The sequence below is a fragment of the Arthrobacter sp. Soil764 genome (genome assembly GCF_001428075.1).
Taxonomy (GTDB): domain Bacteria; phylum Actinomycetota; class Actinomycetes; order Actinomycetales; family Micrococcaceae; genus Arthrobacter.
In genome coordinates, this window is the sequence record NZ_LMSI01000020.1 from 284275 (window position 1) to 341945 (window position 57671).

The following is a 57671-nucleotide window of genomic DNA, read 5'->3' on the forward strand; positions in this document are numbered from 1 at the left end:
GCCGAAACCCGCCTGGCGCCGTCGGAACTCATCCTCCCGGCCTTCATCCGGGAAGGCCTGGCCGAGCCCAACCCCATCACCTCAATGCCGGGCGTGGTCCAGCACACCACCGATACGCTCAAGCGGGCCGCGGGGGAGGCCGTGGAGCTCGGCCTGGGCGGCATCATGCTCTTCGGCATCCCCGAAACCCGGGACGCCGAAGGCTCGGCATCGCTGGACCCCAAGGGCGTGCTGAACAAGGCCATCCGGGACGTCCGTACCGAAGTGGGCGATGACCTGGTGGTCATGAGCGATGTGTGCTTGGACGAATTCACCGACCACGGCCACTGCGGAGTGCTCGACGCCGACGGTTACGTGGACAACGACCGCACCGTGGAGATCTACGCCAGGATGGCCGTGGCGCAGGCAGAGGCCGGCGCGCACATGCTGGGCCCCTCCGGCATGATGGACGGCCAAATCGCCGCCATCCGCTCAGCATTGGATGAGGCCGGCCACACCAGCACCTCCGTCATTGCCTACGCCGCGAAGTACGCGTCGGCGTTCTACGGCCCGTTCCGGGAAGCAGTGGACTCACAGCTCAAGGGCGACCGCCGGACCTACCAGATGGATGCCGGCAACCGCACGGAAGCACTTCGCGAGGTCGAACTGGACCTGGCGGAGGGCGCGGACATCATCATGGTCAAGCCGGCCATGAGCTACCTGGACATCGTGGCCGACGTCGCCGCGATGAGCCCCGTCCCGGTCTCTGCCTACCAGATCTCCGGCGAGTACGCGATGATCGAGGCTGCCGCCGCCAACGGCTGGATTGACCGGCGTGCCGCCATCACCGAATCCGTCCTGGGCATCCGGCGGGCCGGCGCCCACATGGTCCTCACGTACTGGGCCGCCGAACTGGCCGGGTGGCTGAAGGAAGCCCGGTGACCGCCGGGCAGGCAGCGGAACCCACCGCGCCCGTGGGGGAGGACCGCATCCTCCTCGGCCTGAACACCTTCGGCGACGTCGGTGAGAATGCGGACGGCAGCCAGCAGCCGCATGCCCAGGTCCTGCGCCAGCTGCTGGAACAGGCGGAACTTGCCGACGCCGTCGGACTCCATGCCTTTGGCGTGGGGGAGCACCACCGCAAGGACTACGCGGTGTCCGCGCCGGAGGTCTTCCTGGCCGCCGCGGCCGCCCGCACCACCCGTATCAGGCTGGGCTCCGCCGTAACGGTGCTGAGCTCGGATGATCCCATCCGTGTCTTCCAGCGCTTTTCCACCGTGGACGCCATCTCCAACGGCCGCGCCGAGGTGATGCTGGGGCGGGGGTCGTTCGTGGAGTCCTTCCCGCTGTTCGGGCTGGACCTGGCGGACTATGAGGTCCTGTTCGAAGAGAAGCTCGAGCTGTTCGACAAGGTCCGGGCACAAAAGCCCGTGCACTGGGAGGGCCGCACCAGGCCTGCCCTGCATGGCCTGAGCGTCTATCCGCCCCTGGAGCACCACCTGCTGCCCACCTGGATCGGGGTGGGGGGAACACCCGAATCGGTGCTCCGCTGCGCCCAGTACGGCTATCCCATCATCTTCGCCATCATCGGCGGCCAGCCGCGGGGCTTCCGGCCCCTCGCCGACCTCTACCGGGAAGCGATGGGCAAGTACGGCCACCCAATGCAGCAGATGGCCACGCACTCGCCGGGCCACGTGGCCGACACCGACGAGCAGGCCCGCGAAGAGCTTTTCCCGCACTGGCTGAAGCTGCGCAACAAGCTCGGCGCCGAGCGCGGGTGGGGGCCGGCCGGGCGCGGGGAGTTCGATGCCCTGTGTTCTGCGGAAGGTGCCCTGTACGTCGGATCGCCGGAAACAGTGGCCCAAAAGATTGTCCGGCTGAAGCGGAACCTGGGGGTTGACCGTTTCGACCTGAAATACAGCAACGGGCCGCTGCCGCACGCGGCCATGATGCGCTCGATCGAACTGATGGGCAGGCAGGTGGCACCCCGGGTGGCAGAGCTGCTTGCCGGCTGACTGTGCTCCTGGCCAACTGTGCTTCCGGCTAACTGAGAGAATAGAAACCATGACTTCCAGCAATCCTCGCAATGAGGCACTCTTCGACCGCGCCCGCCAGCTCATGCCGGGCGGAGTCAATTCGCCGGTCCGGGCCTTCGGGTCCGTGGGCGGAACGCCGCGCTTCATGGTCTCCGCCAAGGGACCGTACCTGACCGATGCCGACGGCAAGGAATACGTTGACCTGGTCTGCTCCTGGGGCCCGGCCCTGCTGGGGCACGCCCACCCGGCCGTGCTCGATGCCGTCCACGCCGCCGTCGACCGCGGCCTCTCCTTCGGTGCTTCCACTCCCGACGAAGCGAACCTGGCCGAAATCGTGAAGGAGCGCGTCCCCGCCGTCGAACGGCTCCGGATGGTGTCCACCGGCACTGAAGCCACCATGACGGCGGTCCGGCTGGCCCGCGGCTTCACCGGCCGCAACCTCATCATTAAGTTCGCCGGCTGCTACCACGGCCACCTTGATGGACTCCTTGCCGCGGCAGGCTCCGGCGTGGCAACCCTCGCCCTGCCCGGTTCCGCCGGTGTCACCGAAGCGACCGCCGCCGAAACCCTGGTGCTGCCCTACAACGACCTTCAGGCCGTCAAGGAAGCATTTGCCACGCACGGGCCCAACATTGCGGCCGTCATCACCGAGGCCGCGCCAGCCAACATGGGCGTGGTCACCCCCGCCGAAGGGTTCAACGCCGGGCTCTCGCGGATCACCCGTGAGCACGGCGCGCTGCTCATCGTCGATGAGGTCCTCACCGGTTTCCGCACCGGCTACTCCGGCTACTGGGGCCTCACCGGCGGCGCGCCGGACGCCCAGGACCCGTGGACCCCGGACCTGCTCACCTTCGGCAAGGTCATTGGCGGCGGAATGCCGACGGCGGCACTGGGCGGACGTGCCGACGTCATGGACTACCTCGCCCCCACCGGCCCGGTCTACCAGGCCGGAACGCTGTCCGGGAACCCGGTGGCCATGGCTGCAGGCGTTGCCACCCTGACCAACGCCACCCGCGACGTCTACTCCTTCATCGACGTCCGGTCCCTGGAACTCTCCTCGGCGCTGTCCACCGCCCTGGATGCCGCAGGGGTGGACCACTCCATCCAATTCGCCGGCAACCTGTTCTCGGTGGCTTTCGGCACCTCGGTCCACGGCGTCCACAACTACGCCGACGCCCAGGCACAGGAGGCGTTCCGCTACGCGCCGTTCTTCCACTCCATGCTGGAGTCCGGCGTGTACCTGCCGCCGTCGGTCTTTGAGGCCTGGTTCCTCTCTGCCGCGCACGATGACGACGCCATGAACCGGATCTACGACGCCCTTCCCGCGGCAGCCAAGGCCGCTGCCGCCGCCCAGGGCTAGCGCCGCCGCCCCTGCCCGCCGGGACGAGAAATCCCCGCCTTCCGGACCAATCCCCCCTGCATGCAAGGGGGAAAAATCCGGGAAGCGGGGATTTCCTGTCTAAGCCTGCCTATTGGGCCTAGAGGACGTCCGAGAGGAAGCCCTGGAGGCGGTCCGTGCGGGGCGCCGTGAAGATCTGTTCCGGGGGGCCGGATTCGACCACCACGCCGGCGTCCATGAAGGTCACCGTGTCCGACACGTTGCGCGAGAATCCCATCTCGTGGGTCACCACCACCATGGTCATGCCGCCCTTCGCCAGATCCGCCATCAGGGACAGGACGCCCTTTACGAGTTCGGGATCCAGCGCGGACGTGGCCTCATCGAAGAACATGACCTCAGGCTTCATGGCCAGCGCGCGGGCAATGGCCACGCGCTGCTGCTGGCCGCCGGACAGGTTTGCCGGACGGGACTCCGCCTTGTGCTTCAGCCCTACCAGGTCCAGCTGTTCCAGGGCCTGGCTGCGCGCCTCCTCCTTGGAGAGCTTGCGCAGCTTCCGCAGGGCGAGCGAGATGTTCTCCTCCACCGTCTTGTGCGGGAAGAGGTTGAACTGCTGGAACACCATGCCGATCCGGCGGCGGAGTTCGTCCGGGTTATCCTTCAGCACCGAACGCCCGTCCAGGAGGATATCGCCCTGGTCCGGCTCGATGAGCCGGTTCATGACGCGCAGCAGGGTGGACTTGCCCGAACCCGAGGGTCCGATCACGGACGCCGTGGTTCCCTGGGGGACGTGCAGATCGATGCCCCGCAGCACGTGGTTGCTGCCGAAGGAAAGGTGGATGTTCTTTGCGCTCAGTGTTCCCGATGCGAATTCACTCATGCCTGGGCTCCCTTTCCAACGACTGCTGCGGCCTCGTCCGGTTCCTTCTTTTCCGGCCGGCCAGTGCGCAGCCGGGCATCGATCCAGTTCACGAAGTGGGTCAGCGGGATGGTGAGCGCAAGGTAGAAGACGGCTGCCGCCACGTAGGGCGACAGGTTGCCGGTAGTGGCCGCCGCATCCTTGCCGATCTGGAAGATCTCACGCTCACTTGCCAGCAGGCCCAGAAGGAACACCAGGGACGACTCCTTGATCAGCGCAATGAACTGGTTGACCAGGGCCGGAAGCACCCGGCGGATACCCTGGGGCACCACTACGAGGCGCATGGAGGCGCCGTAGCCGAACCCCAGGGCACGGGAAGCCTCGAGTTGTCCCTTGTCCACGCTCTGGATGCCGGAGCGGAAGATCTCCCCGATGTAGGCGCCGGACATCAGCGAGAGCGCCGCCACCGCCATCGGGTAGGGGCTCGTGGACCCGGTGAATTCACGAACGATTGGCCCGAACCCGAATCCGATGACCAGGATGGTCAGGACCGGGGGAAGACCGCGAAGGATGTCGGTGTAAACCCGTGCGATCCAGCGCGCTGCTGCGTTCCGGGAGATCCCCATCAGGGCGAGCAGCATCCCGAGGGCTGTCCCGATGATGCCGGAAATGATGGCCAGCACGAGGGTGTTCGGCAAACCGACGGCGAACATCTTGGGGATGACTTCGCCCATTGCCTTCCAGTCAAGGAAGGTGTCAGCGAGTTGCTTGAGGATATCCATGGAACGCCCTGGTTACTTGGCGGCCGGGATCTGGACTGCCTTGCTGCCCGGCTTCCAGCCCTGGGGGGTCTGTTCAGCGGCGGTGGGGCGGTCCTTGTACCACTCGGACGTCAGCTTGGCCCAGGTACCGTCCGCGATGACCGCGTCCAGGCCGGAGTTCAGCGCGTCGATCAGGGGCTGGTTGTCCTTGTTCACTGCGTAGGCGGTGAAGTTTTGGGTGTTCACAACCTTCTCGGCGATCTTGGTGTTGTCGCCTTCCTTGACCTGGCCGGTAGCCTGCTGGGACGGTGCCACCCAAGCGTCAATCTGGCCGTTCTTCACGTTGCCGTAAACGGTGTTGTAGTCCGGGAAGCGGACGGGCTCCAGCTTGAGGGTGTTGGTGACGTAGTCATCCTGCACGGTGCCCTGGACGACGCCGATCCGGACGCCTTCCTTGAGGTCGGCGAAGCCGTTGACCTTGGAGCCGTTCTTGGTCACCACTGCCATGTAGCCGAAGTCGTAGCCGTTGGTGAAGCCCACGGTCTTGCGGCGTGCGTCGGTAGTGGAGATCGAGGAGGATCCGACGTCGAACTGCTTGTTGGCAACCTGGGAAAGCAGGGCCGAGAAGTCGGTGGAGGCAAACTCAACCTTGAGGCCGAGCTTGTCGCCGATGGCGCGCAGCAGTTCGTTGTCGTAGCCGGTGAACTTGCCCGAAGGGTCGATGAAGATGTTGGGCGGGGCGTCCGAGAGGGTTCCCACGCGCAGGGTGCCCTCGGTGATGAGGCCAAGCTTGGTCTTGTCGATCTTGTCCACGGGGGTGACGTCAGCCGTGGTGTATTTGTCCAGCGTCTGCTGGTCGCTGCCGGCGAGGGCATCGGTGGGGGTGCCGCTGGGCTGGGAAGACCCGCCGCCGCAGGCAGCGAGGGAAACCGCGAGGGCAAGTGCAACGGGAGCGGTAGTGAGCCACTTCATCGCTTTGATTTTCATCAGGTTGTCACTTTCATATGAGTCATAAGTCGACCGGGCCGCAAGGCAGCGCTGTGGCGCCTGGCACCTGCCCGTTGCTGGTCGAGCCGTTGGGGCAGGGGTGACCGCAAAACTTTATTGTCTCATTAGCGTGAACAGCAGGCCTTCCTCGAAGAATTGCCAGCCAGGTCTGGGTTCTGACAAGCAAAATTCTGCCGCGGGGCCATGCCTTGGATCACCTTGCGCATGATTTCCATCTTCTGATGAATGATCAGAGTGCGTTCATGCCCGCAAATGTGAAGCAGGATGACTGTGACATGCCTCCCAATCGGCAGCAGTGCGGCCGTGGAAGGAGTAACGCAGTGTGGCCCTAAAAGCCGCCTGCCGTGGCATCCTGGGGCGGCAGAACCGGCCAGTCTCCCTCGATCACGGCGGCCGGTTTCGTCTTTCTGAGGTACCCCTGGAAGTCGGCCGCCTGGCTGACGGCCCAATCCACCTGCAGTTGGTGCAACTGGCTGGCAGGCATCAGCAGCTTTGGGAACTTGCCCGCCATCGCATCCAGGACGCGCAGGGTGGCCAGCGCATCCGCCGCCGAAGTGTGGGCGTTGTCCAGGACCACGCCGTACTCCTCACACAACGCGGTGAGGGTGCGCTTGCCCTTGCGGTACCGGTCAACCTGCTTGTTCATGATGTAGGGGTCAAGAACGGGGAACCGGGTGAGTTGCGGAATACCGTAACGGGCGGATTCCGCTGCGAGGACCGTAAAATCGTAGCTCGCGTTGAAGGCGATCACGGGGGTGGCGGAATCGAAGAGCTGCTGGAGTACCGCAGCCACTTCACGGGTCACCTCGTGGGCCGGCCGTCCGTCCCGCCTGGCTTGTTCCGTGGTGACGCCGTGGACATCACTTGCCTCGGTGGGGATTTCCACGCCAGGATCAGCCAGCCATTCGTGCTCTTTGATGACTTCGCCATGGTGGTCCACCACGGTGATTGACGCTGTGACGATCCTTGCCGCCCGCGAATTGCGGCCGGTGGTCTCCAGATCGAAGGCTGCGCGGGGGAGGGTGTTCCAGGAACTCATGCTTCAACGCTAAAGGGACCCACCGACAATTCCGTGGAACGCCACTGCGGCTAGATTGGATCAATGCGGAATGAGTATGTCCAAGCAGTCCTGGCCGTCGTCAGGCTGGTGCCGGCAGGGTCCGCAGTTTCCTACGGCGACGTTGCCGAGCTCCTGGGGTCAGGCGGCCCGCGCCAGATCGGTTATGTCATGAGCCACCATGGTGGAAGTGTTCCCTGGTGGCGGATCCTGAAGGCCAGCGGCCATGCGCCCGAGGGCCACGAAGCCGAGGCCCTGCTCTTTTACCTTGAAGAGGGCACGCCGCTCCTCGGCGCTTTCAGCTCGTATCTCCGGACCGGGGAGGGACGGTGGCGGGTGGACCTGAACACCGCCCGCTGGGCGCCGACGGACAATGATTTTGACCGTATCGACATAATTGCCGAGCAGCTGGAGCGCAGCCTCCATAGATTGTCGGTGGCTGATGATGGAATGATTTTGTGACCGTAACAATTCCTTTGACCGGCCCCTGGGACCCGCACTGGCAAGAACCGGGGGCAGGGGAAACGGGCCGGGTGCATAACCCTGCCCAGGGAAACCCGGATAACCGCAGTGATCGGCAGGCTACGCCTGCCCTTCGGTTGCTGCCGCCACGGCGGGCGCACGCTGAAGCGCTTCGGCTCACACCCGACCAACAGGCGGCCGTTGACGTCGGCCAGGGTTCGGGGCCCGTGCTGGTCCCGGGCGCGCCGGGCACGGGAAAGACGACCGTACTGGTTGAGGCAGCCGTCCAGCGGGTCTTCCGTGACGGCGTCGACCCCGAGCGCATGCTGATCCTCGCGCCCACCCGCCTTGCCGCCGATTTCCTGCGTGACCGCTTCACCGCACGGCTGGACAGGAGCCTCAGCACCACCCCCGCCAGGACGTGGGCCTCTTACGCCTTCGACCTGATCCGCCGTGCCAAGGCCGAGGGTGTCATCCCGCTGTCCAGGCCGCCGCGCCTGTTGTCCGGCCCGGAGCAGGACCTCATCATCAGGGAACTCCTCGAAGGCCACCGGCTTCCCGGCTTGGAACTGCCCTGGCCCGCGGATCTTGACGGGGCCCTGGAAACCCGAGGCTTCCGTCAGGAGGTGCGGCAGCTCTTTGACCGCATCATCGAGTCGGGCCGCACGGCCGAAGACCTGGTTCAGCTGGCGCATGACTGCAATCGGCCGGACTGGAAAGCCGCTGCAGCCCTGTATGCCGAATACCGGGACGTCCTTGACCTGCGGATGCCCGAAGCCTTCGATCCCGCCGGGATTATCACGGCCGCCCGGCAGATCTTCCAGGATGCACCCGATTTCCTCGAAGCGGAGCGCGCCCGGCTGCAGGTTGTCCTGGTGGACGATATCCAGGAAGCAAACCCCGCCATCTTCGAGTTGCTGGCAGACGTTGCCGCCGGACAAGACTGCTACGTGACGTCCTCCCCGGACACCGTGGTGCAGGGATTCCGCGGGGCACGCCCGGACCTGGTGGCTGAGCTGCCCCGGCTGCTGTCAACCCAGGCGCCTGTCCTGGAGCGCCCACTGTGGCATGCCCACGGCCTGGCCCCCGCCGTGGCAGAGGCGTGGTTGAACGTCGCGGGCCGCATCTCCCAGCGTGCAGGCGGGCAGCTGGCACGGCGGCTTGAACCGCTGGGGCAGCACGGACAGCCTGAAAGCCCTGGGCACGCCGGACCCGCCGGTCACGGTAACGTCGAGGCCCATCTGGTTCCCACTCCCGTGCATGAGCTGCGGTATGTTGCCCAGCGGATCCTGGACCAGCACATCAACCACGGCCGCGAGCTTGCGGACATTGCAGTCATCGTTCGGAACGGCGGCCAGGTCAGCGAGCTGCAGCGCTACCTGTCCGGGCAGGGCATTCCTGTGCGGGTGCCGGTGGCCGAATCCGCCGTCCGGGACGAGGTTGCCGTCAGGCCCCTGCTGGATGCCTTCGCCATCGCCCTGGATCCGCAGCTGCTGACACCCGAAGCCGCCGTGTCGCTTCTTACGTCGCGCATCGGCGGTGCCACCTCGATTGAACTGCGCCGGCTCCGGCAATCGCTGCGGCGCGAAGAACTCCTGGGCGGTGGAGGCCGCGCCAGCGATGCCCTGTTGGTGGAGGCGCTGCTTGAGCCCGGTGCGCTCGGTGCGCTGGGCATTGAGGGCCGCGCCGCCCGGCGCACGGCCCGCATGATCCAGGCTGGGCGGGACGCCGTCCGTCTGCCCGGCGCCAATGCGGAATCGGTGCTGTGGGCGCTGTGGAACTCCACGGGGCTCTCGTCGGCGTGGACAGCCGCGGCATTGTCGGGCGGCCCCCATGGTGCCCGGGCTGACCGCGACCTTGACGCGATGATGGCGCTTTTCCATACGGCGGAACGCTATGTGGACCAGATGCCCGGCGCCGGCCCGGAACAGTTCCTGGAATACCTTCTGAACCAGGAGCTTCCCATGGACACCCTGGCCGCCCGGGCCCAGGTTGACGACGCGGTGGAGCTGATGACGCCCGCCAGTGCGGCCGGGCGCGAATGGCCGGTGGTCATCGTTGCGGGGCTGCAGGAGGGAGTGTGGCCCAACACCAGGCTCCGCGGTGAGTTGCTCGGCAGCACACTGTACGCGGACGCCGTCGAGCATGGCCCCGGATACGCCCTTCAGCGTGACCCCTTGAGCCGGCTTCGGGACATCCGCTACGACGAACTCCGAAGTTTCTCTACAGCGGTATCCAGGGCACGGGAACTGCTGGTTTGCACCGCGGTCTCGTCGGAGGACCACCAGCCGTCATCTTTCCTGGATTTCGTTGCACCCCTGGGTCCCGGGGAGGAGGGGCGGGCGTTTACGCAGGTGGAACGGCCCATGACCCTGCGCGCGCTGGTTGCAGAGCTCAGGCAACATGCGCAGCTGGAAGGGACAGCGCAGGCAGAGGAAGCTGCCAGGGTCCTGGCGCATCTCGCCGTCCAGGAGCCTGCCGTGTCCGGTGCAAACCCGGACAGCTGGTGGGGACTTGCCCCGCTGTCCTCCGCCGAGACCGTGGTCCCACCGGGCGGAACGGTGTACGTATCCCCCTCAAAGGTGGAGACCGTCCAAAAGTCGCCGTTGGACTGGTTCGTCCAGGCGGCCGGCGGGGAACCAGCCACCGACTTCGCCCGAAGCCTCGGCACGCTGGTGCACGCGATTGCCCAGGACATGCCGGACGCGTCCGGATCGGAGTATGTTGCTGAACTGGTGCAGCGCTGGCCGGCCCTGGGCATGAAGGACAACTGGGAGGGAAGGCTGGACTTCCAGCGTGCTGAGGCCATGGTGCGGAAGCTGGCACAGTACGTGCTCCTGATGAGAAGTGAAGGCCGCAGCCTGCTGGGCGTGGAGCAGGACTTTGAAGTGGCCCTTGGCCAGGTAGCGGTGGACGAAGCTCCGCCGCGGGAAGCAGTCCTCCGGGGCCAGGTGGACCGGTTGGAGATCGACGGCGACGGCCGGCTGGTGGTAGTGGACCTCAAGACCGGCAAGCGGCAGCCAGGGAAGGATGAGCTCTCCCGCCACCCGCAGCTTGGCGCATACCAGGCAGCAGTGCTCGCCGGTGGTTTTGACGCCGGCGCGGATGGGGACGGTGGCCGGTCCGGTGGAGCCGTGCTGGCGCAGCTCGGGACCGGGGCCGTTAATCCAGCCGTTCAGCAGCAGGAGCCGCTCGACCCACAGGAGAACTGGGGACTGGACATGGTGAAGGAGGCAGCCTCCGTGATGGCAGGCAAGGAATTCATTGCACGGCATGACCCTGCCAAAGGCAGCCATGGCGGCCACGGTTGTCGGCTCCCTGAGGTGTGCCCCTTGTGTGCGCGCGGAAGGCAGGTAACAGAATGAGCGGGGCACTGGTTGCCGCGGAAGCCGCCCCGGCGGTGCGCTTCAGCCCCGAAGAACTGTCCCGGCTGCTCGGTGAAAAAAATACCCCCACTCCTGAGCAGGCAGCCATCATCTCCTCCCCGCTGGCACCGCGGCTGGTCATCGCTGGAGCCGGATCGGGAAAGACCGCCACCATGGCGGACCGGGTGGTCTGGCTCGTGGCCAATGGGTGGGTCACCCCGGAGGAGATCCTGGGCGTGACCTTCACCCGGAAGGCTGCCGGCGAACTTGCCAGCCGGATCCGGTCAAAGCTCCTGGCACTGCAGCGTCTTGCCGCCCAGGACACCGGCAAGGGGATCTTCCCGGAGGGCCTGCGCAACAGCGAAACCCTGGAGCCGAAAGTTTCCACCTATCATTCGTTCGCCAGCGGCATCGTCTCCGATTACGGACTGCGGCTCGGTGTGGAGCGGGATGTGGTGCTGCTCGGCGGCGCGCAGGCGTGGCAGCTGGCCAGCGAGGTGGTTGAGGCCTACGACGGCGAATACGCGCACTTCCGGGCCGCCAAGTCCACGCTGGTGAAGGCAGTCATCCAACTGGCCGGGGAATGCGCGGAGCACCTGCAGGAACCCGAGGACGTCGAAGCCTGGTTGATGGCGCGCCTTTCGGAGTATGAGTCGCTGCCCTACGTGGCCGGCAAGAAGAGGAACCCGTCCAAGGCTGCCCTGGACCTCGGTGGAATGCTGCGGACCAGGGCAAGCGTCGCTGACATGGTGGGCCGCTATGCCGCAGCCAAACGCGCCCGCGGCGCACTCGATTTCGGCGACCTCGTGGCGCTCGCCGCCAAGGTGGCCCAAGAGGTTCCCCTGGCAGCGCAAATGGAACGCCAGCGGTACAAAGTGGTTTTGCTTGACGAGTTCCAGGACACCTCGCACGCGCAGCTGGTGCTTTTCTCCCGTCTCTTCGGTGGCGGCCATGCCGTGACAGCGGTGGGAGATCCCAACCAGTCAATATACGGTTTCCGCGGCGCTTCGGCAGGCCAGTTGTTCCACTTCGTCCGCGAATTTCCCGTCCGCAAGGGTGAGTCGGACGAAGGAGCGGAGTGGGCGCCCGCCCCAACCTCCTACCTAACAACAGCATGGCGGAATGGCCGCTCAATCCTGGCCGCAGCCAACGTCATGTCCCAATCCCTCGGCCGGGCAGCCGCCCACAACGGCCCTGCCGGCGACAGGGCCGCCGCTCCTGAAGTTCCTCCCTTGCAGCCAAGCCCCCATGCCGTGGACGGGACGGTGGTGCTGGGCCGTTTCGCCAGCGATGCCGAGGAAGCTGCAGCCCTGGCTGAGGACGTCCTGAGATACCGGGTGACCGACTTTGAGCTGAAAGCCGACGGGACTGCCGAGCCACCGGCTCTCGCCGTGCTGTGCCGCAGGCGCGCCCAAATGGAAGCTGTCCGGCGGCAGTTCGAGGCCCGGGGGATCCCGTACGAAATCGTGGGTCTCGGGGGCCTCCTTGACACCCCGGAGATCGTTGACCTGGTGGCCACCCTTCGCGTCCTTGCCGACCCCGGCCGCTCCGATGCCCTCATGCGGCTGCTCGCAGGTGCCCGGTGGCGCATAGGCCCCGCCGACCTCATGGCCCTGCGCGACTGGTCGAGCCAGCTGGCACGGAGCCGGGGGAGGGCGCCGCTGGGGTTCGACAGCGACAGCCAGGACAGCGACAGTGATGAAGCAGATGCCCCCGTCCTGGAAGGTGACCTGACTGACGGCGCCAGCCTGGTGGAGGCCTTGGACTTCCTGCCGCGTGATGAATGGACCTCGGCGAACGGGCGCACCCTCAGCCCGGGGGCGCGCAGCAGGCTGGCCAGGTTGTCCACCGAGCTGCGGCAACTGCGCGGCTATCTCGGCGATGACCTCACCACCCTCCTGGGCGAGGTGGAGAGGGCCATGCTGCTGGACATCGAAGTGGCAGCGCGCCCGGGAATCAGCATCCACCAGGCCCGCCGCAACCTCGATGCCTTCCAGGATGCCGCCGCCGGATTCCTCCGCACCTCCCAGAGAGTGGACATCCTCGCATTCCTGGCCTGGCTGGAGGCAGCATCGGCGGAAGAAAACGGGTTGGAGGCGCCCGCCAGCGATGTGAACCGGGAAGCCGTGCAGTTGTTGACCGTCCATGCTTCCAAAGGCCTGGAATGGGATGTTGTGTTTGTTCCTGGAATGAACGCAGGAGCTTTCCCCAGCGACAGGGACTCCCGCTGGAGCAGTGGTTCTGCCGCACTGCCCTGGCCCCTTCGTGGTGACCGGGCCGATCTTCCGCAGTGGGATCTTGACCAGCCGGACCAGAAAGGCTGGCTGGATGCCGAGAAGGACTATAAAGGCGCCGTACAGGCCCACGGGGAGTCGGAGGAGAGACGGTTGGCCTATGTGGCCTACACCAGGGCCAAGCACGTCTTGTGGGTGTCCAGCACGGCCTGGGTGGGTTCACGGGCCGGCAGGGCGGAAATGTCGCCGTTCCTTGCGGAGCTGGAAGTGTTGACCCGGCCGGCCGGCTCCATCCGGCATTCGGATGCCGTGATCCACCCGCTGTCCCTGGAGGAAGCCGCACTGCCGCAGCAGAGCCCATTGACCTTGGAAGCAGAAGAAGCCACGTGGCCCTACGACCCCCTTGAAGGACCAGTGGATCCACGGACCGGTGAGCGGCTCCGCCTGGCCCGCGGGCGCAGGACAGCCATGGAAGCGGCGGCGCAGCGTGTGCGCGAAATCCTGGCCGCTGGCGGGGGACAGTCAGTGCCGCCGGAAGGGCCTGCGCATGCGCCGAGCCTAACGGGAGCAGCGGCAGGCTGGGCGCGCGAAGCCGCCCTGCTGCTGGAGCGCAGGGCAAGAAGGTCCAGTGGACAGGATGTGCATCTGCCCACCCATATCTCTGCCTCCACCCTGGTTGACCTCGGGGACGATCCCGAGGCCGTGCTGGCCCGCCTGCGCCGGCCGGTGCCACGGGAACCGGGCATGTCAGCCCGGAAGGGCACCGCCTTCCACGCCTGGGTGGAGGAATACTTTGGAAAGGCCGGGATGCTGGACCTCGGCGAAGCGCCGGGGTCGGACGACCACATTGACGCCGCCTACGACCTGGACGAGATGGTGGCCACCTTCAAGGCTTCCCCCTGGGCAGACAGGTCCCCGGCATTCGTCGAGGTTGCGGTGGAAACCAGGGTGGGAGAGGTTGTGGTGCGCGGCCGGGTTGACGCGATATTCCGCGATGCCGATGGCCGCTGGGACCTGGTGGACTGGAAGACCGGCCGCCGGCCGTCCGCGGAGCAACTGAAGACCCGTTCGATCCAGCTGGCCGTGTACCGGCTGGCATGGGCCCGCCTTAAGGATGTTCCCCTGGAGGACGTGCGGGCTGCGTTCTTCTATGTTGCTGACAACGCTGTGGTCCGGCCGCACGACCTGGGGACTGCCGACGAGCTGGAAGGAATCGTGGCCGCTGCGCTGAGCAGGTCCTGAGCAGGGACGTCCTTGAGCTGGTCGTCCTCGGATGGCGCAGCCAGGGAGCAATGCCAGGCCCGGCTCAGCCCTGCTTGGCGTTGACGATTGAAATGGCGGCGGTGGATGTGTCGTCAGGACCCTTGGTTTCGGCGTTACCAGGGACCGCTGGGTCAGCCGTAGGCTCCGTTTGCTCCACCGGGATGGGGGTGACGTGCACGGCCGGCTGGATTGAAACTGCCGGATGCACAGGCACCGCCGCTTGGACCGGCGACGCTGACGGTTGTGCCGGAGCAGCGGGTTGGGCAGGGACCGGGACGACCGTAACAGCGGGAGTAACAGCGGAACTGCCGCCCCCGGAGACGGGAGCTGCCCCCGAACCCGTGGTGGAAGCAGGAACGGACGTTCCGGCCTCATCCGGGCTGCCCGTGGCCGGAAGGGGCTCGACGCTGATCGGCCGGCCACCATACTCGGCAATGTCGCCGGCCAAGCTCTCCAGCATGTCCTCCGCCTCCCTGACCATGTCCTGGTCCCCGGCCGCAAGGCCCTTCACCAGGTACTGGGCCAGGGCGAACTCAGCGGACAAGGCAGACCGCCGCAGCAGGTGCTGGTCCGGGACGTCCCGGCGGCTGGACGTGTAGGCCTTTAGCACGGCGTCGATAAAGTCCTGTTCATTCGAAGCCACCAGCCAGGCAAAGTCATCGGCCGGGTCCCCGATGCGCAGGTCCGTCCAACCCGTAACTGCTGTTACTCTTCCCGCTTCCACCAGCAGGTTGTCCTCGTGCAGGTCGCCGTGGACCACGCACGGGTTGAACCGCCACAGTGACACGTCCTCCATTGCGTGTTCCCAGCGGCGCAGCAGGGCCGCCGGAATCTTGCCCGTAGTGGCAGCCTGGTCCAGTTCGTTCAGCCGCCGCTGGCGGAACTCATTGGGGGTGTAGCTGGGAAGATCGGCGTTGCTGACCAGGGACCTGGGCAGGTCGTGGACCGCGGCCAGGGCGGAGCCGATCTCCCGCGCCAGTCCGGCCGGCCCCGACGTGAGTTCCTCGACGCTGCGGGTGGTGCCGGAGAGGTGTGAGTAAACGAACGTGGTCAACGTCCCCAGCCGGACGCTGCCGGCCACCGTGGGCATCAGGAACGGCAGTTCCGCCCGAACGGCAGGAGCGAAAGCCCGGAGCACAAGGAACTCCGTTTCAAGGCGCGCGCTGGCTTCGGCATGCCGCGGTGACCGGACCCGCCAGCGCTTGCCTTCGGAATCGAGGAGCAGGGCCGAGTCGAAGTCCGCGGGGTCGTCCGGGGCGGAGCTAACGGCCGTCGGGGTCAGTCCGGGGACTGCCGCGGTTGCAATTGCCGCCAGTTCAATCGGTTTTCTTCTCACCGTTCCACGGTAGATTGCCTGCCCTCCCACACCGCGGTCCGGCCGCGGCGAGTCTTGAGATAGGTGCAAAACGAGGGGGGCGGCGCAGGCGGTGGAAGCTGCGGAAATGCGAAATGTCGGTAGCAGTCAGTACGGTGGAACCATGAGCCATGCGGAGTCTGTAATACCTGTCCACCAGGGTGCGCCGGCACGGCTGCCGGCCAACCATCTGGCGGACACCCTCCTCCCGGTACGGCCGGCGCTGGTGGACCGCGGTTCGGCCGCGCGTATCAGGCCCGGCATGGTCGATGACCTTCTGTCCGGCCCGGATGCCCTGGCTGCAGTCCTGTCTGGACGGCAGGGGCTGGTGCACGGCGGCAACATGGTGCTGACGGGGGCCAAGGAGCTTCTGGCGGCGCTGGCAGATGCAGGATCAACACCGGACCTCGTGGTGTACCTGGGATCGGCCTTGCCGGCCGCCGACCTGCCCGCCGGGACCGAACTGCTGCTCTTCGTCCTTCCTGAGCCTCCCGAGCCCGGGGCCGCCGGTATCCCGGCGAACGCGCACTGGGCCGGATTCCGGGAGGTCGCCGCAGGTTTGACCGCCACCTCCACAGCCTTGTTCGTTGAAGCCAGCGCCATTGCCAACTGGCACGCTGCCCACACGCACTGCCCCCGGTGCGGCACGCCAACAAACGTGGAAGCGGGCGGTTGGGTGCGGCGGTGCCCGGCGGACAATTCGGAGCACTACCCCCGAACGGATCCCGCCATCATTGTCACGGTGGTCGGTCCGGACGGCCGGCTGCTGCTGGGCGGGGGAGGGCCCGTGGACGCCCGGAACTACTCTACCCTCGCCGGCTTTGTGGAGCCCGGCGAATCACTTGAAGAGGCAGTGGTGCGCGAGATCCAGGAGGAGGTTGGGGTGCGGGTCACCGCCTGCCAGTACCTCGGCTCCCAGTCGTGGCCGTTCCCCGCCTCGCTTATGCTTGGATTTACCGCCGTCACGGAGGATGCCCAGGCAACGCCCGACGGCGTGGAGGTCACCAGGGCCCGTTGGTTCAGCCGCGAGGAACTGCAGGAAGCGGTGCTCAGCGGTGAGATCACCATCTCCAGCAGGCTCTCCATTGCCCGCTCGCTCATTGAGCACTGGTACGGCGGCCGGATCCAGGACCTGACTGGCGCCTAAGTTATTCCATCCACCAGACTCCAGCACGCGGTAGTCGAGAAACAAAGCAGCAGAAGTGACTACAGAGAATTTTGACGGAGCAGCCTCACTGGAGGACCGGATCCTTGGGGGACTCGACGCCGAACAGCGTGAGGTGGCCAGCACCCTGAATGGGCCGCTGTGCGTGCTGGCCGGCGCGGGCACCGGGAAGACCCGCGCCATCACCCACCGCATCGCTTACGGCGTTCACTCCGGGGTCTACACTCCACAGCGCCTGCTCGCCGTAACATTCACTGCCAGGGCCGCGGCAGAGATGCGCAGCCGCCTGCGGGACCTCGGCGCCGGCAACGTCCAGGCCCGGACCTTCCATGCTGCTGCCCTGCGCCAGCTGCAGTTCTTCTGGCCCCAGGCGGTGGGCGGAGCACTGCCCAACCTGCTGGACCACAAGGCGCAAATGTTGTCAGAAGCCGCCCGGCGGCTCCGGCTCAGCACTGACCGGGCCACCATCCGTGACCTTGCCTCGGAGATCGAATGGGCCAAGGTGTCCATGCTGACACCGGCAAACTACCTGGAGAACGCCCAGGGGAGGGGTGCGCCCGGCGGGTTCGACCTCACCACGGTGGCCCGCGTCTTCCAGTCCTATGAGGACGTCAAGACCGACCGCAACGTGATCGACTTCGAGGACGTCCTGTTGATCACGGTGGGCATCCTCCAGGAGGATGAGAAGGTGGCTGCCACGGTCCGGGAACAGTACCGGCACTTCGTGGTGGATGAATACCAGGACGTCTCCCCGCTTCAGCAGCGGCTCCTGGAGCTTTGGCTCGGCGGCCGTGACGAACTCTGCGTGGTGGGTGACGCCAGCCAGACCATCTATTCCTTTACCGGCGCCTCGCCCAGGCACCTCCTGGACTTCAAGACCCGCTACCCGCAGGCCAACGTGGTCAAGCTCATCAGGGACTACCGCTCCACCCCGCAGGTGGTGAAACTCGCCAATGACCTGCTGGCGGCCCGCCGCAGCGGCGGCCCCACCGCCGACGCCGCATGGGCTTCGCCGCTGCAGCTCGTGGCGCAGCGGCCGGCGGGACCGGCACCGCAGTTCACCGAGTGCACGGACGATGAGGCCGAAGCCGCCACGGTGGCGCAGAAGATCAAGGCCCTGCTCGACGCCGGGACTCCGGCCAGCGAGGTGGCCATCCTTTTCCGTACCAACGGCCAGTCCGAGGCCTACGAGCAGGCGCTGGCAGCGGCAGGGATCGGCTACCAACTGCGCGGCGGGGAGCGGTTCTTCGCGCGCAAGGAGGTCCGGGACGCAATCCTGCAGCTGCGTGCAGCCACCCGGGCGGTTTCCGAATCAGATGCGCCGGAACCGCTGGGGCAACTGGTGCGGGACATCGTCTCCTCCCTCGGTTACACCGATGCTGCACCGCACAGCGGAGGTGCACTGCGGGAACGCTGGGAGTCCCTCGCGGCATTGGTGGCACTGGCCGATGAACTCGTTCAGGCCCGCGGCCCCCAGTTCGGCCTGGCGGATTTCGTGAACGAACTCCAGGAGCGTTCCCTCGCCCAGCATGCGCCCACCGTGCAGGGCGTGACGCTCGCCTCGCTGCACGCGGCCAAGGGCCTGGAGTGGGATGCTGTCTTCCTGGTGGGACTCAGCGAGGGCCTGATGCCGATTTCTTTCGCCGATTCACCCGAATCCGTGGATGAGGAGCGCCGCCTCCTGTATGTGGGCATTACCCGCGCCCGCGAACACCTTTCCCTTTCGTGGAGCACCGCGAGGACTCCCGGGGGCCGGGCCAACCGGAAGCCGTCCCGGTTCCTGGAGGGCCTGCGGCCGGACTCGGTGGCAAGCTCGAGTACCCGGGGCAAGGGGCCGGCGCCACGCCGCAAAGCTGCCGCGCCGGCTGTGTGCCGCGTCTGCGGCAGCATGCTGGCCAGCGGGGCCGAACGGAAGGTGGGCCGCTGCAACGCGTGTCCCCCCAGCTACGAGGAACAGACCTTTGACGCCCTTCGCAACTGGCGCCGCGAGGTGGCACAGTCCGCGGACGTCCCGGCATTCGTTGTCTTCACCGACGCCACCCTTACCGCCATCGCGGAGGCCAGGCCGGCGTCGATGGAGGAGCTTGCCGCCCTCGCCGGAGTTGGCCCGTCCAAGCTGGAAAAGTACGGGGAGGACGTCCTCCGGGTCCTTGTCGAAAGCTCCGTCCTGTGAGGCCCGGACTCAGCGGTTCCCGGGGGGCTTCCACGCTGACCACCCCCAACGGTTCTCCGGTGGAGGTACGGCGTTCTGCCCGGCGGACCCGCACTGTGGCAGCATTCTGGGAAGACGGAACAGCGGTTGTTGCCATTCCGGCCCGCTTCACGGCCGCGCAGGAGCGGGAGTGGGTTCACAAGATGCTGGCCAAACTGCACAGGCAGGGGGAGCGGCAAGCTGCTGCCGGTCGGCGGCGTCCTGCCACCGACGAAGCCCTGGCAGCCCATGCGGCCCAGTTGTCCGCCCAATATCTGGGTGGCCGGTCAGTGCCCATCTCCGTCCGTTGGGTCAGCAACCAGAATTCCCGCTGGGGGTCCGCCACACCGGCCGAGGGCACCATTCGCCTGTCTGACAAGCTGCGGCCCATGCCGCAATGGGTCATCGACTACGTCCTGCTCCACGAGCTGGCCCACCTCCTGGTGTCCTCGCACAACACGGCGTTCTGGAAGCTGCTGGAGGCCTACCCCGAAACCCAGCGGGCCAAGGCGTTCCTTGAGGGCGTTTCGTTTGCCACGTCGCGGGGAATGGACAAAGACGCCGATTAGGTCCAGCGCAGGACACTACGCCGACGAAGATAGCTCCGGTGAAAAGCATGCCGGCAGAAAGCACTCTGGCGGGCCAGGAACCTCTGGCCCGCCAGGAAAGTGTCAGCCCCGGGGCTGGTCCGTTCCGCCGTCGTCGTCCTTGCTGTCGGTGCCCCCGGCGGCATCCTCATCGCCGGAGGTGTCGTCGAAACCGCCGTTCAGCAGTTTCTGCAGTGCGTCGTCCACCTCGCTGTCGCTGGCTTCGGCGAGCTTGCGGCGGGAGCTGAAGCCTTTCGGATCATCCAGGTCTTCGGCCGTGGGCAAGAGGTCGGGGTGGTGCCAGATGGCGTCACGGCCCTCAATCCCGCGTTCTTCCTTCAGGGTGGCCCACAGGGTGGCCGCGTCACGCAGCCTGCGCGGACGCAGCTCGAGTCCCACCAGGGAAGCGAAAGCGTGCTCGGCGGGACCGCCCGTTGCCCGGCGGCGCCGCACTGTTTCGCGCAGTGCGCCGGCGGACGGCAGGACCTTCTCCGTGGCGGCTGCGGTCAGCTCATCCACCCAGCCCTCCACGAGAGCCAGCGCGGTCTCCAGCTTTTCCAGTGCCTGTTCCTGGGCCGGCGTCCGCTGCGGCATGAAGACGCCCTGGGACAATGCTTCCTGGATGCCTTCGGGATTGCTCGGATCGAGGTCGCGGGCAAGCTCTTCGATCCGGGAGGTGTCGATGTGGATGCCGCGGGCGTAGGCCTCGATGGCTCCCAGCAGGTGTCCACGCAGCCAGGGAACCTGAACGAAGAGGCGCGCGTGCGCGGCCTCCCGCACGGCAAGGAACAGCCGGATGTCGTTCGCGGGCAGGGACAGGCCCTCACCGAAGGCGGCAACATTTGTTGGCAGGAGCGCCATCTCAAGGTCGACGAGGGGAACGCCGATGTCGGTGGAGCTCACCACGTCCTGGGACAGTGCGCCGATGGCCTGCCCCAGCTGCATGCCGAAGATGGCTCCGCCCATGTTCTGAAGCATCGAGGAGGCGCCGCCCATCATGGACTTCATTTCCTCGGGCATCTGCTCCGTCATGGCGGAGGAGAGAGCATTGGCGATGCTGTTGGCCACGGGTTCGGTCAGCCGCTTCCAGGTGCCCAGGGTGGCTTCCACCCATTCCGCGCGCGACCACGCCTTGCCGATCAGGCCGGTGCCGGGCAGGTCGGTGACCGGGTCCAGCCACAGTTCAGCGAGGCGGAGGGCTTCATCCACCTCCCGGGACTGCTGGGCGGTGACCGACGGATCAGAAGTGCCGGCAGCAACCCGACGGGCGTTGTCGTGGGCCAGCGTCCAGTTGACGGGACCCTCGGACGGGGCGCTCATCATCGCCTGCACCTGGGAGAACATCTGGGCCAGCAGGTTGGGGTCATCCGGCAGGCCGGCAGCCTTGGCGAGCTCGGCGGGATCGAAGTTCTCCATCCCCTTGCCGCCCATCAGGTTCTGCAGCATTTCGGTCAACGGATCCTTGGGGGTGTCGTCGTCGCCGTTGGACGGATTGAGTGGGTTGGAGGTCATGGTCCCGCCGATCGATGGTGTGACTGTTGATCAACCTTCACGGTACCCCGGCGGGGGTCGGCTGTCTGCCGCCCGCCGCCGTCGTTCGCTCTAGGCAAAGCACCCCCGCCCACTGCCACCGCGTACTGTTGGTGGGGTGACTACAACCCGTGGCGGCCATCCCTCCGAGGACCACGTTCCCGATCTTCCCCCCTTCTCCAATCCGGGTCCGTTGGGTGCCGGCGGCCCGCCGGAAGGCCCGGGGGACAGTGGCGGCACAGCGGCTGCGGGCAGCAGCGCCAACGCGTCCGACGGCGGAGGCCGGGGGAAGCGGCTTTCCACCATGATGGTTGCCGGGCTGGCGGCGCTGGGGCTGGGAATTGCCGTGGGCACGCTTCCGGTGCCGTATGTCATCGAATCGCCCGGTCCCACCTACAACACGCTGGGGGAGACCCAGGGGCATCCCGTCATCAATGTCAGCGGCCGTGAAACGTATCCGGCAGCCGGAAGCCTGGATCTGACCACCGTCTATGTCGACGGCGGCCCCACCGGCTCCGTCAGTATCCTTAACGCGTTCTCCGCATGGCTGGACCCTTCCAAGGCCGTCTACCCGGTTGAACTGATCTATCCCACCGGCACCACCAGGGAAGCCGCGCAGGAACAAAGTGCGGTGGCCATGGCCACGTCCCAGGAGAACGCCGTGGCCTCCGCACTGAACGAACTCAGGATTCCCTTCGGCCAGCAGCTTCAGGCCGCAGACCTGTCAAAGGATTCCGCTTCCGCCGGCAAGATCCAGCAAGGGGACATCCTCAAGTCCATCAACGGCAAGGACATCACCGCACTCAGCGTGATCCAGGATGAGCTGGCCGCCGGCAAGGGCGCCCCGGTATCGGTGACGGTGGAACGCGACGGCCGGCCCGTCACCGTTGAGGTCACTCCCAAGGACAACGGCCAGGGCCGGTTCATCCTTGGCGTCATGCTGAAGTACCTGTTCAGTTTCCCGTTCCAGGTGCAGATCTCCCTGGACAAGGTGGGCGGCCCCAGCGCGGGGCTGATGTTCTCGCTGGGCATTATCGATACTGTCACCCCTGGCGACCTCACCGGCGGCAAGCACGTCGCGGGTACCGGCACCATCTCACCGGACGGCGCGGTGGGACCCATCGGCGGCATCGGGCAGAAAATGCGGGGTGCACGCTCCTCGGGCGCCACCCTTTTCCTCGCGCCCGCCGGGAACTGCGACGAAGTTGCGGGGCATGTCCCGGACGGCCTCCAAGTGGTCCGCGTGGAAAACCTTTCGGAAGCCCGGCATGCTGTGGAAGTGGCCGGAAGCGGACAGGACACATCCGCGCTCCCGGCGTGCACCAGCAAATAGACTGGGCGCAACTAGACTCACAGGAACTAAGCTTTACCGCCACTCGTGGCACAGTTGACGGACGAAACCAGCCGTTTGACCGGTACCGTACGTCGCCCGCTCGCTTCGAATATCTGACGACCAGCTATGAGGTACCCAGTTTGTCCCGTCCCGCCAGCACCATGTCCACCGGCAGGCCCCCTTCACGGCGAGGCGTGCTGACGCCCACCCTGATCATTGTTGCCCTGGTGGTAGTGGGCTTCATCTTCTTCGCCAACGTCTGGACCGACGTCCTCTGGTACCGGCAGCTGGGCTTCATCGAGGTCTTCGTCACCGAGAACCTCGCCAAGATCGCCACCTTCGTGGCCGGCTTCGCCATCATGTTCGCGGCAGTCTTCTTCTCGATCCGTATTGCCTACAACGCCAGGCCGGTCTACGCGCCGGACTCCGAGATCCGGGACAACCTCAACCGGTACCAGGCCCAGCTGGAGCCGGTCCGGCGGATCGTCATGGTGGGCCTGCCTGTCCTCTTCGGCCTGTTTGCGGGCAGCGCTGCGGCAAGCCAGTGGCAGAAGGTCCTGCTGTTCTTCAACCAGGTTGGCTTCGGCGAGGCCGATCCCCAGTTCAACATGGACATCAGTTTCTACCTGATGACCCTGCCGTTCCTCGGGTTTGTGACCGGGTTCCTGATCAGCGTGGTGGTGATCGCGGGCATCGCCGGCATCCTCACGCACTACCTGTACGGCAGCATCCGGCTGATGGAACGCGGCGTCTTCACCAGCCGCGCAGCGCAAATCCATATCGCCGTGACCGGCGCCGCATTCCTGGTGCTCCTGGGCGTCAACTTCTGGCTGGACCGTTACTCTTCCGTCCAGAGCAACGGGGGCCGCTGGGCCGGCGCGCTCTACACGGACGTCAACGCCGTCATCCCCACCAAGGCAATCCTCGCGGTGGCCGCCGTCCTGGTGGCCATCCTGTTCATCGTGGCCGCCGTGATCGGCCGGTGGCGCCTCCCGGTGATCGGCACGGCGATGCTGATCATCACCTCCATCCTGGCCGGCGGCGTCTACCCCTGGGTAATCCAGCAGTTCCAGGTCCGCCCGTCCGAGCAGACGCTGGAAAGCAAGTACATCCAGCGCAACATCGAGAATACGCGCAAGGCCTACGGCCTGAACGGCATCCAGGAGACCCGGTACGACGCCACCAACACTGCCAACACCGGCGCACTCGCGCCGGACGCCCAGACCACTGCCAACATCCGGCTCCTGGACCCGAACTTGATCTCGGACGCCTTTGCGCAGCTGGAACAGTACCGCCCGTACTACCAGTTCCCCAAGGCCCTGAACGTCGACCGCTACGAGGTGGACGGCAAGATCCAGGACACCGTGATCGCCGTGCGGGAACTGAACCCCACGAACGTTGCAACCAACCAGCAGGGCTGGCTGAACCAGCACGTGGTGTACACCCACGGTTACGGGGTTGTGGCTGCCAAGGGCAACAAGTTCACCGTTGACGGCAAGCCCGAATTCCTGCAGTCCGGCATTCCGTCCACCGGCGTGCTGGGGAACGACACCACCTACGAACCGCGCATCTACTTCGGTGAGACTTCCCCCGAATACTCCATTGTGGGTGCCCCCGACGGCGCCGCGCCGCGCGAGCAGGACCGTCCCTCCGGAAAGGAAGGCGAGGGCGAAACCCAGTACACGTTCAAGGGCAACGCCGGTCCCAATGTGGGCTCCTTCTTCAACAAGGTCCTTTACGCCATCAAGTTCCAGTCTTCGGACCTGCTGCTTTCGGACGGCGTGAACCCGGAGTCGCAGATCCTGTACGACCGCAACCCCCGCGAGCGGGTCCAGAAGGTGGCGCCCTACCTGACGGTTGACGGCGGCGCCTACCCGGCAGTGGTGGACGGCCGGGTCAAGTGGATCGTGGACGGTTACACCACCAGCCAGTACTACCCGTACTCACAGCAGAAGCAGCTCTCGGATGCCACTACTGATTCGCAGACCAGCTCCGGCCGCGCTGTGGCCCTGCCCAACAGCACCGTGAACTACATCCGCAACTCGGTCAAGGCCACGGTGGACGCGTACGACGGCTCGGTCACCCTCTATGCCTGGGACGACACGGACCCGGTCCTCAAGGCCTGGCAGAAGGTCTTCCCGTCATCCCTGAAGCCGTACTCGGAGATGTCCGGGGCAGTCATGAGCCACGTCCGCTACCCGGAGGACCTGTTCAAGGTCCAGCGTGAGCTCCTGGGGCAGTACCACGTGACGGATCCCACCAGCTTCTACAAGAACAACGACGCGTGGAGCGTCCCCGCCGATCCGACGGTGGATACCGACGTCAAGCAGCCGCCGTTCTACATGTCGCTGCAGATGCCGGACCAGGAAAAGCCGGCATTCCAGCTGACGTCCTCCTTCATTCCGCAGATCGTGAACGGAAACGCCCGCAACGTCCTGTACGGCTTCCTCGCTGCTGATTCGGACGCCGGAAACCAGGCCGGCGTGAAGGCGGAAGGCTACGGCAAGCTGCGGCTGCTGCAGATCCCGCCGGAAACACAGGTTCCCGGTCCCGGACAGGCGCAGAACAAGTTCAACTCCGACCCCACGGTCTCGCAGGCGCTGAACCTGCTGCGCCAGGGTGCGTCGGACGTGTTGAACGGCAACCTGCTCACCCTGCCCGTGGGCGGCGGCATCCTCTATGTCCAGCCGGTCTACCTCAAGTCCACGGGTGAGACGTCTTACCCCACCCTGCAGCGCGTGCTGGTGGCGTTTGGTGACAAGGTGGGCTTCGCCCCGACACTGGACGCAGCCCTCAAGCAGCTCTTCGGCGGTGATTCCGGCGCGGCCGCGGGTGACTCGGCCAACAATGGGCAGACGCCGGCCGGTCCGGCGGCGCCTGCCACACCGGCAGAGGCGGACGCAAAGGCCCAGCTGAAGGCGGCCCTGGATGAGGCGAACGCGGCCATCCAGTCCGGACAGACGGCACTCGCGGCCGGTGACTTCGCTGCCTACGGCGAAGCGCAGAAGAAGATCGCCGCAGCGTTGAAGAAGGCGATGGACGCCGAGGCCAAGATTCCGGTGACCGCTCCGGAGGCCAGCCCGGCCCCCGCAGCATCCAGCTCACCTTCGGCCACGCCGTCCGCATCAGCGGGCCAGTAGTACGACGGCGGTCCGGCACCGGAAGCCCCAACGGGGCCAGGGTGCCGGGCCGGCGTAACGGACGTCACGCCGCTTCGATTTGGCCTCCGGTTCACCTCCCGGTAAAGTAGTTCTTGCGACGCGGGGTGGAGCAGTTCGGTAGCTCGCTGGGCTCATAACCCAGAGGTCACAGGTTCAAATCCTGTCCCCGCAACTGAAGAAAGGCCCGGACACTGGAAACAGTGTCCGGGCCTTTTGCTTTCCCTGACGTCACTGCCGCGGCCTCCGTCGAATCCCAAACGGACCTGGTGGAGCGTGGTCAGGGCGGCCGCGAAAGTAGGGTAGTGTTGATCAAGCGACGCGGGGTGGAGCAGTTCGGTAGCTCGCTGGGCTCATAACCCAGAGGTCACAGGTTCAAATCCTGTCCCCGCAACTTATGAAGGCCCTGACCGGCAGTTACGCCGGTCGGGGCCTTTCTTTTCCTTGGATGCGCACAGTTCCTAGTATTCTCTTTCGGAGAGCCCCGCGATCTGCGGGCCGCCCCAGTCATTCCTGAGAGGTATGTAGTTCCATGGCCACACCCACGAAGAAACCCGGCGCCGCGACGGGCAAGCGGTCCCGGCTTTACTGGGTGGTTCCCGCAGTCCTCGCGGCGCTGGTCCTGGTGGTCCTGGTGGCCCGCCTGCTCGTGGGACTGCCCGCCGTCGAATCCTTTCTCGCGGACTACCCCGGCCAGTCCGCATTGCCGGAGAAAGCCCCGGTGGGCTTTCCCGCCTGGCTGGCCTGGCAGCACTTCCTCAACGCCTTCTTCCTGCTCCTGATCATCCGCACAGGATGGCAGGTACGCACCACCACACGGCCCAGCGGGCACTGGACCAGGAACAATAAGGGCCTGATCCGCACCCGGAACGCGCCCACCAAGATCACCCTCGAGCTGTGGTTCCACCTGACACTGGATGCCCTCTGGATCCTGAACGGGCTCGTCTTCGCCGTGCTGCTGTTCGCCACCGGGCAATGGATGCGCATCGTCCCCACCAGCTGGGACATCTTCCCCAATGCCCTGTCGGCCGCGCTGCAATACGCCTCGCTGGACTGGCCCACGGAAGACGGTTGGATCAACTACAACGCACTGCAGCAGCTGGCCTACTTCGTGACCGTCTTCATCGCTGCGCCGCTGGCGTTCATCACGGGCCTGAGGATGTCCTCCGCCTGGCCAAAGAAGGCTGCGGGCCTGAACAAGGCCTACCCGATCGAGTGGGCGCGCGCCGTCCACTTCCCGGTGATGATCTACTTCGTGGCCTTCATCGTGGTCCACGTCTTCCTGGTGCTCACCACCGGTGCACTGCGGAACCTGAACCACATGTACGGGGTCAGGGACGACGACGGCTGGTTCGGTTTCTGGGTGTTCCTGGCATCCGTGGCCGTCATGGTCGCCGCCTGGTTCGCGGCCCGCCCCATCTTCCTGCGGCCCATCGCCTCCCTCATGGGCAAGGTCAGCCGCTAAGCCCGGCTCAGCTGTCCTTGAGCTGCTGGTAGGCAGCCAGCGCGCGTTCCCTGGACTCCGGCAGCTCAACAAGGGGTTCGGGATAGTCCTGAACCCCCGTCTTCCAGGGCTCGTGGATGGATGTGTTGTCCAGGTCAGCGAGCTCAGGGACGAACTCGCGCAGGTAGCGGCCGGCGGCGTCGAATTTTTTGCTTTGGGTGACCGGATTGAAGATCCGGTAGTACGGCGAAGCGTCCGCGCCGGAGCCAGCCACCCACTGCCAGTTGGCCGGGTTGCTGGCGGCGTCGGCGTCCACCAGCGTGTCCCAGAACCATTCCTCTCCGACCCGCCAGTCCGTCAGCAGATTCTTGACAAGGAATGAGGCCGCGGCCATCCGCACGCGGTTGTGCATCCAGCCGGTCTGCCAGAGCTGCCGCATCCCGGCATCCACCAAGGGGTAGCCAGTACGGCCCTGCTGCCACGCTTCGAGCTCGCTCCTGCCCGGCTGCTCCCAGGCGAACCGGTCAAATTCGGGCCGGTAGTTGCGGGTGGCCAGTTCCGGGTTGTTGTACAGCAGCTGCCAGCAGAATTCGCGCCAGCCAAGCTCAGACCGGAAGATCCCGACGTCGGCAGGCACGTTTTGCGGATAGCGGCGGCGGATCGCGTGCCACACCCGGAACGGGCTGACTTCGCCGAAGCGCAGGTGCGGTGACAGGCGGCTGGTCCCCTCGACCCCGGGCAGGTTCCGCCCAGTTCCGTATTCCCCGGCGGGTCCGTCCAGGAAGTCGTCCAGCCGGTGCTGTGCGCCTTCCACCCCGGGGGTCCAGGTGGCGGCGAGGCCGCCGCTCCAGTCGGGGGAGGAGGGGAGCAGCCCCCAGCTGTCGAGATCGTCACCTGCCTGGAGGCGGCCTGGTTGCGGAGGTCCCGGGATCACAGCGGGACGCTCCAGCGGGTCGCGGACCTCCTGGCCGGCAAGGCACGCCCGCCAGAAGGGCGTGAACACCTTGTAGGGCCCGCCGGAGCCGGTCTTGACCGTCCAGGGCTCGAACAGGAGGTTTGCCTGGAAGCTTGAAGCCTCCAGGCCGCTTTCCGCGGCCCACGCCTTGAGGGCGGCGTCGATGGTTCGCTCCGGCTGGCCATAGCGCCGGTTCCAGAAGAGGTGCGCAGCTCCGGCCTGTGCCGCCACTTCCTTGATCACCTGCCCGGCCGGCCCACGGCGAAGGAGCAGACGTGAGCCGCGGGCCTCAAGGGCGGAGGACAAGGTCTGCAGCGAGTGGTGCAGCCACCATCTGGTTGCGCCTCCCAGCGGCCTGATGCCGGCAGATTCTTCATCCAGGACGTAGACCACCGTCAGCGGCAGGCCCAGCGCGGCGGCGGCGTTCAGGGCCGGGTTGTCGTCCAGGCGAAGGTCGTCGCGGAGCCAGACCAGGGCGGTCTCTTCAAGGGAGGTCATGGCACCACGCTACACACTGTGGACATGGCGATGGCCGGAACCGCGGTCCCGGCCATCGCCATGTTTGCCTGTGGAAGCCAGCTGACTTTAGAGCTTGTCGAAGTCGGCTTCCTCAACGGTCGATTCGGACTGTGCGGCACCGGCGGCACCGAGGGCAGGCTTGGCTCCGCCGGACTTCAACGCGGCGAGCCGGGCCTCGATCTCGGTCTGCTCGCCCAGGTCCTCCAGCTGGTTGAACTGCGCGTCCAGGCTGGATGCTGCAAGTTCCTCCTGGCCGCGGACCTTGGCCTCTTCGCGGCGGATCTTTTCTTCGAAGCGGCCCACTTCGCTGGTGGGATCCATGATGTCGATGCTCTTGATCGCGTCGTGCACCTGGGACTGCGCCGCTGCCGTCTTTGACCGGGCCACCAGTTCGTTGCGCTTGCTGGTCAGCTGGTTGAGCTTGTTCTTCATCTGGTCCAGGCCGGTCTTCAGCTTGTCCACCACCTCGCGCTGCGAGGCGATGCTCGGCTCCGCGCCCTTGGCTTCGTTCTCGGCTGACATCTGCCGCTGCAAGGCCACCTTTGCCAGGTTGTCGAACTTCTCGGCGTCGGCAACGTCACCGGCCGCGCGGAACTCGTCAGCCTTGCGGGAGGCGGCCAGTGCCTTGTTTCCCCAGTCGCGCGCGTTCTTGACGTCCTCGTTGTAATCGTCTTCCAGCATGCGGAGGTTGCCAATGGTCTGCGCAACGGCGGACTCTGCTTCGGCGATGTTGTTGGTATAGTCGCGGACCATCTGGTCCAGCATCTTCTGCGGATCCTCGGCGTTGTCCAGCAAAGTGTTGATGTTCGCCTTTGCCAGCTGCGCGATCCGGCCGAAAATGGACTGCTTAACCATGGTGTTTGCCTTTCGTCCTGCTCTGGGTGAACCACTGGGACCGGTGCACAGTGGTGTACTGCTTCTGTCCGCCCGCCGGGGTTTTCCGGCGTGTTCCGGCGGAAGTTCCTAGAAACTGCCGGAGTCTCCGCCGCCGAAATCGCCGCCGCCGAAGCCGCCGTCGCCGCCGCCGAAGCCGCCGCCTCCGCCGCCGTCACCCCAGCCACCGCCGCCACCCCAGCCGCCGTGGCCACCGTTGAGGATGGAGTTGATCAGGATGCCGCCCAGGATGGCACCGCCCAGTCCACCGCCGCCTCCGCCGCCGAACATGCCGCCGCGGCCATAGCCCTGGTTGGCGTAGCCGTCGAAGTGTTCCACGTCGGCCTGGGCCAGTTGGGCCGCCTGCGCTGCCAGGGCGTGCGCCTGCTGTGCGTAGGTGAGCGCGGTGACAGGGTCCGTGCGGGCAATGGACAGCGCATAGTCGAGGTTGCGCTGAGACTCAGCAAGCCTGGTGCGTGCCTCGGTGCCCACCCCGCCGCGGCGGGCCGTGATGTAGTCGGACGTGGCACTAATCTGCGCCTGCGCAGACATGATGGTCTGCTGCAGCGACGCCTGCGCGCGCCGGGCCTGCTCCTGCTGGTCACGGATCCCGGTCAGGGCCTGGTCCAGGGACTGGTGGGCGGTTTCGACCCGCTGCAGGGTGGCGATGGGGTCGATCTTTCCGCCCTGGATCTCGCTCTTGACCTGGGCCAATGCAGCCTCCACCGCGGCCACCGGCCCGGCCAGCTCGGCGTGGGCGCCGGACTGGATCATGGCCTTTGCCTGGGCCAGGTCCTGGGAGGTGTCCACCACCGAGGCTTCGAGGCCATTACGGGCCTCGTCGAGGTTGGTGGCCACCTTGGCGATGGCATCGAGGAGAACGTTGGTCTGGTGCAGGCTTTCTTCGGCTGCGCGCACGGCCACTGCTGCAAGGCTGCTCTCGCCCTCACCGAGCTTCTGCTGCGCGGTTTCGGACGCGTTCTGCACGAAGGCCAGGCGCTCCTTGGCCTGGACGATGTTGTCCGATACCTGCGTCAGTGCACTGTCCGCGTACTTGGACCGCATGGTGGCCAGCGACTGCTCCGCGCTGGCGATCTTGGCGTCCGCTTCGCGGGCTCCGGCGTTGACTGCGGCAAGGGCCTGCGGCGCGTTCTTCTCCAGCTCACGCAGCGAGTCGAAGTCAGCCTTCTGCTCCTGGAGGGATGCCAGGGCAGCCTCGGAGCGGCGGATGATCTCGCCCAGCCAGGTCCGTTGCTGCTCCTCCGTGTCCGGAATGTGGTCGTCGAGCTGCTGCTGCAGCTTGAACGACTCCGTCATGTGGGCTTTCGCCTCAGCCAGGGCCTTGGTGAAGTTTCCGACGGCGGAATCGCCGTACTGCGCCTGGGCAAAGCCAAGTTCCTGCTCGCTGGTCTTAATGGCGTCGTCCGCCTCGATCAGCAGGGAACCGCTCTTCCGGCGGAGTTCCTCCACGCTGAGTGACGCCAGCGGGTCCAGCTCGGCGCCCTGGGGCCCGTAGCTTCCGCTGGATGCGTCCTGGCCGGCAGCCTTCTTCCGGCGGTTCCGGTAGTAGAGGTACGCGCCGCCTCCGGCCACCACCACGCCCGCACCTACCAGGACGCCTGCACCGGCGCCGTCACCGGATGACACGTTGCCGCTGCCGCCGCCGGCGGCGTCACCAATGGCGGAGGCAGTATCGATAGCTGCCTGGGCGAAATCGCGCTTGCCGCCAGCGAGGTTGGCGGTGACTGCGTTCTGGCTGATGTTGGCCTGCTTGGACCGGATAGGGCTGTTTGAATTAGTGGCGAAGTTGAACTTGCCGTCATCAACAGCAATTGCCAGGACGGCATCGGCCCTGCCCATGCTCTTCAGCTCAGCTACTTTCTGCGTCCATTGAGCTGGGTCGGTCGGGTTGGTGAAGGTTTTCACCGTGACCACGTACAGGTTGTACTTGTGGTCCTTCAACAGCTTCTGGATGGCGTCCTGGACCTCGCCCTTCCGGCTGCCCAGGACATTGGCGTCATCCACAATGTTGGTGCCCGAGGGGATAGTAACCGGGTTCTCGGCCCATGCGGCGCCGGCGGGTACCGCCAGCAGCCCGGCAAGGCCGATCACGGCGAGGATACGTTTGAACTTTGACCGCATGTGCAACCCTTCAGCACGCCTGACACCGATTCGGGACGAATCAGTCGTCGAATCCAGCAGCGCCCCCACGCTTGGTGTGAAGCCGCAGGTCGCTGTGGCAATTCATCTTGATTCTATGGTGCACCCCACAGCCAGTCCATGCGCCCGAATATGCCGCCAGCGAAACGCTATGCCGGGAGGGCGGCGACCATCGAGGCGTTCAGCAAGCTCTCAGCAAACATCCGAGCTTGTCCCAGCGGGACGGTACATAGTTAATGGCAGACGAGGATGAAAGGAAGTCCCATGACTGAGAATCAAACCCCAGGCCCGGTCCCGGAGGACAGCTCCGCGGGCAGCAGGAACCCGTGGCAGCAGCAGGACCAGCAGCAGCCCGGAGACCGCCAGGCGGCCACTCAGTATGGGAACAGCGGCGCGGAACAGCAGAGCGGCGCGGCATACCAGAACCACACGGAGCGGCTGGACCAGCCGCAGTCGCGTGATAACCACACCCAGGAGTTGCCGGGGGCCCCACGTCCCGTGTACCCGCAGCGCCAGCCGTTCTACGGCCAGTCCGGATACTACGGCCAGCAGCACAACGGCCAGCCCCTGCACGGTGACGGCCACGGCACACCCAACGGGAGCGTCGGCCTGGCGCCCAACCCCAAGGACGCCCCCCGCCGGAAGGCGAGCTTCGGCGTCGGGACCCTCGTGGCCAGCATCCTCGCAGCAGGCCTCGTCGGGGGCGGCGTGGCCACGGTGGGCTCCGGCGAACTGTTTGGCAACACCGGGTCCAGCACCTCAACCGTCGCCGGCAACAGCCAGCCCGGGACCGTCATCGTCAACAACAAGGACGACGTCAACGCCATCACCGCCGCCGCCGTGAAGGCCTCGCCCAGCGTCGTCACCATCAGTGCCACGAGCGGCAGTTCAGGGGGCACCGGTTCGGGTATCGTCCTTGACGACCAGGGGCACATCCTGACCAACACGCACGTGGTGACCCTCGACGGCCAGACCGCCAACGCCACCCTTGAAATCCGGACCAGCGACGGAAAGGTCCTGCCGGCAAAGCTGGTGGGCACCGACCCCCTGTCCGACCTCGCCGTTATTAAGGTGGACGACACCTCAAGCCTCACCCCTGCCACTCTTGGCGATTCCGGCAAGCTCAACGTAGGGGATACCGCCATCGCCATCGGATCCCCGCTCGGCCTGACCGGAACGGTCACGGACGGGATTGTCTCAACCCTGAACCGGACCATCAGCGTCGCATCGTCTGCGGCTCCGGAGGGCGGTGACAACAGCCAGGGCGGCGACCAGGGGTTCCAGTTCGCGCCTCCGGGCGGCGGCCAGAGCCAGCAAAGCGCGGGGGAGGGCTCCATTGCCATCAACGTCATCCAGACTGATGCGGCCATCAACCCCGGCAACTCCGGCGGCGCCCTGGTGAACAGCAAGGGCGAGATCATCGGAGTCAATGTCGCCATCGCCTCCGCGGGATCCGGGACGTCCTCCTCGCAGAGCGGCAACATCGGCGTCGGCTTCAGCATCCCCATCAACCACGCCAAACGCGTGGCCCAGGAAATCATCGACACCGGCAAGGCCTCGCATGGCCAGTTGGGTGTCAGCGTCAAGCCCAAGTCCACGTCGGGCGCATCCTCGGAATTCTCCGTGGGGGCCGACGTCGCCACCGTTGACCCCAACTCGGCAGCCGGAAAGGCCGGCATCAAGGTCGGTGACGTCATCACCAAGTTCAACGACCTCACCATCGGCGAACCCAACCAGCTGACCGCAGCCGTCCGCGAACAGCCCGCAGGGTCCACCGTGAAGATCACCGTCCAGCGCAGCGGCAAGGAGCAGACGTTCGACGTTACGCTCGGTGCGGCGGCCAGCTGACGTCCGTCAGCAACACCCTGCAGCAATGACGACGGCGGCGTTCCCACCCAAAGGGGGCGCCGCCGTCGTCATGCTGCGCCCCGGCCACGCCCTGACACAGGCGTTAACGGAAGAGGGCGCGGGGGCGCGCCGATATGGTTAGCTAGGAGCTACCCGCCTGCCGGGCATTCCACGGCCATGACCCACCCGGCTGGCTGTCCACAAGCATGGAAGGCTGCTGTAAACACAGTGGAAGAGACATTGAAGATCGTAGTCCTGGTCAAACATGTACCGGACGCCCAGTTCGACCGCCACCTCAACGGTGCGGGCAACACCGTGGACCGCGACGAAAGCATTCTGTCCGAGCTTGACGAGTACGCCCTCGAGGCAGCGCTGCAGCTGGCCGAGGCCAGGGGCGGAAGCAAGGCGGGCAACCAGGTCATCGCCCTCAGCATGGGCCCCTCCGGAGCCGTCAACGCCGTCAAAAAGGCGCTGCAGATGGGCGCCACCGAGGGCGTCCACCTGACCGACGACGCCCTGGAAGGCTCCGACGCCGCAGCCACCTCGCTGGCACTGGCGGCAGCGGTCCGGCACCTTGGCGGCGTGGACCTGGTCCTCACCGGCATGGCCTCCACCGACGGCGAAACGTCGCTGGTCCCCGCACAGCTGGCCGAACGGCTCGGGCTGCCCCAGGTGACCTTTGCCTCCACCCTGGAGGTCGACGGCGGCCGGCTGACCGCACGGCGCGACGCCGACACCTCCTCGGAGACCGTCGAGGCGCCGCTGCCCGCCGTCGTATCCGTGACGGACCAGATCAACGAGCCCCGGTACCCCAACTTCAAGGGAATCATCGCGGCCAAGCGCAAGAGCATCACCACTCTGTCCCTGGCCGACATCGGCGTCGACCCCGCCCAGGTGGGCTTCGCCGGGTCCTGGACCAGCGTGGGCAGCGCCGAACAGCGGCCGCCCCGGACCGCAGGCACCATCATCACCGACGAGGGCGATGCCGGCATCAAGCTGGTTGACTTCCTGGCCGCCCAGAAGCTGCTCTAAGAGGGACATCGACATGGCAAAAGTACTGGTATTCATCGACAACCCGGGCGCATCGCTCAAGAAGAGCAGCCTTGAGCTGCTGACCCTGGCGCGCTCCCTGGGCGGAAGCACCGTGGCGCTCAATGGGGATCTTTCCGACGGCGTCGCCGCCACCTTCGCCGAGTATGGCGTGGAAAGCATCCTGCGCCCGTCGGCCCAGGACCTGGATGACTTCCTGGTTGCACCCAAGGCTGCCTACGTGGCCGCCGCGGCCGAGGCCAGCGGTGCCGGCATCGTGCTGCTGGACAACTCGCCGGAAGGCAAGGAGATCGCCGCACGCGTAGGTATCCGGTTGAACGCAGGTGTGATCACCGACGTCGTCGCCGTAGACCCCGACGGCACTGCTCACAAGTCCGTCCTGGCCGGCTCCTACAACACCGCCTGCAAGGCCAGCACTGCAGTTTCCGTGCTGACCCTGAAGGCCAACAACGTCATCCCGGAACCTGCTTCTGCCCCCACCACCCCGGAATCGGCCACCGTGGAGGTCCCCGCCGTGGCTGCAGCCGCCCGGATCACGGCCCGCGAGCAGAAGGTGGCCAGCGGCCGGCCCGACCTGACGGACGCACGGATCGTGGTTGCCGGCGGACGCGGCATGGATGGCGACTTCGGCCCAGTGGAGGAGTTGGCCGATGCCCTCGGGGCCGCCGTGGGTGCCTCCCGTGCCGCCACGGACGCGGGCTGGATCAGCCACGATGCCCAGGTGGGACAGACGGGCAAGACCGTTTCGCCGCAGCTGTACATCTCCGCGGGGATCTCCGGCGCCATCCAGCAGAAAGCCGGGATGCAGACATCCCAGGTCATCGTCGCCGTCAACAAGGACGCCGAGTCCCCGGTCTTCGAAATTGCGGACTTCGGGATCATCGGTGACGTCTTCGATGTCCTTCCCCAGGCTGCGGCCGAGATCAAGAAGCGAAAAGGCTGAACCGTTGACTGCCTCCCTCGGGCAGGCAGGGAGCCCGTTCAACCCGGAAATACACCGGGTTGGGCGGGTGCTCTGTTTTGCGGCCCACCCTGACGACATCGACTTCGGCGCCGCCGGCACCATTGCCGCCTGGACGGCGGCCGGCGTGGAGGTCAGCTACTGCATCATGACCGACGGCGACGCGGGCGGCTTCGACCCCGCCCACCGCGCGGACATCATCGCCATGCGCGACGCCGAGCAGCGCCGCGCCGCAGAACTCGTGGGCGTCACCGATATCCACTACCTCCACCAGAGGGACGGGTACCTCGAACCCTCGCACGAGGTGGTGAAAGCGGTGGTGCGGCTGATCCGCGAACTCCGTCCCGACGTCGTGCTGGCCATGCATCCGGAACGGAACTGGCAGCGGCTCCAAAAGAGCCACCCCGACCACCTGGCCGTGGGGGAAGCCGTAACCCGCGCCGTGTATCCGGCGCTCGAGAACCCGTTCGCCTACCCGGAGCTGGCCGAAGCCGGCCTGGCAGCCTACAAGCTGCCATGGCTCTGGCTGTACGCCGGACCGGAGGAACGGGAAAACCACTTCGTGGACGTCACCGCCCATGTGGACGCGAAGCTGTCCGCCATCCACGTCCACGTCAGCCAGCACCCTGACGTGGACGCCATGGAAGCCACCGTCCGGCAAGGTATGCGGCTCAACGCCGCCCGGGCCGGGCTGCCGGACGGGCGCAGCGCGGAAGCCTTCCATGTGGTGGCGGTCAACGGGCCCGGGACGATCGCGGGTTTCTAGGGCAGCAAAGCGCCCCCGGTTCCTTCCATGGGAAGGGGCCGGGGGCGCTTTTTTTCACTTGATCGCCGCGTCAGGCTCCCAGCGGGGCTGCCGCCACAGTGGGCAGCGTGGGCGCCTTGGACCCGCCGGCCGGCTCAACGGTGATCCCCAGTGAGGCGGCCGAATGGATTCCCTGAACCACCGCGGGCTTGGACAGGGCCTGTTCGTCCATAAGCCCCTGCGACACCGGTGCGGAGCCGTCCTTGGGGATCAGCCACATCTGGTAGACCTTGCCGGCCGGGGGAGCGGGCACGTCGCTCATCTTCACCACGGCTGCGTCCTCCGACGCTGAAATCAGGAGGGTGGCCTTGCCGCCGCCCACAACATTCACGGAGGCCTCACGCAGGTCCCCGGCCCTGGCCACCTGGTTGACGGGATCGTTCTGGTCCGCCATGTAGGCGCCCACACCAACACCGCCCAGGGCGATGGCTGCGGCCGCCGCCACGCCGATGAGCCAGCGCCGGGCGCCGGACGGGCCGCGCCGTTCCTCCCGGCGCTTGCGGGCCTGCGCCAGTTCGTCACGGGCGTCCGGCCCGCCAGGGGTAATGTGAAGCGGTGTTGGAGCGCTGCTTCCGGCTGGTGCCGGCGCGCCTCCACCGGGCAGTCTGTCCTGCCCGGGGAACTGGGCAGGAAGCTGTGCGATGATCCGGTCAAACAGGTCCGACGGCGGTGCCTCCTCCACCCGGAAGGTGCGGGCCAGCGCCTCCCGGGACTGCCGGACGCGCTCGAAGAAGGCCTGGCGTTCCGCTTCCGGGGCCGCGGAGATATAGAGGTCAATGGCATCGCGTTCCTGGTCCGTGACCGCATCCAGGGCGTACAACTCGGCCAGGTCCACGGCGCGGCCTGAAGCCAGGTCCATTGCGACGGTGTCGCCGAAGGAACTCGAACCGCCGTTGCGGGCTTCATCCATTCCGCTCATCTCAACTCACCCCCAAACAGGTCTTCAATCGGATCAGTCCATCGCGGATGCGGGACTTGATGGTGGGCACCGCTGCATTCAGCCGTTCCGCGACCTCCCGGTAGGTGAGGCCGCCGTAGTAGGCCAGGCGCACGGATTCCTGCTGTGTTTCGGTCAGCGTCCCCAGGCAGCGGACCACAGCCTCAGCTTCCAGCCGGCTGCCCACTTCGTCGGACACGCTGTCGTGGTCGATGTCCTGCGTACTGGCCCCGTACCTGGCTTCCCTGTCGGTGGAAGACTGTGAGGACCGGACCTTGTCCACAGCCCGCCGGTGCGAGATGGTCATCAGCCAGGACAGCGGGCTCCCTGCCTGCGGATCGAACTTCGCCGCGTTCTGCCAGACCTGCAGGAAGACTTCCTGCGTGGTGTCTTCGCTGAGTTCGGGATCGATCAGGACGCGCCGTGCCATGCCGAAGACCCTGCGGGAGGTCAGCTGGTAAAACTCGGCAAAGGCCGCCTGGTCCCCGCGGGCAATGCCCGCCAGCAGGACCGAGAGGCGTTGGCTGAGGTCTGCAGGTGGGTCAGTCACCGCGGCGGAGCCCTCGGAATTTGGCGCGTTGGGAGTTTCCATTAATTCCAAGCATAAGTCTCCGGGCGGTGAATCCTCAGCAGTGCCGTTCCGGCTGCGGCCTGCCTGCCTGGATCCTGCCTCCAGTAGTGTCACCTGCCGCTCCTTGCTCCGCTCGAATGTCCTCAAGAGTCATTCGATGCCGGAGCGGGGGCGGATGGGCCAGCGGGTGAAGAATTTGCGCGGCCGGGTGGAACCGGTCCCGGTGAGGGGTTTCCTAAAGCCTGGCCCCGGCAAAGCCCTGCTGGCGCCAGGCCTCGTAGACGGCAATCGAGGCGGCGTTGGCGAGGTTCAGCGAACGAAGGGCCGGCAGCATGGGCAGGCGCACGGTAGCGGTCACGTGGGGATCGGTTTTCAGCTCTTCCGGGAGTCCCACCGATTCACGGCCGAACATCAGGACGTCGCCGGGGCGGTAGGTGATGTCGGTGTAGCTGGTGGTGCCGTCCGAGGTGAAGGCGTAGACGCGTTCGGGCTGAAGGTGCTGCCAGGCGTCGTCGATCGACTTGTGCACGGTGACGACGGCGAGGTCATGGTAATCGAGGCCTGCCCGGCGGAGTTTTGCGTCGGAGAAGTCGAAGCCCAGGGGTTCCACGAGGTGCAGTTCTGCGCCGGTGATGGCCGCAAGGCGGATGGCATTGCCGGTATTGCCGGGGATTTCTGGGGCATGGAATAGGATGCGGAACACCTCCCCATCCTAGCCATCCATGCTCAGTGCATGCCGCGCAGCAGCCTGGCGAGGACCGGGACGTTCACCGTGTTGGGGGCCGGGCCTGATGCCAGGAATTCCTTCAAGCCGCGAACCATGCCCGCCGCGTTGACGATTTGCACAGTTTCCAGCGCGCCCGCTGGACGCCGGTGGTGGTCGATCACGGGCTCATGGAGGTTGCCGTCCGGGCTGTGCACCACAGTCCAGCCGGTGACATTCAGTTCAGGGAAGATGTCCTGCATGGCCCATACCACCCGGGCGAGCTGCGGCGGCGCCACCGCGCGGCCGCCGTGGTTGAGCGTCCGGCCGTCCCAGGCATAGGCGCCCTTGGGCAGGAGCATGGAGTTCACCAGGGCCAGCCGGTAGCCGGACAGGACCGCGTGGTCGATGTGATTGTTGTCGGCGGGCGACTGCAGGCCGTTGATGAGCCGGGCGGCCGGAATGGTCGGCAGCACCTGCCGGGTCAGCAGCTGCACGGTGCGCATTTCGCGCTGGATGCGGGCTTCGGCGCCAAAGATCCCCCGTTTCCGCGGCATGCCATGCACCTGTTGGCGCGCTTGGGCAAGGGGAATAAGCGGGACGTCGGAGTTCTCTGTCCCGTACGGCGGAACGTAGACCGGCGGGTCTCCCGCAGTGTTCCTGCCGTTGTCCGGCCTGCGGACGGTGGCAGAAGCCCGGCTTCCGGCGGCGGGCGCATCAAAGTGGGCGCCGTTGTCGGCCGGCATGCTGCGGGCCGGAGCGGCGCCGTAGGTGCGGTCGTAGGCTTTCCGGCGCTGTGGATCGATGAGGGTCTCGTAAGCAGCGGTCACGCGGCGGAAGGTTGCAGCATCGCCTCCGTGGTCCGGGTGGGCCGTCCTGGCAGCGCGCCGGTAAGCCACCTTGATTTCCTTGTCGGTGGCGGTGACGGCCACGCGAAGGACCTGGTAGTGGGAGCTGCTGCTCTCGGTCAAGATGTTCCTTTTCTTAATGCGCGGCTTCTTCAAATTCTCCGCAGGGGAAGGAAAGTGCCCGCCCAGTTTAGCCAGCACAGTCCAGCTGGCACGGATGGCGGCCTGCCGTAACAACGAATGCCCTGGGCTTCCGGGTTCCCGGGGGATGCCGTCTAGACTCGTGCTGCGCGGCCGGACAGCGGCGGCGGGGGTGCAACGGAGTGGAGATGGATATGCCGACGACGGCGGGGCGGGCCGGAAGGGCAGGGAACCGGGCGGTGCTGCTCGCCGCTGCCGGCCTGGGTTCGGTGCTGCTGGTCGCCTGCAGCGTGGACGTGCGGGATCCTTCCGTGACTGCGGCTCCTGCCGACACGCCCGTTGTATCCACGCCCACCATCACACCGGGATACGACGCCGCGGCAGTGGCGGGACGGGACCTGCCCTTTGCCGCCGGCGGCACCCTGGCGCCCGGGGTGCCGGTAGGCATTTCGGATGGGCTGAAAGACGCACCTGGCTGGAAGCTGGTCATGGAGAACGTGTCGGGCGCCAGCCAGTTCGCCAAAGCGGATGGGTGCCTTGTCGCCGCGAGGGTCAGTACAGGGCAGGGTCCGCTGGTACGCGGTGGGGACCGGGAATCGTCCGTCGCACTGTTCCAGTACCTTGATGCCACCATCCAGCCCTCGTATCTGAAGACCGAAACATTGCAGTGGGGCGGTACCCCTGATGCTCCCGGGAAGAACGTGGAAGTGCTGGCCCTTGAGCAGTCAGCTCCCGGCGGACGGTCCACTGCGGTGTTGGCAAGGGTTTTCGGGGCCGCGCAATCCTCGGCCTATATATCGGTGTCCTGCCCGGATCCGGCAACGCTTGCTTCCGCCCGCGGTGACGTGGTCCGCTACCTGCCATTGCTGCCGCCGTCTGCTTGAGGCTGCGCATGTTGCGGGCGGCTTCCTCGGCGCCGGGATCCCTTTGCAGAATCCCCGGTTTTCTAGGTCCGCGCGCGCAAAACCGCCGGCGGCTGGAGGGCTCAGCTGCCGGCGGGTCTTTGTGCAGTTAACGCCAGGCGCCGCATCGAGGGCAGCGCCGGGCGAATTCCCGCGAGATCACGCAGCGGCTCGGCTGTTTTCCATCGACAGGCGGTTAAGGGCCAGCGCGCCCACCAGCAGACCGAAGTCCCGCAGGGCCACGTCGTAGAAACTCCCGAGCAGCAGCAGGTTGATGATGATCCCTGCTAGCCAGGCCGCCACCAGCAGCGAGCCGTATTTCGGCCGGACCGCCACGACGATGCCGGCGATGATCTCCACAACGCCCACGATGTACATGAAGGTCTGGGGCGCCAGTGGTACGACGGCGGTGGCCTGGGGCGCCAGGTACACGGTCCAGTCAGTGAGGATGTTGGTGAACTTGTCCAAACCGAAAAGGATCGGTGCGACGGTAAAGACAGTGCGCAGCAGCAGGAACGCCTGCCTGGCCGCCGGCATGGCTGTTGCTGCGTTCCGGGCCTGCACTGCCGACGTTGATTTCATGGTGTTCTCCTTCTAAAAGTAGGTATGCCAATTTTAGAAAGGCAAGGTTCTATAATCAATAGATCCTGACTTTGGATTTGGATTGGTGGACATCATGTACCGACTTCCATGGGCTGACAGGATTGCTGCCGTAGCCTCGCTGACGGATGGCAAGAGGCTGCAGCTTTTCGAACTGGTGGCCGCAGCGCCAGGACCGCTGGGGCGGGACGAAGTGGCCGAGGCTACAGGCATGCCCCGCAGTACCGTCTCCTTTCATCTGGACAGACTGGTGCAGGACGGCTTGCTGGCCGTGGAGTTCCACAAGCCGGCCGGGAGAGCAGGGCCGGGGTCCGGCCGCCCCGCCAAGATGTATCGGCCGGTGGGAAGCGAGGTCAACGCGTCAGTACCGGACCGGAACTATGACCTCGCCGGGGAACTCATGGCGGCGGCGATCGAAACCTCCCAGGCCGGCGGCGCCCCCGTCGGTGAATCGCTCCGTGCGGCCGCCTTCCGGAAAGGCCGGGAGCTGGCAGAAGCAGCCGGCGGCCTGGAGGAATTCCTGGCCGAAGCCGGCTACCAGCCGGAGCAGGACGGTGAAGGCGGTTACCTGCTTCCCAACTGCCCGTTCCACCGGCTCTCACGGTCGCATGCGGCAGTGGTATGCGACATGAACGGCGCCTTCCTGCGTGGGGCCGCGGTGGGCTGTGGCAGTGCGGAAGAGCGCGTTGCCCCGGCTGCCGGGCCCGGTCATTGCTGCGCGAGGATCACCGCCGGGGACTGAGGGCTCCCGCCGAGGACGCAGCGGCAGGCCGCGATAGAATTGGGGGATGCCCGCGTACCTTGACCATGCCGCCACTACTCCGCTTTCGGCTGCGGCGCTCGCCGCCCTGACGCGTGAACTGGCGCGCACTGGCAACCCGTCCTCGCTGCATGGCTCCGGACGCCGGGCCCGCCGCGCCGTCGAGGATGCGCGCGAGGTCATCGCCGCGGCCGCAGGAGCCCATCCCTCGGAGGTCATTTTCACCTCCGGAGGCACAGAATCGGACAACCTTGCGGTAAAGGGCATGTACTGGTCCCGTGTGGCGGAAGACCCAAAGCGGCGCCGCATCCTCTGCTCCGCCGTCGAACATCACGCGGTGCTGGACACCGTGGGATGGCTTGAACGCCACGAAGGCGCTGAAGTGACCTGGCTGCCCGTGGACAGCGATGGCATCCTGGACCTCGACGCCCTCGAGGCCGAGCTTTCCCGGGACCCCGGCGCCGTAGCCCTGGTGACCGTGATGTGGGCCAACAACGAGGTGGGCACCATCCAGCCCATCCGCCGCGTGGTTGAACTGGCCCATGCCGCCGGCGTCCCGGTGCACTCGGACGCAGTCCAGGCTTTCGGATCGGTGCCCGTGCACTTCAGGGATTCGGGCCTGGATGCCATGTCCATCTCCGGACACAAGATCGGCGGCCCGGTGGGAGTGGGCGCACTCCTGCTGGGGCGTGCGGTCAAGCTGACACCGGTGCAGCACGGCGGCGGGCAGGAACGTGACGTCCGCTCCGGCACCCTGGACACGGCCTCCATCGCTGCCTTCGCTGCCGCCGCAGAGGCTGTCACCGCCGGATTGCAGACTGAAGCCCCGCGGATCGCCGCACTTCGTGACCGCCTGATCGCGGGCGTCAGTGAACGCGTCCCTGAAGCGGTCCTTCGCGGTGCACCGGCCGGCGGCCGGTTGCCGGGCAATGCGCATTTCACCTTCCCGGGCTGTGAGGGGGACTCGCTGCTGTTCCTCCTTGACCTGGCCGGCGTCGAATCTTCCACCGGTTCGGCCTGCACGGCCGGCGTGCCGCGGCCATCCCATGTGCTGCTGGCCATGGGCCTGGACGAGGAGACAGCGCGCGGAGCCCAGCGGTTCAGCCTGGGGCACGCGTCCACCGAGGCCGACGTCGATGCCCTGCTCGGAGCGCTGCCGGAGGCTTATGCGCGGGCACGCCAGGCCGGCATGGCCGGACACGAGTCCTCGATCCAGACAGCGGGAACCGTGGCGCGGCAGGCGCTGCGCGGGGTGTGAAGGCGCCGGCCCGTTTCCTTTACGCCTGGAGCATTTGTATCCGGTTCGCCGATTTGCCTGCCACCGTAGAATAGATAGGCGAAGATCGTTTCCGCCGCCGGCATATCCAGCCCGGCCCCGGAAGACACTGTCCCTCAACAGAAAGCCAGCATGCGAGTACTAGCAGCCATGAGCGGCGGAGTGGACTCCGCTGTTGCCGCCGCCCGCGCGGTGGAGGCCGGGCACGACGTCGTCGGCGTCCACCTTGCCCTTTCGCGCATGCCCGGCACCCTGCGCACGGGCAGCCGCGGCTGCTGCACCATCGAGGATTCCCGGGACGCCTGGCGTGCCTGCGACGTGCTGGGCATCCCTTACTACGTGTGGGATTTTTCCGAGCGCTTCAAGGAAGACGTCGTTCAGGACTTCATCGATGAGTACGCAGCCGGCAGGACGCCCAACCCCTGCATGCGCTGCAACGAACGCATCAAGTTCGCCGCCCTGCTGGAGAAGGCCATTGCCCTGGGCTTTGACGCCGTATGCACCGGCCACTACGCCAAGGTGATCGAAGACTCCGACGGCAACCGGGAGCTGCACCGCGCCGCGGACTGGGCCAAGGACCAGAGCTATGTACTTGGCGTCCTAACGCACGAACAGCTCAAGCACTCCATGTTCCCGCTGGCCGATACCCCGTCCAAGGCCGAGGTGCGTGCAGAAGCGGAGCGGCGGGGCCTGTCCGTGGCCAACAAGCCTGACAGCCATGACATCTGCTTCATTCCCGACGGCGATACAGCAGGTTGGCTTGCCGAAAAAATCGATATGACCAGCGGCGACATCGTGGATGAGACCGGCGCGAAGGTGGGGGAGCACCCCGGCGCCAACGCATTCACCGTCGGGCAGCGGCGCGGCCTCAAGCTTGGGACTCCTGCTGCCGACGGCAAGCCCCGGTTCGTCCTGGAAATCCGGCCCAAGGAAAACAAGGTGGTGGTGGGTCCCGAGGCGCTGCTGGCGATTGACGAGATCCGCGGCATCAAGGTTTCCTGGGCGGGACTTCCCATCGCCGAAGTGGAAACCGGAACTGAATTCGACTGCCACGCGCAGGTGCGCGCCCATGGGGATCCGGTCCCGGCCACTGCCTGGGTGGAGTCCGCCACCGAGGGCGCAGCAGGAAACCAGTTGGTGGTCCGGCTGGAGACGCCCCTGCGGGGCGTGGCCCCCGGCCAGACAGTGGTGCTGTACCAGGGCAGCCGGGTACTGGGCCAGGCCACCATCGACGCCGCCCGCTCGCTCCAGCGCGCCGCGCTTTAACCCGTAGCACCAAAGCACCGTCCCGGTTAACGCCGTGGCGCTGCTTTGGCGTGCAGCGGGTTCTTTTGAGGCGGGCTGCCTGCACCCGGCGTCCGCTCAGTGGGCGGGGGTACCAAAGAAATAAATTTTGTGTTTCAACTCACAGAATTGAGCGTCCTGAGGGCTGACTCTCTGATTGAATCTAGGGATCAGCACTGCGCGCCGGAGCAGGGGCCACATATGCCCATGCGTCCGGCACGCATGTACTCATCGGACAGAAAGTTCACAGATGATCAAGAGCACAACGGCCCTGCACCGCGCCATCGCGCTGGCAGGCATCTCCGCCCTGGCCCTGACAGCCTGCACCGGGCCATCGGGCGGCGGAGGCGGCGGAACGTCCACCGGCGGCAGCGCCGGCGGCGGTGCCATCACATTCGGAACAACGGACAAGGTCGTAACCCTCGACCCCGCCGGCTCCTATGACGCAGGTTCCTTCCTGGTGATGAACCAGGTGTACCCCTTCCTGATGAACTCCAAGCCCGGTGCGGCCGAGGTCAGCCCGGACATCGCGGAATCGGCCTCCTTCACGACGCCCACAGAGTTCACCGTCAAGCTGAAACCCAACCTGAAGTTTGCCAACGGCCACGCACTGACTGCCTCGGACGTGAAGTATTCCTACGACCGTGTGGTGAAGATCAACGACCCCAACGGACCCTCGTCCCTGCTGTCCAACCTCAAATCCGTCGAGGCCAAGGATGACACCACGGTGGTGTTCACCCTGAAGGCCGGCAACGACCAGGTGTTCCCCAGCGTCCTGGGCACCAACACGGGCCCGATCATCGATGAGGAGGTCTTCCCGGCCGACAAGGTGATGAGCGATGAGGACATCGTTTCCGGCAAGCCCTTCGCCGGCCCCTACACCATCGATTCCTACAAAAAGAACGAACTCGTCAGCCTCAAGAGCAACCCGGACTACAGCGGGCTGCTGGGCAAACCCTCCAATGACAGCGCCGTCATCAAGTACTACGCCGACTCCAACAACCTGAAGCTGGACGTCCAGGGCGGCAATATCGATGTTGCCGGCCGCAGCCTGACAGCAACCGACGCCGCCGACCTCGAGAAGGACTCCAAGGTCAAGGTCTACAAGGGCCCGGGTGGCGAGCTCCGGTACATCGTCTTCAACTTCGACACGATGCCCTTCGGCGCCAAGACGCCCGAAGCCAACCCCGCCAAGGCCCTTGCAGTGCGGCAGGCCATGGCTGACATCGTCGACCGCCAGGCCATCTCCGACCAGGTGTACAAGGGGACCTACGTGCCCGCATACTCGGTGGTCCCGGACGGCCTTCCCGGCGCAACCCAGCCGATGAAGGAAATGTACGGGGACGGCAGCGGCAAACCGAGCCTGGACAAGGCTAAGAAGGTCCTGGCAGACGCCGGAGTCACCGGTCCGGTCAACCTGAAGCTGCAGTACAACCCGGACCACTACGGCAAGTCCTCCGGTGACGAATACGCCATGGTCAAGGAACAGCTGGAGAAGTCAGGCCTGTTCACCGTGGACCTGCAGTCCACCGAATGGGTGACGTACTCCAAGGCCCGGACCGCAGACGCCTACCCGGTCTACCAGCTGGGCTGGTTCCCGGACTACTCCGACGCGGACAACTACCTCACGCCGTTCTTCATCCCCGGCAACTTCCTGAAGAACCACTACGAGAACCCGACCGTCACGGACCTGGTACAGAAGCAGCTCACCACGCCTGACAAGACCGAACGCCAGAAACTGCTTGGCGACGTCCAGACTGCGGTGGCGAAGGACCTTTCCACCCTGCCGCTCCTCCAGGGCTCCCAGCTGCTGGTGGCCGGGAAGGACATCAAGGGCGTCGAGAAGACCCTTGATCCCTCCTTCAAGACACGCCTTGGCGTCTTGTCCAGGTAAGCACTCCACCCCCATCGGGCTCTGACGGGCCGGAGGCGGGACGCCGCAACGGCGTCCCGCCTTTTGCCGGTCATCAGCCAGCACCGAGGGGACTGCTGGCTCCCGGTCACCACGAATCCAGGTACCGATGACAACTTTGATTGACGCGCCGCCCAGTGACGCGGACGCACTCCTTCCACCCAGGAAAAAGCAGGGAGGCGGAGGACTGGGCCAGTACATCCTGGTCCGCTTCCTGCTGATCTTCCCAACCATCCTCATCCTGGTCACCATGGTGTTCTTCCTCATGCGGATCACCGGCGACCCCATTACGGCTGCCATGGGCGGCCGGCTGCCCCCTGACCAGCTGCAGCAACGCATCCACGCGGCCGGCTACGACCGGCCGCTGATCGTGCAGTACTTCGAATACCTGGGCCAGCTGGCCACGGGCAACTTCGGCACCACCCTCTCGGACAACCGCAAGGTCACCGAGATGCTCACCACCTACGGTTCCGCCACGCTGGAGCTGTCCATCAACGCCCTCATCATCGCGCTGCTGGTAGGCATCCCGCTGGGCATGATCGCGGCCCAGCGCCGTGACCACCTGCCGGACGCAGTGCTCCGGGTCCTGGCCATCCTGTTCTATGCCACCCCGGTCTTCTTCGCGGGCATGCTGCTCAAGCTGGTGTTCTCTGTGTGGCTGGGCTGGCTTCCGGTGGCCGGCCGCGCGGGGACAAGGACGGAACTGTCCCTCACCGCGCTGGAGGCGCCCACCGGCATCTATTGGCTGGATGCCCTGCGCAGCGGGAACATGGCTGCCTTCAGCGATGTGATGTCCCACGCGGTCCTCCCGGCGGTGGCCCTGGGCTTCCTGACGGCAGGCGTCTTCCTGCGCCTGGTCCGGACCAACGTCATCGGCACCCTCGGCAAGGATTACGTCGAGGCAGGCCGTTCGCGCGGCGTCAGCGAGTTCCGGCTGGTGACCAAGCACGCCTACAAGCCGGCGCTGATCCCCATCATCACCGTGATGGGCCTGCAGATCGCTGTGATGCTTGGCGGCGCGGTGCTCACAGAGAAGACATTTGAGTGGAAGGGTCTTGGGTTCCAGCTGGCCAATTACCTCACGGCGCGCGACTTCGTGGCGGTCCAGGGCATTGTGGTGCTGCTGGCCGTCATCGTCGCCGTCACCAACTTCATCGTTGATATCATTGCCGCGCTGATCGACCCCCGCGTGAGGTACTGACATGACTGCAGAGACACCCCTGGAACCGGTCGCCAACCCGCGGGCCCCCTTCTTCCGGCGGCTGCCAGTGGTTTCCCACTTCAACAAGAGCGTCGGCCTGCAGCGCTTCATGCTGGTGGTGGGGCTCGTCCTCACCGGCATCTTCCTGCTCACCGCACTGACGGCACCGCTGCTGGCACCCTATGGCTTCGCGCAACTGTCGGATGCCGACGGGAGCTTCCCCACCCAGCAGGCACCCGGCGGCAAGCACCTCCTCGGCACCACCGTGGGCGGGTATGACGTACTGTCGCGCGTGATCTGGGGCACGCAGACAGCGCTGCTGGTCATCATCGTGGCCGTGGTCCTCTCCATCTTCGCCGGCGTCATCCTCGGCCTGGTGAGCGGCTACATCGGCGGATGGCTGGACCGGATCCTGGTCGTGGTGGCGGACGCGATCTACGCCTTCCCCTCGCTGCTCGTCGCAATCGTCATGGCAATCGTCATCAGCGGCGGTCAGTCCAGCCTGCTGGGCGGGATCCTGGCCGCCGCCATCTCCATCACGGTGGTGTTCATCCCGCAGTACTTCCGGGTGATCCGTGCCGAGACCATCCGCCTCAAAGCCGAACCCTTCGTCGAATCGGCCAAGGTGGTTGGTGCGTCCAACATCCGCATCATGACCCGGCACATCTACCGCAACGCCACCCGGACACTGCCGCTGATCTTCACGCTGAACGCGTCCGAATCCATCCTGACGCTGGCAGGCCTCGGTTTCCTCGGTTTCGGCATCGAGCCAAGTTCGGCTGCCGAATGGGGCTTTGACCTGAACAAGGCGCTCGCGGACACCACGTCAGGTATCTGGTGGACCGGCCTGTTCCCGGGCATCGCCATCGTCTGGACAGTCCTCGGGCTGACGCTGGTGGGGGAAAGCATCAACGACTTGAACGATCCGCGCCTCCGCGGCCGCAGGCGGACCGGTGGCGGCAGTTCACCAGCACCAGTGACCACCGAGGCCCTCGGCGCAGAAGTGAGGACGTCATGACCATCAACATTGATCCTTCGCCCAACCAAGGCACTGACAGCGGCCGGCGGGTTCTTGACATCAACCACCTCAAGGTCACGTTCGCCACCGACGTCGGTGATGTCCCGGCAGTGAAGGACGTCAGCCTCGACGTCAGGAAAGGCGAGGTCCTGGCCATCGTGGGCGAGTCAGGCTCGGGTAAGACGGTGACCGCCAAAACCATCCTGGGTTTGCTGCCCGAAACCGCCAGCAGCTCCGGCACGGTCCTGATCAACGGCGCCGACGTCATCAGCGTGAGCGCCGCCAGGCTGCGCCAGATCCGCGGCCGGGACGTCGCCATGGTGTTCCAGGAACCGTCCACCGCGCTGAACCCGGTGTTCACGGTGGGCTGGCAAATCGCGGAGGGCATCCGCGCCCATGCGGCCAGCGAGGGCGCTAAGCGCGTTTCGAAGAAGGAAGCCAAAGCGCGGGCCATCGACGCGCTCCGAAAAGTGGGGATCCCTGATCCCGAACACCGCGTCAACTACTACCCGCACCAGTTTTCAGGCGGGCAAAAGCAGCGTGTGGTGATCGCCGCGGCGCTGGCCCTGAACCCTGGACTCATTGTGGCCGACGAGCCCACCACCGCCCTGGACGTCACAGTCCAGGCCGAGATCCTGGAGCTGCTGCGGGACCTGCGCGACAAGTACGGAACATCGATCGTCCTGATCACTCACAACATGGGCGTGGTGGCTGACCTGGCGGACCGCGTGGTGGTGATGTACCAGGGCGACATTGTGGAGGAGGCCGCGGCGAAGACCTTGTTCGCTGAACCTCGGCAGGAGTACACCCGCAACCTCCTTGCTGCCGTGCCGCACCTGGGCCGCAACTCGGCGTCGGAGGGCCTTACCGAACGGCCCCACCAGGACGAGGAAATCCTGGTAGCTGCCGACAACCTGGTGATCGAGTATCCGGGACGGCTCGGCACGCCCGCGTTCAAAGCCGTGGATGGGGTCAGCTTCACCTTGTCCAGGGGTGAAGTGTTCGGTCTGGTCGGTGAATCGGGATCCGGCAAGACCACCATCGGGAGGGCCATCGCCGGGCTTAACCGGACTACCGGGGGGAGCCTCAAAGTGCTGGGCTATGAGATGCTCAACCTTCGGGAACGCACCTTCAAGCCGCTCCGGAAGGACATCGGCTTCGTGTTCCAGGACCCGGCCGCGTCGTTCAACCCGCAGCTGACCATTGGCGAGTGCATCGCCGAGCCGATGCTCATCCATACCAGGCCAAGCGATGCCCAGGCGCGCAAACGCGTCGGTGAGCTGCTGGAATCCGTCCAGTTGCCGGCCTCGTACGCGGGCCGGTATCCGCACGAACTGTCCGGCGGCCAACGGCAGCGGGCGTCACTGGCGCGGGCGTTGAGCCTGAACCCCCGGCTGCTGATAGCGGACGAGCCGACGTCGGCCCTGGACGTTTCGGTCCAGGCAAAGGTCCTCGAGCTGTTCCGGGACATCCAGGAGGAGTTTGGATTCGGCTGCCTGTTCATCAGCCACGATCTGGCCGTGGTGGACATCCTGTCCTCCTGGGTGGGCGTCCTGTACAAAGGCAAGATGGTGGAGCAGGGGATCGGCAGCCAGATCATGGGAAACCCGCAGCATGACTACACGCGCCGGCTGATCGCCTCCCTGCCCGTGCCTGACCCGGCCGAACAGGCCAAACGGCGGGAGGAGCACCGGGCGCTCCTGGGAATCTGACCCCGGAGGACAACTTCCCGCTGTGAAGCGCCGGAGCCGGCGAACGGCCGGCACCGGCGCTTCACACCCGCGTCGATTCCATCGGCTCCCATAGACTGGAACCATGACGCAGCACAACCCCACCTCTCCCGGCTCCGACGATTTTGATCCATCCGCCAGCTCACTGGCAGGCCACGTGGACGATTCGGTGATGGCTGAACTGCTGTCCATCCGTTCCAGCATCGACAACATCGATGCCACCCTGGTGTACCTCCTCGCCGAGCGCTTCAAGGCAACGCAAAAAGTGGGCTTCCTGAAGGCAACGCACCGCCTCCCGGCCGGTGATCCGGGACGTGAAGCGGCCCAGATTGCACGGCTGCGCCGCCTCGCCGAGGACGCCCACCTTGACCCGGCATTCGCGGAGAAGTTCCTCAACTTCATCATCGGCGAGGTCATCCGCCATCACGAGGCCATCGCCGAAGACCACCAGGCCTCGTCCGGCCAGCAGCCGCAGACCTCCGCACTGGCGTGAGCCGGGAACAGCACCAACCGGATCCTGGCCGGCGTCCGGCCGTTGCCCCTGTCAAGGAAGCCGCAGCCAAGGAAGTGACGGCCACCGGCCTGGGTCCATGGCCCGGCGATGACCCGCTCGAAGCCGCCCGGATCATCCGTGGCGAACTGGGCAGTCCGCATCTGCCATTCCTTGCCGAACTGCCTGACCGTGGCGTGGGTTCGGACGCCGTGGGCCGCACCGCCGCGCTGCTGGAAGAGCTGGCGGTGGATGTCCAGCCATACGGATGGCGGCTGGTTGACCGCCCCGGCAAGGACATGCAACGGGCAGCGTCTGCACTGTCCACCGACCTGAACGTCCTCGCCGATGTGGCCGGAGCCGAGGACGTATCCGCCGGTGAACTGAAGGTGCAGCTGGTGGGGCCGCTCAGCCTGGCCGCCGGCCTGCATCTGCATAATGGGGAGCGCGCGTTGCTGGATCACGGTGCCCGCCGGGATGTTGCGGCGTCCCTCGCCGCCGGAGTGGGCAGTTATCTTCGCCGGGTGGCTGCCGCGGTCCCGGGTGCCCGCCTGGTGGTCCAGGTGGACGAGCCCGATGTCGCCGCCGTGCTGGCCGGAACCATACCCACGTCCAGCGGATACCGTACCCTCCGCGCCGTGCCGGGATCGGAAGCACGCGAGTCCTGGCGCCTGGTCCTGGATGCCCTGCGCTCTGCCGGTGCAGCCGAGGTAGTCGTGTCATGCCCTGAAATCGAAGCGCCGATCGAGTTGGTGCTGGCAGCCGGTGCGGACGGCATCGCGCTGCCTCTTAAGGCATTGACAAACCGGCAGTGGGAGCATGTTGCCGCCGCGGTGGAGGGAGGCAAACAGTTTTGGGCGGGTGCGCTGGACGTGCCTGCCGCCGGTTCGCTGCCCCGGGTTGCCGACTGCGTTCAATCGGTATGGCGTCCATGGCGCCAGCTGGGTCTTCCGCCGTCGCTGCTTGGCGCCATCCGGGTGACCCCGGCAGCCGGACTGGCAGAGCACTCACCGGCACAGGCCACTGCCGTCCTGGGCAGGCTTAACCAGGTGGCCGACGGCCTGAACCAACAGGCGCTGGGATAGGGCTACACCCTGTTCTCCCAGCGGTCCGGCTGGGCGTAGCGGGGCAGGTAGCTTTGGGCGGAGCTTCTGCCGGTATAGGGGCGGAGCCGGTAATCAAAGGCTCCGGCGTACACCAGGACCAGTCCGATTTGGGGCTGGATGACCTTCACCTGGATGCGGTGCCGGCCGTTGCTGCCCTCAGCAGGATCCCACCACTGTTCGGCGTAGGCTTTGGCGTCCAGGGCTGCCGGAAGCGGGACCCGGAGCGGGCCAAGGAAAAGCCGCGATGCCTCTGACACGCCGCGCAGCTTACCTTCCGCAGTCACGCTCAAGTTAAGGTCGGTCACCAGCCGCCGGTAGCGTCCAACGTAGTCCACCAGCTGGGTGCTGCCACCCCGGTTGGTGGCGCTGGTGGTGTCCTGGAAAAGTCGCGTGCGTTCCGGGAAACGGATCTCCCGGCGGGCCGTGAGGCTGGATCGGCCGAACGGATCCTGGTGCGCGTGGTTCTCGATCCGGAACGGGACGTTTTCCCCATACTCGGGGAAAAAGGCCTCTTCACCCCCGGTGAGCCGCAGCAAAGGGCGCAGCCAGCGCTGGCGGCAGCCCACGACGTCGAACGTTCCTTCCCCTACGCCGTACTGCCCGGATCCCGGGACCAGCGAGAAGTACTCCTGCAGTTCCGGCTGCAGCCGGGAGAATTCCCCGCCCAGGGCCTGCTGGTAGATCGGGACGTTCATGGGTGGACCTCCTGTTGGCTGTGGAATGACTGCCTTTGGGTTTCACAATCTACCGGCAGCCTTGAGCCTGATGTACATGTCAGCAAGCCTTGGCGGCAAGTCGTGTGGCTCGGCATCCACCACTTCCACCCCGTAGCGGCGCAGCTCGGCCGTCACCGCTGCCCGCTGGAGGAGGGCCCGCTCCGCCGCAGCCGCGCGGTACACCGCAGTGGCATCGTTGCGGTCGCGCAGCATGGCGCCGAGCTGGGGATCACGGACGGCCGCCACCACCACCACGTGCTGGCTTGCCAGCCGTTCCGCCGCGGGCAGCAGGCCTTCTTCCGGCGCCCCGCTGTCCAGCGACGTCAGCAGCACCACGAGGGACCGGTGTGCCGAAACCGCGCGCACCTCCCCGGGGCCCGCAGCCCAATCCATCTCAATCAGCTCGGCCTCAAGGGGCGCCATGGCCTGGACCAGCCGGCCTAGGATAGTGCCCTGCCCGGCAGAGGCGGCCCGCGCCCTGGTCCTGCGGTCGAATGCCACAAAGTCCACGCGGTCGCCACCCCGTTCGGCCAGGACTCCCAGAAGGAGCGCAGCCTCGATCCCGGTGTCTAGGCGGGTTTCGTCCAGGATCCTCGCTGCGGCGGTACGGGATGTATCCAGGACCATCACCAGGCGGCGGTCCCGTTCCGGGCGCCAGGTCCGGACCACGACGGTGGAGCGCCGGGCGGTGGCGCGCCAGTCGATGGAGCGCACGTCGTCGCCGCGGACGTAATCCCGCAGCGAATCGAACTCGGTGCCGGCGCCGCGGATCTGGACGGCCGCCTTCCCGTCGAGTTCGCGCAGCTTCCGCAGCTTTGACGGGAGGTGGCGCCGGGAGTGGAAAGGCGGCAGCACCCGCACCGAGCCCGGACACTCGATGGTCCGCTGGCGGGCTGCCAGTCGCAACGGGCCAAAGGACCGTAACGTCACATGCGGTGCGGCGAGGTCGCCCCGCCGGACCGGCCGGAGCCGGACGGCAAACCGCCTGCCTTCGCCCGCCGGGACGTCCATGTCCTGGACGGGGTTCAGGGCACCGGCGGAGGGTTGCCACCCGTCCCTGAACGTTCCCCGAAGCCGCCTGGTGCCGCCGTTATGGAACGTAAGTACCGCCTCCACCGCATTGTTGAGCGTGACGTTCTCCGGTTCGGCACGCGTCACAGTGACGTGCCGGAGGGACCCCGCGAAAAGCAGTTCGGCACTCAACAACGCCACGAGCAGGGCGATCGTAGCTACTAATGTCAGCCATCCGGGGAACAGCAGTACCGGGACAAGGCCCAGCAGCACTACCGCCACGAAGCGACCGGAAATGGCCATTAGCGCGGAACGGGGACGGAAGCGAGGATGCTGCCCAGGACGTCGTCCACACTGACCCCGTCCATCTGGGCTTCGGGCTGCAGCGCCACCCGGTGCCGCAGGCAGGGAAGGGCCAGCGCCTTGACATCGTCCGGGGTGACGAAAGGCCGGCCGGAGAGCCAGGCCCACGCCCTTGAAGTGTTGAGCAGGGCAGTGGCCCCACGGGGTGAGACGCCAAGCTGGAATGACGGAGCTGAACGGGTGGCGCGCACCAGATCAACGATGTAGCCGATGATTTCCGGTTCCACCGCTACCCGGGCCACTGCCTCCCGTGCCCGTTCCAGGTCCTCCGCGCCGGCCACCGCCCGGACGCCGGCTGCTGCCAGATCCCGTGGGTCGAACCCCGCTGCGTGGCGGCGGATGACCTCGATCTCCTCCCCGCGCCCGGGCAGCGGCATGGTGAGCTTGAGCAGGAACCGGTCCAGCTGGGCCTCCGGCAGGGGATAGGTCCCCTCGTACTCCACCGGATTCTGCGTGGCCGCCACCAGGAACGGCGCCGGCAGCCGCCGGGACACGCCGTCCACGGACACCTGCCGCTCCTCCATGGCTTCCAGGAGCGAGGCCTGGGTCTTCGGAGGGGTCCGGTTGATCTCGTCCGCCAGCAGGAGGTTGGTGAAGACCGGTCCCTCCCGGAAGCTGAACTGTGAGGTGTGCGAGTCGTAGACCAGCGAGCCGGTGACGTCGCCCGGCATGAGGTCGGGGGTGAACTGCACGCGCTTGGTGTCCAGGGTCAGCGCTGAGGACAGTGCCCGGACCAGCAGGGTCTTCGCAACCCCGGGGACGCCTTCCAGCAGCACATGCCCCTGGGAAAGGAGGGCAATGAGGAGGCCGGTGACGGTGGCGTCCTGTCCCACCACCGCCTTGGCCACCTCCCGCCGGACAGCAAGCAGCGCCTGCCGTGCGCCGTCGTCGTCCATCGGGTTAAGGACCTGCTGGCCACTGCTCTGTTCGCTCATCGGGTCTTGACCTCTTTCTCGAGTTTGTCCAGTGCCTGTGACCAGGCAACCAGCCGGGCCTCGCTTGCGGGGCGTTCGTTGATCAGGGCCCGGATTTCGGCGGCATCCCGGTCCAGTAGCCGGGCCGCCGCGGAGATCGTTTCCTCAGCTGTGGCGGCCGGGCCCATCCGCAGCTTCCCGGAAAGCCGCACCAGCAGCCCGGCCCGAAGGTTGTCGCGGGCCCGATCAATTGCGCGGGAGTCCTGGTACAGCCGGGCGCGTCCCTCCGCCGTCTCAACGGCCTTGACCACTACCGGCAACGGCTCGAATACCAGGGGGCCATGGCGGCGGCCCCGCCATGCGACGGCTGTTGCGGCGACCAGGAGCAGCCAGGGGCCCAGGAAGCGGGCCCAGTCCGGGGCAAGGTCATCGAGGGTTTCACCGGTTCCGCTGACTGCTGCATCCGCAATCGAGGGCAGGTACCAGACCAGGTCCGGCGAGGAGCCGAGCATCCTGATTGCAAGCGCCGCGTTTCCCAGTTCGTCCAGCCTTTCATTGCCCAGGACTGCCGTGCTGCCCAGCACGGCCAGGCGGCCGTCGCTGCTGATGGCAAGCATCCCGGCGGTTCCTGCTGCCCGGAAGCAGGACATCCCGCCGTCGTACACAAATGCTCCCTGTCGGGTGACTTGCCCGGTGACCTGCCCTGCAGCCTCTGCATCAGGGTGGGAACATCCGGGGTCAAGGACCTGGAAGGCGTCGGGGACAACGCCTGCCTGGCGGATGCCTGTGTCCAGCGCCGTCAGGGTCTCCAGGCGGGGGGAAACCACCACCACGCGCTCCGCCTCCGCTTTCAGGAGGCTCAACTGCTGCGCATCCAGGATGCCGTTCCTGTCGTAGAGCAGGAGCGTGGGGGAGGAGCCGGCGCGCAGGTCATCCAGCGCTGCGTCGAACCGGTCCGGGCTGTGGACGGAAACCCCGTGCCGGCCCAGGATCTGCCCCAAGGCCCTGGCTCCGTTTGGTCCGGCATTGTGGACCGAGAGGGGAGCGGCGTCACCCTTCGGCGCGAGTTGCGTGCCCACGACCAGCGCCAGGGCCGCGGCCGCCACCATCCCCGCTGCCGCCATGCCACGGTGCCGCCGGAGCCAACCCGGGATTGTCCGGCCACCAGGCGTGGACTCGGTGGCTTCACCGGCGTTTCGGCGCTTTTTGCCGACGGTGGGAAGCCCGGTCATGGCAGCACCACCCCGGTGCCGGCGGTGGCAGGCTTCATGGCGTCCAGGACGGTGTCAAGCTCCACCATCTCCTGGTAGTCCCGGCTGCCCGCCACACCGTTTCCATAGCGGATCCCGTCGAAAGTGGCCGCTGCCCGGGACAGGCGAACGGATTCGCTGTTGAAGGGAACGGACAAGGCCCGGGCGGCTTCATCAGCGGTCCTGCCTGGCTGCGGGTCCAGCACGCCCCGGTCCTCCGCCCGCCGGACCACCGCGCGGAAACGGTCGACGACGGCGTCCCCCCATTTTCCGCCCGCGGCCGCGGCTTCCGCGCGCTTCCGGTAGTCCGCTGCGGCCAGGGCGGTTTCCCTTTCGAAGACGTCCTTGGCCTGCCGGACCCGCGCGTTCCGCCGGGGGCGGGCCAGGATGATGGCAGCCGCGATGATGGCGGCAACGACGAGGGCGATGACGGGGCTGGGCACCGGCGCAGCGTCCCCCGGGGAGCCGTCCAGGGACTGCAGCCAGTCCAGGAAGTTCCGCCACAGGCTGTCCAGCCATGACGGGGCGGCGTCCCGGTACTCCTGCTTGGACAGTTCCTCCGCCGCCCAGCGCCGGGCCTCCCCGGCGCCGGGGATCACGGGTGGTTCAGCGGCCATGGGGCCATGCTCCCGGCGCCGCTCCGTATCCGGGGTACGGTGTGCTCCCGCCCTGGGCATTCCGGCCCGGGATGCCGCCAGGATCCGCCCCGGTTTCCAGTTCGCGCAGCAGGGCGATGTCCAGCCCGTCCCGGCGCATCCGCAGGTCCATGTAAAGCAATGCCATGACCGAAGTTTGGAATGCGTAGCCCACCGCACCCACCAAGGCGCCGACGATCGCAGTGATGATGCCGACGGCCACGGCCAGCGAGGCCTGCTGCCCGCTGCCGCCGTGTGGCGAGACGACCCCCGACAGGACCGAGGGCAGGATGCTTGCGGGGATCAGGACCACCTGCGTGATGACGGCGACCAGGATTCCAACAGTCAGGGTGATACCGAGGATGCGCCACCAGTTGGCCCTGGTCAGCCCCCACGAACGGCGAAGCCCGGCAAGAGCGCCCAGCTCTTCGATGACGACGGCGGCGGGCGCCACCATGAGCTTGACCGCCACCCAGAGGAACACGGCGACGAAGCCCATCATCAGCGGGATGACCAGCAGTGCGCCCGCGCCACGGACATTGGAGAACAGGAGCACGACGACGGCGAAGAAAAGCGCCATCGTGGCTATGGCCGCTGCAACCAGCACCGCCGCCAGCCTGACCAGCGCCCCGACCCGTGACCGCACCAGCGACAACATGCGCCGGAAGCCGGTGGGCCGGTTGAGGACTGACCGGGCCACGGGAACCACCATGGCGCCCTGGAGGACAACGGTGATGAATACGGACAGGATGGACAGCAGGACAAAGCCAGCCATCAGCCCGATCCCCAGGGACGCTATGTCGGCGTTGCTTGCGGTCTCCGCCCAGGCCTCGATGGATCCCGATGACGTCGCGAGGAATCCTGTGAGCACCGCCGCGAGGATTGCCGACAGGGACTGCGCCAGGAGGCCGGCGCCGAGCATCGCTTTGGCATTGCGCCGAATGGCCTGGAAGGAGCCGTCCAGGATCTCCCCGAACATCAACGGACGCAACGGGATGATCCCGGGCTTG

Annotated in this window: 46 protein-coding genes and 2 tRNA genes (2 of these 48 only partly in view); 28 read left to right on the forward strand and 20 right to left on the reverse strand. The window is 66.5% G+C overall.

Translation table 11 applies throughout. The features are described from left to right. The 3 genes in view from hemB to hemL are tightly spaced (at most 49 nt apart) and all read left to right on the forward strand, a layout consistent with a single transcriptional unit that may run on beyond the window. On the forward strand, positions 1-921 hold the 3' portion of the coding sequence (gene hemB, locus ASG86_RS12740; protein WP_056334706.1) for a porphobilinogen synthase. It extends 63 nt beyond the left edge of the window; the window shows 921 of its 984 coding nt (coding positions 64-984); its start codon lies off the left edge, out of view; it ends in the stop codon at positions 919-921. Then, a complete protein-coding gene (locus ASG86_RS12745) occupies positions 918-1994 on the forward strand; it encodes an LLM class flavin-dependent oxidoreductase (protein WP_056334708.1) in 1077 nt (358 codons plus the stop codon). The genes hemB and ASG86_RS12745 overlap by 4 nt, the downstream gene beginning before the upstream one ends. A 49-nt stretch (positions 1995-2043) precedes the next feature. Next, complete coding sequence (gene hemL / locus ASG86_RS12750; protein ID WP_056334711.1) at positions 2044-3375, forward strand: glutamate-1-semialdehyde 2,1-aminomutase; 1332 nt, start codon at positions 2044-2046, stop codon at positions 3373-3375. A 118-nt stretch (positions 3376-3493) separates the two neighbouring features. Here the strand turns inward: hemL and ASG86_RS12755 are convergent, their stop codons facing one another. From ASG86_RS12755 to ASG86_RS12770, 4 genes are all read right to left on the reverse strand, one after another. After that, entirely contained in the window at positions 3494-4231 is a 738-nt protein-coding gene (locus ASG86_RS12755; RefSeq protein WP_056334714.1) for an amino acid ABC transporter ATP-binding protein, read from the reverse strand. Next, the gene (locus ASG86_RS20780) at positions 4228-4992 is read right to left on the reverse strand and encodes an amino acid ABC transporter permease (RefSeq protein ID WP_056334717.1); all 765 of its coding nucleotides are present in this window, start codon (positions 4990-4992) and stop codon (positions 4228-4230) included. Before ASG86_RS20780 ends, ASG86_RS12755 begins: the two co-directional genes overlap by 4 nt. Positions 4993-5004: 12 nt before the next feature. Further along, a complete protein-coding gene (locus ASG86_RS20785) occupies positions 5005-5958 on the reverse strand; it encodes an ABC transporter substrate-binding protein (protein ID WP_056334719.1) in 954 nt (317 codons plus the stop codon). Between the two features lie 349 nt (positions 5959-6307). Then, complete coding sequence (locus tag ASG86_RS12770; protein ID WP_056334722.1) at positions 6308-7018, reverse strand: 3'-5' exonuclease; 711 nt, start codon at positions 7016-7018, stop codon at positions 6308-6310. Positions 7019-7081: 63 nt separating this feature from the next. On the opposite strand from ASG86_RS12770, the gene ASG86_RS12775 reads away from it, so the two are divergent. The 3 genes from ASG86_RS12775 (at position 7082) to ASG86_RS12785 (ending at position 14339) form a co-directional block, all read left to right on the forward strand. Next, the gene (locus tag ASG86_RS12775) at positions 7082-7498 is read left to right on the forward strand and encodes an MGMT family protein (protein WP_056334725.1); all 417 of its coding nucleotides are present in this window, start codon (positions 7082-7084) and stop codon (positions 7496-7498) included. A gap of 71 nt (positions 7499-7569) precedes the next feature. Beyond that, the gene (locus tag ASG86_RS12780; protein WP_056335488.1) at positions 7570-10863 is read left to right on the forward strand and encodes an ATP-dependent helicase; all 3294 of its coding nucleotides are present in this window, start codon (positions 7570-7572) and stop codon (positions 10861-10863) included. Continuing rightward, a complete protein-coding gene (locus ASG86_RS12785; RefSeq protein ID WP_056334728.1) occupies positions 10860-14339 on the forward strand; it encodes a UvrD-helicase domain-containing protein in 3480 nt (1159 codons plus the stop codon). The genes ASG86_RS12780 and ASG86_RS12785 overlap by 4 nt, the downstream gene beginning before the upstream one ends. A 64-nt stretch (positions 14340-14403) precedes the next feature. Here the strand turns inward: ASG86_RS12785 and ASG86_RS12790 are convergent, their stop codons facing one another. Then, positions 14404-15696, reverse strand: a complete 1293-nt coding sequence (locus tag ASG86_RS12790; RefSeq protein ID WP_056334731.1) for a macrolide 2'-phosphotransferase — start codon at positions 15694-15696, stop codon at positions 14404-14406. 142 nt (positions 15697-15838) lie between these two features. On the opposite strand from ASG86_RS12790, the gene nudC reads away from it, so the two are divergent. From nudC to ASG86_RS12805, 3 genes are read left to right on the forward strand one after another with little or no spacing between them, the layout of a single operon-like run. Then, positions 15839-16861 (forward strand): NAD(+) diphosphatase, encoded by a 1023-nt coding sequence (gene nudC / locus ASG86_RS12795; RefSeq protein ID WP_056334736.1) that lies wholly within the window; start codon positions 15839-15841, stop codon positions 16859-16861. A 55-nt stretch (positions 16862-16916) separates the two neighbouring features. Further along, a complete protein-coding gene (locus ASG86_RS12800) occupies positions 16917-19052 on the forward strand; it encodes an ATP-dependent helicase (RefSeq protein WP_056334739.1) in 2136 nt (711 codons plus the stop codon). Next, positions 19049-19639 (forward strand): M48 metallopeptidase family protein, encoded by a 591-nt coding sequence (locus ASG86_RS12805; protein ID WP_056334743.1) that lies wholly within the window; start codon positions 19049-19051, stop codon positions 19637-19639. Before ASG86_RS12800 ends, ASG86_RS12805 begins: the two co-directional genes overlap by 4 nt. A gap of 102 nt (positions 19640-19741) precedes the next feature. Here ASG86_RS12805 and ASG86_RS12810 read toward each other — a convergent pair whose 3' ends face one another. Beyond that, positions 19742-21169 carry a zinc-dependent metalloprotease gene (locus ASG86_RS12810; RefSeq protein WP_056334746.1) on the reverse strand — a complete coding sequence of 476 codons (1428 nt, stop codon included), beginning with the start codon at positions 21167-21169 and terminating at the stop codon, positions 19742-19744. Positions 21170-21305: 136 nt separating this feature from the next. On the opposite strand from ASG86_RS12810, the gene ASG86_RS12815 reads away from it, so the two are divergent. The 5 genes from ASG86_RS12815 to ASG86_RS12835 all read left to right on the forward strand — a co-directional run bounded on the left by ASG86_RS12815 (position 21306) and on the right by ASG86_RS12835 (position 27143). Continuing rightward, positions 21306-22520, forward strand: coding sequence for a S16 family serine protease (locus tag ASG86_RS12815; RefSeq protein ID WP_082566781.1), 1215 nt, complete (start codon positions 21306-21308; stop codon positions 22518-22520). A 161-nt stretch (positions 22521-22681) separates the two neighbouring features. Continuing rightward, entirely contained in the window at positions 22682-25660 is a 2979-nt protein-coding gene (locus ASG86_RS12820; protein ID WP_200946265.1) for a UPF0182 family membrane protein, read from the forward strand. Positions 25661-25779: 119 nt separating this feature from the next. Next, positions 25780-25853: transfer RNA gene (locus tag ASG86_RS12825), tRNA-Met, on the forward strand. 145 nt (positions 25854-25998) lie between these two features. Continuing rightward, positions 25999-26072 (forward strand) — tRNA-Met (locus ASG86_RS12830). Positions 26073-26210: 138 nt separating this feature from the next. Beyond that, positions 26211-27143 (forward strand): cytochrome b/b6 domain-containing protein, encoded by a 933-nt coding sequence (locus ASG86_RS12835; RefSeq protein ID WP_056334749.1) that lies wholly within the window; start codon positions 26211-26213, stop codon positions 27141-27143. Positions 27144-27150: 7 nt separating this feature from the next. Here the strand turns inward: ASG86_RS12835 and ASG86_RS12840 are convergent, their stop codons facing one another. The 3 genes from ASG86_RS12840 to ASG86_RS12850 all read right to left on the reverse strand — a co-directional run bounded on the left by ASG86_RS12840 (position 27151) and on the right by ASG86_RS12850 (position 31611). Then, on the reverse strand, positions 27151-28575 hold the full coding sequence (locus ASG86_RS12840) for a cryptochrome/photolyase family protein (RefSeq protein ID WP_056334752.1): 1425 nt from the start codon (positions 28573-28575) through the stop codon (positions 27151-27153). Positions 28576-28662: 87 nt separating this feature from the next. Next, entirely contained in the window at positions 28663-29451 is a 789-nt protein-coding gene (locus tag ASG86_RS12845; protein ID WP_056334756.1) for a PspA/IM30 family protein, read from the reverse strand. 108 nt (positions 29452-29559) lie between these two features. Next, positions 29560-31611, reverse strand: coding sequence for a TPM domain-containing protein (locus ASG86_RS12850; RefSeq protein WP_056334760.1), 2052 nt, complete (start codon positions 31609-31611; stop codon positions 29560-29562). A 282-nt stretch (positions 31612-31893) separates the two neighbouring features. Between ASG86_RS12850 and ASG86_RS12855 the strand changes: the two genes are divergently transcribed. The 4 genes from ASG86_RS12855 (at position 31894) to ASG86_RS12870 (ending at position 36254) form a co-directional block, all read left to right on the forward strand. After that, on the forward strand, positions 31894-33477 hold the full coding sequence (locus tag ASG86_RS12855; protein ID WP_056334763.1) for a S1C family serine protease: 1584 nt from the start codon (positions 31894-31896) through the stop codon (positions 33475-33477). Positions 33478-33717: 240 nt separating this feature from the next. After that, on the forward strand, positions 33718-34509 hold the full coding sequence (locus tag ASG86_RS12860) for an electron transfer flavoprotein subunit beta/FixA family protein (RefSeq protein ID WP_056334765.1): 792 nt from the start codon (positions 33718-33720) through the stop codon (positions 34507-34509). A gap of 13 nt (positions 34510-34522) precedes the next feature. Further along, complete coding sequence (locus tag ASG86_RS12865) at positions 34523-35470, forward strand: electron transfer flavoprotein subunit alpha/FixB family protein (protein ID WP_056334768.1); 948 nt, start codon at positions 34523-34525, stop codon at positions 35468-35470. A 4-nt stretch (positions 35471-35474) separates the two neighbouring features. Next, positions 35475-36254: a PIG-L deacetylase family protein gene (locus ASG86_RS12870; RefSeq protein WP_056334773.1), complete on the forward strand. Its 780-nt coding sequence runs from the start codon at positions 35475-35477 to the stop codon at positions 36252-36254. A gap of 70 nt (positions 36255-36324) precedes the next feature. On the opposite strand, the gene ASG86_RS12875 is transcribed toward ASG86_RS12870, so the two are convergent. The 4 genes from ASG86_RS12875 to ASG86_RS12890 all read right to left on the reverse strand — a co-directional run bounded on the left by ASG86_RS12875 (position 36325) and on the right by ASG86_RS12890 (position 39475). Further along, positions 36325-37203, reverse strand: coding sequence for an anti-sigma factor (locus tag ASG86_RS12875; protein WP_056335501.1), 879 nt, complete (start codon positions 37201-37203; stop codon positions 36325-36327). Positions 37204-37213: 10 nt separating this feature from the next. Beyond that, entirely contained in the window at positions 37214-37822 is a 609-nt protein-coding gene (locus ASG86_RS12880) for a sigma-70 family RNA polymerase sigma factor (RefSeq protein WP_056334776.1), read from the reverse strand. Between the two features lie 214 nt (positions 37823-38036). After that, a complete protein-coding gene (locus tag ASG86_RS12885; protein WP_056334779.1) occupies positions 38037-38504 on the reverse strand; it encodes a tRNA (cytidine(34)-2'-O)-methyltransferase in 468 nt (155 codons plus the stop codon). A 23-nt stretch (positions 38505-38527) separates the two neighbouring features. Further along, positions 38528-39475, reverse strand: coding sequence for a J domain-containing protein (locus ASG86_RS12890; protein ID WP_056334781.1), 948 nt, complete (start codon positions 39473-39475; stop codon positions 38528-38530). 206 nt (positions 39476-39681) lie between these two features. On the opposite strand from ASG86_RS12890, the gene ASG86_RS12895 reads away from it, so the two are divergent. Further along, entirely contained in the window at positions 39682-40377 is a 696-nt protein-coding gene (locus ASG86_RS12895; RefSeq protein ID WP_082566782.1) for a hypothetical protein, read from the forward strand. Positions 40378-40554: 177 nt separating this feature from the next. Here the strand turns inward: ASG86_RS12895 and ASG86_RS12900 are convergent, their stop codons facing one another. Beyond that, positions 40555-40977: a hypothetical protein gene (locus ASG86_RS12900; protein WP_056334784.1), complete on the reverse strand. Its 423-nt coding sequence runs from the start codon at positions 40975-40977 to the stop codon at positions 40555-40557. 94 nt (positions 40978-41071) lie between these two features. Here ASG86_RS12900 and ASG86_RS12905 point away from each other — a divergent pair, with 94 nt between their 5' ends. The 9 genes from ASG86_RS12905 to ASG86_RS12945 all read left to right on the forward strand — a co-directional run bounded on the left by ASG86_RS12905 (position 41072) and on the right by ASG86_RS12945 (position 51751). Further along, positions 41072-41737 carry a helix-turn-helix transcriptional regulator gene (locus ASG86_RS12905; RefSeq protein ID WP_056335507.1) on the forward strand — a complete coding sequence of 222 codons (666 nt, stop codon included), beginning with the start codon at positions 41072-41074 and terminating at the stop codon, positions 41735-41737. Positions 41738-41783: 46 nt separating this feature from the next. Next, the gene (locus tag ASG86_RS12910; RefSeq protein ID WP_056334787.1) at positions 41784-43013 is read left to right on the forward strand and encodes a cysteine desulfurase family protein; all 1230 of its coding nucleotides are present in this window, start codon (positions 41784-41786) and stop codon (positions 43011-43013) included. Positions 43014-43163: 150 nt separating this feature from the next. Continuing rightward, complete coding sequence (gene mnmA, locus ASG86_RS12915) at positions 43164-44297, forward strand: tRNA 2-thiouridine(34) synthase MnmA (protein WP_082566783.1); 1134 nt, start codon at positions 43164-43166, stop codon at positions 44295-44297. Between the two features lie 268 nt (positions 44298-44565). Further along, on the forward strand, positions 44566-46209 hold the full coding sequence (locus ASG86_RS12920; protein WP_056334794.1) for an ABC transporter substrate-binding protein: 1644 nt from the start codon (positions 44566-44568) through the stop codon (positions 46207-46209). A gap of 127 nt (positions 46210-46336) precedes the next feature. Continuing rightward, positions 46337-47428: an ABC transporter permease gene (locus tag ASG86_RS12925; protein WP_056334795.1), complete on the forward strand. Its 1092-nt coding sequence runs from the start codon at positions 46337-46339 to the stop codon at positions 47426-47428. Between the two features lies 1 nt (position 47429). Next, a complete protein-coding gene (locus ASG86_RS12930) occupies positions 47430-48446 on the forward strand; it encodes an ABC transporter permease (protein WP_056334798.1) in 1017 nt (338 codons plus the stop codon). Then, on the forward strand, positions 48443-50158 hold the full coding sequence (locus ASG86_RS12935) for an ABC transporter ATP-binding protein (protein ID WP_056334801.1): 1716 nt from the start codon (positions 48443-48445) through the stop codon (positions 50156-50158). The genes ASG86_RS12930 and ASG86_RS12935 overlap by 4 nt, the downstream gene beginning before the upstream one ends. 103 nt (positions 50159-50261) lie before the next feature. Further along, positions 50262-50669 (forward strand): chorismate mutase, encoded by a 408-nt coding sequence (locus ASG86_RS12940; RefSeq protein ID WP_056334802.1) that lies wholly within the window; start codon positions 50262-50264, stop codon positions 50667-50669. Positions 50670-50743: 74 nt separating this feature from the next. Beyond that, positions 50744-51751: a hypothetical protein gene (locus tag ASG86_RS12945; protein WP_056335508.1), complete on the forward strand. Its 1008-nt coding sequence runs from the start codon at positions 50744-50746 to the stop codon at positions 51749-51751. Positions 51752-51753: 2 nt separating this feature from the next. Here ASG86_RS12945 and ASG86_RS12950 read toward each other — a convergent pair whose 3' ends face one another. The 6 genes in view from ASG86_RS12950 to ASG86_RS12975 are tightly spaced (at most 42 nt apart) and all read right to left on the reverse strand, a layout consistent with a single transcriptional unit that may run on beyond the window. After that, the gene (locus tag ASG86_RS12950) at positions 51754-52467 is read right to left on the reverse strand and encodes a DUF4166 domain-containing protein (protein WP_056334805.1); all 714 of its coding nucleotides are present in this window, start codon (positions 52465-52467) and stop codon (positions 51754-51756) included. Positions 52468-52509: 42 nt separating this feature from the next. Beyond that, complete coding sequence (locus tag ASG86_RS12955; RefSeq protein WP_056334807.1) at positions 52510-53802, reverse strand: DUF58 domain-containing protein; 1293 nt, start codon at positions 53800-53802, stop codon at positions 52510-52512. After that, positions 53802-54797, reverse strand: coding sequence for an AAA family ATPase (locus tag ASG86_RS12960; RefSeq protein WP_056334811.1), 996 nt, complete (start codon positions 54795-54797; stop codon positions 53802-53804). The genes ASG86_RS12955 and ASG86_RS12960 overlap by 1 nt, the downstream gene beginning before the upstream one ends. Next, positions 54794-56008, reverse strand: coding sequence for a DUF4350 domain-containing protein (locus tag ASG86_RS12965; RefSeq protein ID WP_056334818.1), 1215 nt, complete (start codon positions 56006-56008; stop codon positions 54794-54796). The genes ASG86_RS12960 and ASG86_RS12965 overlap by 4 nt, the downstream gene beginning before the upstream one ends. Continuing rightward, positions 56005-56643 (reverse strand): DUF4129 domain-containing protein, encoded by a 639-nt coding sequence (locus tag ASG86_RS12970; RefSeq protein WP_056334820.1) that lies wholly within the window; start codon positions 56641-56643, stop codon positions 56005-56007. Before ASG86_RS12970 ends, ASG86_RS12965 begins: the two co-directional genes overlap by 4 nt. Then, on the reverse strand, positions 56633-57671 hold the 3' portion of the coding sequence (locus ASG86_RS12975; RefSeq protein WP_235565172.1) for a hypothetical protein. The gene runs 473 nt beyond the window's last position; the window shows 1039 of its 1512 coding nt (coding positions 474-1512); its start codon lies off the right edge, out of view; the stop codon is at positions 56633-56635. The genes ASG86_RS12970 and ASG86_RS12975 overlap by 11 nt, the downstream gene beginning before the upstream one ends.

Bases quoted from the DNA above. Each gene is read 5' to 3' on its own strand.
- ASG86_RS12875 (WP_056335501.1), bottom strand. From the start codon at position 37,203: ATGGATGAAGCCCGCAACGGCGGTTCGAGTTCCTTCGGCGACACCGTC.
- ASG86_RS20780 (WP_056334717.1), bottom strand. From the start codon at position 4,992: ATGGATATCCTCAAGCAACTCGCTGACACCTTCCTTGACTGGAAGGCA.
- ASG86_RS12755 (WP_056334714.1), bottom strand. From the start codon at position 4,231: ATGAGTGAATTCGCATCGGGAACACTGAGCGCAAAGAACATCCACCTT.
- ASG86_RS12845 (WP_056334756.1), bottom strand. From the start codon at position 29,451: ATGGTTAAGCAGTCCATTTTCGGCCGGATCGCGCAGCTGGCAAAGGCG.
- mnmA (WP_082566783.1), top strand. From the start codon at position 43,164: ATGCGAGTACTAGCAGCCATGAGCGGCGGAGTGGACTCCGCTGTTGCC.
- ASG86_RS12775 (WP_056334725.1), top strand. From the start codon at position 7,082: ATGCGGAATGAGTATGTCCAAGCAGTCCTGGCCGTCGTCAGGCTGGTG.
- ASG86_RS20785 (WP_056334719.1), bottom strand. From the start codon at position 5,958: ATGAAAATCAAAGCGATGAAGTGGCTCACTACCGCTCCCGTTGCACTT.
- ASG86_RS12960 (WP_056334811.1), bottom strand. From the start codon at position 54,797: ATGAGCGAACAGAGCAGTGGCCAGCAGGTCCTTAACCCGATGGACGAC.
- ASG86_RS12930 (WP_056334798.1), top strand. From the start codon at position 47,430: ATGACTGCAGAGACACCCCTGGAACCGGTCGCCAACCCGCGGGCCCCC.
- ASG86_RS12935 (WP_056334801.1), top strand. From the start codon at position 48,443: ATGACCATCAACATTGATCCTTCGCCCAACCAAGGCACTGACAGCGGC.
- ASG86_RS12955 (WP_056334807.1), bottom strand. From the start codon at position 53,802: ATGGCCATTTCCGGTCGCTTCGTGGCGGTAGTGCTGCTGGGCCTTGTC.
- ASG86_RS12910 (WP_056334787.1), top strand. From the start codon at position 41,784: ATGCCCGCGTACCTTGACCATGCCGCCACTACTCCGCTTTCGGCTGCG.
- ASG86_RS12820 (WP_200946265.1), top strand. From the start codon at position 22,682: ATGTCCACCGGCAGGCCCCCTTCACGGCGAGGCGTGCTGACGCCCACC.
- nudC (WP_056334736.1), top strand. From the start codon at position 15,839: ATGAGCCATGCGGAGTCTGTAATACCTGTCCACCAGGGTGCGCCGGCA.
- ASG86_RS12940 (WP_056334802.1), top strand. From the start codon at position 50,262: ATGACGCAGCACAACCCCACCTCTCCCGGCTCCGACGATTTTGATCCA.
- hemL (WP_056334711.1), top strand. From the start codon at position 2,044: ATGACTTCCAGCAATCCTCGCAATGAGGCACTCTTCGACCGCGCCCGC.
- ASG86_RS12880 (WP_056334776.1), bottom strand. From the start codon at position 37,822: ATGGAAACTCCCAACGCGCCAAATTCCGAGGGCTCCGCCGCGGTGACT.
- ASG86_RS12965 (WP_056334818.1), bottom strand. From the start codon at position 56,008: ATGACCGGGCTTCCCACCGTCGGCAAAAAGCGCCGAAACGCCGGTGAA.
- ASG86_RS12770 (WP_056334722.1), bottom strand. From the start codon at position 7,018: ATGAGTTCCTGGAACACCCTCCCCCGCGCAGCCTTCGATCTGGAGACC.
- ASG86_RS12835 (WP_056334749.1), top strand. From the start codon at position 26,211: ATGGCCACACCCACGAAGAAACCCGGCGCCGCGACGGGCAAGCGGTCC.
- ASG86_RS12850 (WP_056334760.1), bottom strand. From the start codon at position 31,611: ATGCGGTCAAAGTTCAAACGTATCCTCGCCGTGATCGGCCTTGCCGGG.
- ASG86_RS12920 (WP_056334794.1), top strand. From the start codon at position 44,566: ATGATCAAGAGCACAACGGCCCTGCACCGCGCCATCGCGCTGGCAGGC.
- ASG86_RS12895 (WP_082566782.1), top strand. From the start codon at position 39,682: ATGGATATGCCGACGACGGCGGGGCGGGCCGGAAGGGCAGGGAACCGG.
- ASG86_RS12905 (WP_056335507.1), top strand. From the start codon at position 41,072: ATGTACCGACTTCCATGGGCTGACAGGATTGCTGCCGTAGCCTCGCTG.
- ASG86_RS12900 (WP_056334784.1), bottom strand. From the start codon at position 40,977: ATGAAATCAACGTCGGCAGTGCAGGCCCGGAACGCAGCAACAGCCATG.
- ASG86_RS12840 (WP_056334752.1), bottom strand. From the start codon at position 28,575: ATGACCTCCCTTGAAGAGACCGCCCTGGTCTGGCTCCGCGACGACCTT.
- ASG86_RS12950 (WP_056334805.1), bottom strand. From the start codon at position 52,467: ATGAACGTCCCGATCTACCAGCAGGCCCTGGGCGGGGAATTCTCCCGG.
- ASG86_RS12970 (WP_056334820.1), bottom strand. From the start codon at position 56,643: ATGGCCGCTGAACCACCCGTGATCCCCGGCGCCGGGGAGGCCCGGCGC.
- ASG86_RS12865 (WP_056334768.1), top strand. From the start codon at position 34,523: ATGGCAAAAGTACTGGTATTCATCGACAACCCGGGCGCATCGCTCAAG.
- ASG86_RS12785 (WP_056334728.1), top strand. From the start codon at position 10,860: ATGAGCGGGGCACTGGTTGCCGCGGAAGCCGCCCCGGCGGTGCGCTTC.
- ASG86_RS12810 (WP_056334746.1), bottom strand. From the start codon at position 21,169: ATGACCTCCAACCCACTCAATCCGTCCAACGGCGACGACGACACCCCC.
- ASG86_RS12925 (WP_056334795.1), top strand. From the start codon at position 46,337: ATGACAACTTTGATTGACGCGCCGCCCAGTGACGCGGACGCACTCCTT.
- ASG86_RS12855 (WP_056334763.1), top strand. From the start codon at position 31,894: ATGACTGAGAATCAAACCCCAGGCCCGGTCCCGGAGGACAGCTCCGCG.